Origin of the sequence: Massilia sp. ST3, from assembly GCF_018119405.1 — a bacterium.
Lineage (GTDB): Bacteria > Pseudomonadota > Gammaproteobacteria > Burkholderiales > Burkholderiaceae_D > Telluria.
Genome location: NZ_JAGPWC010000022.1, coordinates 1 through 57,671 on the forward strand (window position 1 = coordinate 1; position 57,671 = coordinate 57,671).

The following is a 57,671-nucleotide window of genomic DNA, read 5'->3' on the forward strand; positions in this document are numbered from 1 at the left end:
CAGCGATACGCAGGCAAACTTGGATCCCGGCCTTCGCCGGGATGACGGTCTTTAAGCTGAAGGCTGAAATACTGCTAGGGATAGCTCCAGCATCCCTAGCACGTCGTACGCGCCACTGGCGCCTGCGAAGGCCGGAACCCAAATTTACTCCGCCGACCACAATCCACAATCGAAGCCGAATGGTAAGCTCCGCCATCCTGGTCCAAATCCAACGAACCACCATGCCGGCGCGCCACCCGCTCTACCCGATCGCTTTTTGCCTTTCCATCAGCGCCAACGCAGCGGAAGCAAAACCGCCGGCCGATTGCGACGGCTTGCCCCGCCTCGCCGTCAAGACTGCCCCCGGCTTCTGCCTCGGCCTGGCTGCAGACAAGCTGAAAGCCCCCCGCGGTCTCGTCGTGCTCCCCGACGGCGACATCATCGTCACCGACATGGGCAGCTGGGAACCGGGGCGAGGAAGCGTCTGGCGGCTCAAGCGTGAAGGCGCCGGCTACCAGAAAACGCTGATGTTCACGCGCCTGGACCGCCCCAATAGCGCAGCGATCGGCCCGGATGGCAAGGTCTATATCGGCATGGCCGGCCGCGTCGCGCGTTTCAACCCAGGCGAGGCGGCGCCCGTGCTCACCGATGTGATTGGCGGCGCGTCCGGCACACCGGGGCTTCCGGCAAAAGGTCGCCACCTGCTGCCCGCCATCGTCTTCGATGCACAGGGAAACCTGTTCGTCAGCGTCGGCTCTGCCAGCGACCACTGTGAGGGTCCGGACGGCACGATGCCACCCGGCTCCACCTGCGCCGAACGCGTCGGCCCGGACGCACTCGGCGTCATCCGGCACTATGCGCTGCGTTGGCCGGAAGGGAAGGTGGCCCGCTGGGAGATCCATGCGCGCGGACTGCGCAATTCCATGGCGATGGCGATCGACCACCGCACGCGGACCTTGTGGCAAGGCGAGAACGCCCGCGACGGCATCCATGCCGCCATGCCCGCGCTAAAGAACGACAACGAACTGCCGCACGACGAGCTGAATGCGATCCGGCGCGGCGGCGATTACGGATGGCCGTACTGCTACGACCAGGGCGTGGCCAGCCCGGAATATCCGGCAGCAAGCTGCAAGGCCTATTTGCCGCCAGCCAGGTTGCTGCCCGCGCACGCCGCACCACTGGGCATGGTGTTCTATACGGGGAACCGGTTTCCGGCCGCCTTCCAGAACAGCCTCCTGATCACCTACCATGGCTATCGCAAGCATGGACACCGCGTCGTCGCCCTGCTCGACAAGGGCGGCGCCGGTCCCGCCGGGGCCAGCGTCACGCTCGTCACCGGGTCGCGCAGGCAGGTCAAAGGCATGGGCGCCCCGGTCGGCATCGGCCTTGGCCCGGACGGTGACGTCTACATCAGCGACGACCACGACGGCATCGTCGTCAAACTGCACCACGAGGTCCAGACGCCGGTCTCCCCGCATGGCGTTACGCCCGAACCGCCTCCAGCGCTACAATAGGCCGATGCGCATCCTCATCGTCGAAGACCATCCCGACATCCTGGCGAACCTGTACGGCTTCTTCGAGCCGAAGGGCCATGTGCTGGATTCCGCCCGCAACGGCTATGGCGGCCTGGCCCTGGCCTCGGAAAACGACTACGACGTCATCATCCTCGACGTCATGCTGCCCGGCCTGAACGGCCTGGAGCTGTGCCAGAAGCTGCGCACGGAACTGGGCAAGACCACGCCCGTTCTCATGCTGACGGCGCGCGACAGCCTGCCCGACAAGGTGGCCGGCTTCGACAGCGGCGCCGACGACTATCTCGTCAAGCCCTTCTCGCTGGTGGAGCTCGAGGTGCGCCTGAAAGCCCTGGTGCGGCGCTCCGCCGGCGCCCACGGCGTCAGCAGCACCCTGCGCTTCGGTGAACTCAGCTACGACCCGGATACCCAGGAAGCCGCGCGCGCCGGCGTGCCGGTCACGCTCACCAAGACCGGCTACGTCCTGCTGCGCACCCTGATCGCCGCCGCGCCGCGCATCGTTACCCGCGAAGCGCTGGAGCAGGCCGTGTGGGGCGAGGACCGGCCCGACAGCGATGCACTGCGCACCCACATCCACGCGCTGCGCCAGGCCATCGACAAGCCCTTCGCCACGCCGATGCTGCAGACGGTCGCCGGCGTCGGCTACAAGCTGGTCCAGCACGATGGCCCGCGCTGAATCGCTACGGCGGCGCATCGTCGTCGCCTTCCTCCTGTTCGGCCTCGTTTCCACGGTGCTGTTCGGCGTGATCGCCGCCGTGGCTGTCGAGGGCATCGAGGTCCAGCTGGTCGACAATCGGCTCGCCGCCGCCGCCGCGTGGGCGGCGCCGCGCCAGGCGGCCGGCCTGGGCGTGGACATGCCCTCCGGCCTGCGCTTCCACCGCAAGGACACCATTCCCGCGCCGCTGCGCGGCCTCGCCGACGGCGTGCACAAGATCGACGTCGGGGATACGCGCCTGCACGTGCTCGCAGGCCACGACGCGGCCGGGCGCTGGGTCCTGGTCGACCACGAGAGCGACTACGACAAGATCGAACTGGTCGTGTATTCCATGTACGCCGTATGCTTCTGCGGCTTCCTGCTGTTCGCCGCCATGCTGGGACGCTTTCTGGGCGCGCGCGTGGTGACGCCGATCCGCCAGCTGGCCGATTCCGTCGGCGCCGAGCGCCAGCCCACCCAGCTCACCACACGCCAGGACGAGCTGGGCGTGCTGGCCCGCGCGCTCGAGACCCATACCCGCGAACTGCGCGAAGTCCTCGACCGCGAACGCTATTTCACGGGCGACGTCAGCCACGAGCTGCGCAGTCCCCTCACCGTCATCATGGGCGCCGCCGAGATCCTGATGGACGGGACCCACCCCGCCGCCGTGCGCGCGCCGGCCGAACGCATCTACCGCGCCGCGCGCGAGGCGGCAGAATGCGTGACCGTGCTGCTGATGCTTGCGCGTGCGCCCGAGCTCAAGGCCCAGCCGCCGGTCGACGTCGACGACATCGCCGGCGACGAGGTCGAACGCTACCGGTCCCTGGTCGCGCACAAGCCGGTCAAGCTGCGCTACCTCGACGGCGAGGCCTTCAGTGTGCATGCCCCGCGCGAGCTGTGCGCCGCGGCGATAGGCAACTTGGTGCGCAATGCTTGCCAGTACACCGAGCGCGGCGAGGTTTCGGTGCTGGTGAGGAAGGGCCAGGTCGTGGTCGAGGACACCGGCCCGGGCTTGCCGGCGGCCGTGCGCGCCACCCTGGGCCAGGGCGGCGCCACGCCGTCCACCGGATCCTCGGGCACGGGACTTGGTCTCGCGCTTGCGCGCCGCATCTGCGACTACCTGGGCGCCCGCTTCGACTACGAAGACCGGCCCGGGGGCGGCAGCCGCTTCACGATCAGCTTTTTCCCGCCGGCCGGTCCAGGCTTAACGCCATCTTAACGCCGCGTTGACGCGCCATTGACGAGCAGCCCGCTATCTTGTGCGGGTAAGGCGGCCGCACCTGGCCACCCATGCTTCACGGTGGTATTACTTGGACAAGATCGTTTCACCGCGCATCAGCGCACCCATGCTCATCCTGGCGATGTCGCTGCTGCTCGCGACCGCCGGCAACCTCAGCTTCTGGTCCACCTTCGTCCACGCCGCAGGCGGACTGAGCTTGCCGCACCTGCCCCTGCTGGCCGGCGCCTTCGCCATCGTCGTCCTGTTCTTCAACGCGCTGCTGACCCTGGCCAGCTTCCGCTTCGTCGCCAAGCCGGTTTTGATCGCGGTGCTGCTGACGGCGTCCTGCGCCAGCTACTTCATCCACGAATACGGCATCGTGATCGACAAGGCCATGATCCAGAACGTGTTCGAGACCGACGTGCGCGAAGCGGGCGAACTGCTCAACTGGAAGCTCGCGCTGTCGGTCGGCCTGTCCGGTGTCCTGCCTTCGCTGTTCGTGGCGCGCGCCCGCATCCAGTTCCCGCAGGGCGTGCGCGGGGTGCTGCGCCGCTCCGGCATCGCCGCCGGCTCGCTGGCCCTGGCCGCGCTGCTGCTGGTCCTGTTCTTCAAGAGCCTGGCGCCGGCCCTGCGCGAGCACCGCGAGCTGCGCTACCTGCTCACGCCGACCAATTACATCCAGGCCCTGCACGGCTACCTGCGCAACAAGTGGCGCGCGCCGGTGGCGATCGCGCCGCTGGGGCGCGACGCCGTGAAGGGCCGGGCCTGGGCCGGCCAGGCGCGCAAGACCGTGACCGTGATCGTGGTCGGCGAAACGGCGCGGGCCCAGAATTTTTCGCTCAACGGCTACGCCCGCGACACCAACCCGAGGCTGGCGCGCGAGTCCGGCCTGGTCAACTTCTCGAACGTGCAGTCCTGCGGCACCGCGACGGCGGTTTCGGTGCCCTGCGTGTTCTCGTCGCTGGGGCGCGAACGCTATGACGGCGACAAGGCCTACCATCAGGAGGGGCTGCTGGACGTGCTGGCGCATGCGGGCTTCCGCGTGGTCTGGCTGGATAACAACTCCGGCTGCAAGGGAGCCTGCGACCGCGTCGAGTTTCGCGACCTGTCCTCGCCCACGCCCGGCGCCGCCCATTGCGCGAGCGACGAATGCTACGACGAACGCCTGCTCGAAGAACTCCCGCAGCTGATCAAGGACGACAGCCGCGACCTAGTGGTCGTGCTGCACCAGAAGGGCAGCCATGGACCGGCTTATGCCAAACGCTATCCAGAGGGTTTCGGCCGCTTTGGCCCGGTGTGCGACACCAGCGAATTCGAGAAGTGCGCGCGCGAGTCCATCGTCAACGCCTACGACAACACCATCCTGTACACCGACACATTCCTGGCCCGGACCATCGCCCTGCTGCGCGGGACGGAAGGCGTGGACACGGCCATGCTCTATTTCTCCGACCACGGCGAGTCGCTCGGCGAAGGCAACATGTACCTGCATGGCGCGCCTTACCTGTTCGCACCCGCCGAGCAGACCCACGTGCCGATGATGCTGTGGATGTCGGAGCGCTTCAGCGAGCGTTTCAATATCGACCGCACCTGCCTGGCGGCGCGGCGCCAGCAGCCGCTCTCGCACGACAACGTCTTCCATTCGGTACTCGGCATGCTCGACGTGAACACAGCCGTGCTGAATCCCAAGCTCGACCTGTTCCATGCCTGCGTCCGCGGTTCCTGAAGCGGCGCGCGCACGATCAGCACCGCACCAGTTGTTGAGCAAGGCAGCCATCCGGCGCATCGCCGCCGGCCTGGCCGCCTGCGCCTGGCTCATCTACTGGCTGGGCGCCTGCACCGACGTCGACCTGCGCCTGGCCGACGCCATGTTCGATGCCAGGCTTGGCCTCTTCCCCTGGCGCGACGCGTGGCTGGCGGACACCTTCAACCACAGGATCCTCAAGGCGATCCTGACCGTGGCCGCGGCGTCAGGCGTCACTGCCGCCCTTGCGGATGCGATCTGGCCGCGCGCGCACCTCGCCGCCGTGCACCGCCTGCGCCTGCGTATCGTCGCGCTCTCGGCCGCGCTGGTGCCGCTCGCGACCAGCCTGCTCAAGGCCCACAGCATCGCGCACTGCCCCTGGGACCTGGCCCGCTATGGCGGCGCCGAACCCTATGTGCGCATCTTCGAGGCGCTGCCGCTGGGGACGGTGGCCGGACACTGCCTGCCGGCCGGCCATGCGTCCAGCGCCCTGTGGCTGGTGTCGCTCGTGGTGTGCTGGCTGCCCGGCGCGCCGCGCAGGGCGCTGCTGGCCGCCGCGCTCGCGCTGGCGGGCGGCTTCGCCGTCGGCTGGATGCAGCAGCTGCGCGGCGCCCACTTCCTGACGCATACCCTGTGGTCGATGTGGATCGCCTGCGCCATCGTGTTCGCGCTGGTGCTGCTAGGGCAGCGGTCCGGCAAACGGCAGGCGGACGCCATACTGGACGGCGTGCCAGGCTGAGGCCTGCCCCGCATCAGCGCGGGTTCCGCGGCTTGCGGCACCATGCGAAGACCCCACGACAGGAGACGACGATGGAGCAGCCGGCACTGCGCGACAAGCTGACGGAACCCATGAACGCGGGGCGGCTGACATCGTTATGACATATAGGTAATTTCGACAAGCTCATTCCCCCAAGACCTAGCCGTATCTATACTGTGTTCTCCTGACATCACACAAGCGCTACGATGATTCCGCTCCGTCCTGCCCTCCACACATCCTTGCTGGGGCTGGCCGCCTCCCTTGCGCTGGCATGCGCCTCGGCGGCCCATTCGAATCCGCTACCGGCAGGATGCGACCGGGGCGAACAAGGGCGCATGCCGCTCACCTTCACCGAAGACCTGCGTCCCATCGGGAAGGCCAGCATCAACGGCGAGAGCGTTCCCGTCATGCTGAGCACGGGCGCCCCGGAGTCGGTCGTGCTCAACAAGAAAGTCCTGGAGCGTCTCGGCATTGCCGTGCGCACTTCGAGCGGATTCATGGCGGCCCAGGATGCGCGCAACCCGACCGGCCAGGACATCATCCGCGACAACGTCCAGCACGCCATGCTCAAGGAATTCTCGTTCGGGCGCGCCAAGAGCCAGGACGTCGAGTACATGGTCGAGGACTTCATGGACGACAGCTTCGGCGTGCGCCTGGGCGCGCGCAGCCTCCTGCAGGCGGACCTGGAAATCGCCCTGGACGAGGGGCACCTCAAGTTCTTCAAGCCCGCCGGCTGCTTCAAGGAGCATCTGGCGTACTGGGATCCCGACGCGGTGCCGGTCACCGCGCGGGCCGATCCGTGGCAGCGCGATCCGCGCTTCGTGTTCAGCGTGCGCATCGGCGGCAAGGACGTCTGGGCCTTGCTCTCGACGGCGACTCCGTATTCCTACCTGCCCAAGGCGGTCGCCACCCGCCTGGGCCTGACGCCGGAGTCGCCCGGCGCCGTGCGCGAAGAACCGCTGCCGGGCCAGGACGCGGACCAGCCGGTCTGGAAGGTGCCGGTGGCGCAGATGGCCATCGGCGCCCTCGAGGTGAAGAACATCGACCTGCGCGTGATGGACTTGCCGCACTCGGGCGAGATCATGGTGCTGGGCGCCGATTTCCTGCACCGTCACCGCGTCTACATGGCGCGTGACCAGAAGCTGGTGTATTTCTCGCCGATCAAGCAGCCGAAGGTCTGGAAGCGCGGCTCGGTCAAGGTGATTCCGCAGGCCTTGGGCAAAGCGGGCTTGTAGGCGCCGCGCTCACTCGGTGGTGGCCGTGACCGGCGCCGCTTCCTTGGCCATCTTCTGCCCGCGGCTGATGCTGTCGCCATCGTTGCGGCGCAGGCGCCGGAACACGAAGGCCGAGATCACGGTGAGCACCGCCAGCGTGGCGAAGCCATGGTGCAGGGCGCGCGTCACCTGCGCGTGATCGGTCTGCGGCACGCCGCCCAGGAACCAGGCCGTCACGATCGACCCCGCCGCCAGGCCGAAGCTCATCGACAGCTGCTGGAATGAGCTCGAGATGGTGCTCGCCATGCTCGAGTCCTGCGGTTCGATGTCTGCATAGGCCAGGGTATTCATGCTGGAGAACTGCAGCGAGTTGAAGAAACCCTGCAGCAGGCTGATGGCCACGATCGCGTAGAGCGGCGTGCCCGTTCCCACCAGGGTGAACAGGGCGATGGTGAGGCCGATGCAGACCGTGTTCACCACCAGCACCTGGCGGTAGCCGAAGCGTCCCAGCAGCCTGGAGGCGAACAGCTTCATGCCCATGGCGGCTGCAGCCGCAGGCATCATCAGGAGGCCCGATTGCCAGGCCGGCAGTCCCAGGCCGAGCTGGTAGAGCAGGGGCAGCAGGAAGGGCAGGCCGCCGACGCCGAGCCGGGTGACGAAGCCGCCCAGCACCGCGATGCGGAAGGTGCGCACCTTCAGCAGCGCCAGGCGCAGCAGCGGATGCTTGATGCGGCAGGCGTGCCAGGCGTAGGCGCCCAGCAGGGCCGCCGACAGCGCGAACAGCAGGCCCGCCGTGAACGGCGCCAGCGTGTGCTCGCCGAAGACTTCCAGCAGCCAGGACAGGATGGCGGTGCCGCTGCTGAACAGGATCAGCCCGGGCACGTCGAGCGGCCGCCGCTCCTCGGCCTGGTAGTCCGGCATGTGGCGCCACACGAAGTAGAGCGCCAGCAGGCCGACCGGCACGTTGACGAAGAAGATCACCCGCCACGAGGTCCAGTGCACGATCAGGCCGCCCACCGTGGGGCCGAGCAGGGGACCGATCAGGGCCGGGATGATCACGAAGTTCATCGCGCCCAGCAGCTCGTTCTTGGGAAAGGTGCGCACGATGGCCAGGCGCCCGACCGGCATCATCATGGCCCCGCCCAGGCCCTGCAGCAGGCGCGCGGCGGTCATCATGCCCGCATTGAGCGACAGCCCGCACAGCACCGACGCCAGGGTGAAGACCGCGATCGCGATGAAGAACACGCGCCGCGTGCCGAAGCGGTCGGCCATCCAGCCGCTGACCGGAATGCCCACCGCCAGGCCGAGGATGTAGCTGGTGACGACCGACTTGAGGCTGAGCGGGGTGACGCCGAGGCTGGATGCGATGCTGGGGATGGCCGTATTGACGATGGTGGCGTCGAGCTGCTCCATGAACAGGGCAGTGGCGACCAGCCACGGCAGGTAGCGCTTGAAGCTTGCGGATGCGGTACTGGATGGGGTCAATCGGGCCTCGGCAGGGTCACGCGCCGCAGCGGGCGGTGTTGGCCGATTGTGTCACAAATCGGCGCAGGCCCGCGCCACGTGCGGACCTGCGCCGAGGAGCAGCGCGACAGCGGCTTAGAAGCGCCAGGCTGCGCGCGCCACCAGCCAGTTGGCGCCGGCGTTCGGGCTCTTGATGCTGCCGTTCGAGTAGTGCTGGAAGCGCAGGCCCAGGTCCCACTTCGGCGTGGTATAGCCGACGCCCACGTGGTCGGCGAACTGGAAGGCGGTCGACAGTTCCTTGTCCTCGTTCTTGTACAGCTTCGAGAACATGCTGATGCCGATGCCGGCCTCGGCATACCAGCCCAGCTTGTCGTCGGCCTGGTAGCGGAATACCGGGGTCAGGCCGGCCACGGCGATGGTCTTCTTCTGGCCCGGCACGTTGCGGTAGGCCTCGAGGCGCCAGGCGGCCAGGTTGGCGTCCCAGTAGCCCGACAGGTGGCGGCCGCCGGACGAGAACCAGCGCTGGTCCCAGTCCGACTGGACGGCCACGCGGGCCATTTTCTGCTGCGGATTGGTGCCGAATTCGACGGAGGCGGAATCGATCCAGCCATCGGCCGCATGGCCGGCCTGGGCGAACAGGGCGGCGCTGACGAAGCCCAGCGCGGCGCCGATTTTTTTCATCATCTTCATGTTTAGCCTTGGAAATGGAAGTGGAGCTCGTCAATGAGTCTGGCACTATTGGCGAATGCGGTATTGTACTTGTGTGAACAAAGTCGCGCTGACGGCCCCCAAGCCATGCGGCGCAGGTATCATAGGCGCCCGCCGCATATTGAACCGGATCGAACATGGCCGAACCAACCATCACTCCCCTGTATCCCCTTGCCGCCCCCATGGAGCGCCAGGTGGAAGCCGCCGTGCTGCCGCACGACCCCGTCGCCGAGCACATCGCCGCCCACCTGGGCGCGCCCTCCATGGTGTTCCACGACACCGTGGCCGACCCGGTCCAGGTCGACATCCACGTGATTCCCGCGGGACCGCAGTATCCCTTCCTGCGCCTGGTGACCTCGGGCATGAGCCAGAACGCGATGACGACACCGGAGGGCGCGCCGCCCTACGGCGAGCTGATGATGTCGCTGCCGCCCGACTGGAAGCTGGACGAGGAAGCGGTCAAGGACGAGCGCTGGTACTGGCCGGTGGCCCTGCTGCGCCACCTGGCCCACTATCCGCACCAGCAGGCGACCTGGATCGGGCTGGGCCACACGGTGCCGAACGGCAGCCCGGCCAAGCCCTACGCGAGCGGCGTCAAGTTCGAGGGCGCCATCCTGCTGCCGCCGGTGTCGGCGCCCGAACCCTTCCATTCGGTAAGCGTGGACGGCAAGGACGTGTATTTCCACTGCGTGGTGCCGCTCTACAAGGAGGAACTGGACCTGGTGCGCCGCCGCGGCTTCCCCGAGCTGCTCGACAGGTTCAACGACAAGAACGTCACCGACGTGGTGGTCCCGGACCGCGTGAACACGGTCAAGAAGAAGTTCCTGGGACTGTTCTGATGGACCGGCCCGTCGTTGCCTTTCTGGGCATCGGCCTGATGGGCGGGCCGATGGCGGCGCGGCTGGCGCAGGCCGGGCACCCGGTGCGCGCCTGGAACCGCACCCACGCCAAGGCCGAGGCCCTGCGCGGGCAAGGTGTCGATGCCCGCACGCGGCTGGAGGACGCCGTCGCCGGCGCGCACATCGTCATCTCGATGCTGGAAGCCGGTCCCGTGGTGGACGAGGTGATGCGCACCGCGTTGCCCGCGCTGGCGCCCGGCGCCCTGTGGATCGACATGAGCTCGACCCGGCAGGACGAGGCGCTGGCTTTCCACACCCTGCTGCTTGCCAACGGCTGCCGCTTCCTCGACGCGCCGGTGTCCGGCGGCGTGGGCGGCGCGGAGAGCGGCCAGCTGGCCATCATGGCGGGCGGCGCGCCGGCCGATTTCGACGAAGCCGCGCCGGTGCTGGCGGCGATGGGCACGCCGCGCCTGGTCGGTCCCGCGGGCAGCGGGCAGGTGGCCAAGCTGTGCAACCAGCTGATCGTGGGCGCGACCCTCAATGTAGTGGCCGAGGCGCTGCTGCTGGCGCAGGCCGCGGGCGCCGATCCGGCCCAGGTGCGCGAAGCGATCCGTGGCGGCTTCGCGGGCAGCCGCATCCTGGAGGTGCACGGCCAGCGCATGCTGGACCGGAATTTCGTGGCCGGCGGACAGGTGAAGAGCCAGCTGAAGGACTTGCACAATGTGCTGGCCGCCGCCGGCGCGGCCGGGCTGGCGCTGCCGGTGACCGAACTGGTGACGCGGCAGTACGAGGCGATCGCGGGGGACTTCCCGCAGGCCGATCACGCGGCGGCGCTGATTGCGCTGGAGCGCATGAATCCCGGGCAGCGGCTGGGCGATGCCCCGGACGTAGGGTTGGCGGCTACGCCGCCGACCCTACGGCTCAGGCCGCCGGCAGGCTCATTTCGACCAGCTTCACCCAGTAGCTGGCCCCGATCGGCAGCAGGTTGTCGTTGAAGTCATAACTTCCATTGTGCAGCTGGCACGGCCCCAGCCCGTGCCCGCCCGTGCGGTGCTCGCCTTCGCCATTGCCGATGAACACATAGCACCCCGGCTTTTCCTGCAGCATGAAGGCGAAATCCTCCGCCCCCATGGTCGGCTCGACATCCGTGTCGACCCGCTCCTGTCCCACCACCGCGCGCATCGCCTCGATGGCGAAGGCGGTCTGCTCGGCATGGTTCACCAGTGGCGGATAGTTGCGCTTGAAATTGAATTCGACCTTGGCATTGAAGCCGGCCGCCACGCCCGCGGCGATCTCGTTCATGCGGCGTTCGATCAGGTCCAGCACACCCGTCGTGAAGGTGCGCACCGTACCGACCAGCTCGGCTTCGTCCGGGATCACGTTGGTGGCGCTGCCCGCATGGATTTGCGTGATCGACAGCACCGCCGTGTCCAGCGGGTTCTTTTCGCGCGAGATGATGGTCTGCCAGCTCTGGGCAATCTGCACCGCCACCATCACCGGGTCGACGCCCCGGTGCGGCTGGGCCGCGTGCGCGCCCTTGCCGCGCACCACCACGCGGAATTCGTTACTCGAGGCCATCATCGGCCCGGCCACTACGCCGAAGCTGCCTTCGGGAATGCCCGGCCAGTTGTGCATGCCGTACACGGCATCCATCGGGAACTGTTCGAACAGGCCGTCGTCCATCATGCGCCTGGCGCCGCCGCCGCCTTCCTCGGCGGGCTGGAAGATCACGTAGACGGTGCCGTCGAAGTTGCGGTGCTGCGCCAGGTAGTGGGCCGCGCCCAGCAGCATGGCGGTATGGCCGTCATGGCCGCAGGCGTGCATCTTGCCCGGGTTGGTCGAGGCGTGCGGGAAGCGGTTCAGCTCCTGCATCGGCAGCGCATCCATGTCGGCGCGCAGGCCGATCGCGCGGCTGGACGTGCCGCCCTTGATGATGCCGACCACGCCGGTCAGCCCCAGGCCGCGCACGATGGGAATGCCCCAGGCCGTCAAGCGCTCGGCCACCATGTCGGCGGTGCGCACTTCTTCGTAGCACAGCTCCGGGTGGGCGTGCAGGTCGCGGCGGATAGCCTGCAACTCGGTCTGGAAAGCGAGTATGGGTTCCACTAGCTTCATCAGGGTCTCCTAATTTTGTCATGCAGCTTGTTGTGTTTGCATTGCATGATTTGAACTATTGTAGCCTGCCTCAAACAGTCTTGACAGAGGAGGGCGCAGAGCCCGTGGGAATCGTATAAAGTATTGGTTTCACGCAGTTTTTTCCTGCGGCCTCACCATACCAAAAGAACATGACCACCACCCAAGTCCGTGCGACCTGCCCCCACGATTGCCCCGATACCTGCGCCTTGCTCGTCACCGTCGAAGACGGCGTGGCGACCGAGGTGAAGGGCGATCCGGAGCATCCGACCACGGCCGGGGTGCTGTGCACCAAGGTGTCGCGCTACGTCGAGCGCACCTACCACGCCGACCGCCTGCTGTACCCGATGCGCCGCGTGGGCCGCAAGGGCGAGGGCAAGTTCGAACGCATCAGCTGGGACGAGGCGCTGGATACCATCGCCACGCGCCTGAAGGACATCGCCGCGCGCGATCCGCAAGCCATCCTGCCCTACAGCTACGCCGGCACCATGGGCCTGGTGCAGGGCGACTCGATGTCGCTGCGCTTCTTCAACCACCTGGGCGCCTCGCTGCTCGACCGCACCATCTGCGCCACGGCCGGCGCCACCGGCTACAAGTACACCATCGGCGGCTCGGTAGGCACCGACATCGAGGAATTCCAGAACGCGAAACTGATCCTGATCTGGGGCGGCAACCCGATCGCCTCCAACCTGCACTTCTGGATGCGGGCCCAGGAAGCCAAGCGCCGCGGCGCCACCCTGGTCGCGATCGATCCCTACCGCTCGCTGACGGCCGAGAAGTGCCATCAGCACATCGCGCTGCTGCCGGGCACCGACGCCGCGCTGGCGCTGGGCATGATGCACGTGCTGATCCAGGAAGACCTGCTCGACCACGACTACATCGGCAAGTACACGCTCGGCTTCGAGGAACTGAAGGCGCGCGCGCGCGAATGGACGCCGGAGCGCACCGCCGCCACCTGCGGCATCACGGTGGAAGAAGTGGTGGAGCTGGCGCGCCTCTACGGCCAGACCGCGAAGCGCGGCGAGGCTGCCGCGATCCGCATGAACTACGGCCTGCAGCGCGTGCGCGGCGGCGGCATGTCGGTGCGTAACATCGCCTGCCTGCCGGCCCTGGTCGGCGCCTGGCGCCACCCGGCCGGCGGCGTCCAGCTGTCGACCTCGGGCACCTTCCCGACCGACCGCGCGGCCCTGCAGCGCCCCGACCTGCTCAAGGGCCGCGCCCCGCGCACGATCAACATGACCACCATCGGCGACGACCTGCTCAAGGACGCCTCGCCCGAGTTCGGCCCCAAGATCGAGGCCGTCATCGTCTACAACGCCAACCCGCTGGCGATCGCGCCGGACTCCAGCAAGGTGCAGCGCGGCTTCGAGCGCGAGGACCTGTTCACCGTGGTGCTGGAGCACTTCCGCACCGACAGCGCCGATTACGCAGACATCCTGCTGCCGGCCACCACCCAGCTCGAGCACGTCGACGCCCACCTGGCCTATGGCCACCTGTACATGATGGCCAACAACGCGGCCGTGGCGCCGGTCGGCGAGGCCAAGCCGAACACCGAATTCTTCCGCCTGCTGGCGGCGCGCATGGGCTTCGACGACCCCTGCTTCAGCGAGACCGACGACCAGCTCGCGGCCCAGGCCTTCAACAAACAGGATGCGCGCGCGGTCCACTTCGACTGGGAATCGCTCAAGCGCAAGGGCTGGCAGAAGCTGAACATGCCGGCCGCCCCGTTTGCCGAAGGCGGCTTCCCGACCCCGTCGGGCAAGTGCGAGTTTTATTCGAGCACCATGGCGCGCGACGGACTCGACCCGGTCCCGGCCTATATCGCACCATATGAATCGGCCGCCTCCAACCCGGAACTGGCCGCAAGGTATCCGCTGGCGATGATCTCTCCACCGGCGAGGAACTTCCTCAACTCAACGTTTGTCAACGTGCAGAGCCTGCGCGCCACCGAGGGCGAGCCGCACCTCGATATCCACCCGAACGACGCCGCCGTACGCGGCATCGCGCATGGGGATATGGCGCGCATTTTTAACGACCGCGGCTCCTTCGTCGCCCGCGCACGCGTGACCGACAAGGCGCGTCCGGGGCTGGTGGTGGGCTTGTCCATCTGGTGGAAGAAGTTGTCCTCCGATGGCAAGAACGCCAATGAAGTCACCAGCCAGCGTCTGACCGACATGGGCAGGGCGCCCACTTTCTACGACACCCTGGTGCAGGTCGAAAAGGCCGCACCGACAACACGAGATGAAACCCTCTAGATTTTCCCAGGCCTTCCGGCCCATGATGGCCGCCGCAGCGGCGGCCCTGATGTTGTCAAGCTGCTCATCCCTCTCCTACTACAGTCAAGCCGCGCAAGGCCAGCTTGAATTGCTGACCGATTCGCGCCCCATCGACGACTGGATCGCCGATCCCGGCACCAACGTGAAACTGCGCCACCGTCTCGAGACGGCGCGCCAGATCCGCCGCTACGCGATCCAGGAAATGAAGCTGCCCGATAACGGCAGCTATACCAACTACACCCACCTCAAGCGTCCCTATGTGCTGTGGAACGTGGTAGCCACGCCCGAGCTCTCGCTCAAGCCCATGCAATGGTGCTTTCCGGTGGCCGGCTGCGTGAACTACCGCGGCTACTACAGCAAGGCCGAGGCCCAGGCCTTCGCCAAGGAGCTGCGCGCCAAGGGCCACGACGTCGAGGTGGGCGGCGTGCCGGCCTACTCGACCCTGGGCTGGTTCAGCGATCCCCTGATCTCGACCTTCATCAACTATCCGGACGCCCAGCTGGCGCGCATGCTGTTCCACGAGCTGGCGCACCAGGTGGCCTATGTGGCGGGCGACTCGCAGTTCAACGAATCCTTCGCCAGCGCGGTGGAAGAGGCCGGCGTGGAAGGCTGGCTGGAGCGCTTCGGCAACCCGGCCATGCGCGACGCCTACGACCGCTATGCGGCGCGCAAGAAGGATTTCCTGGGGCTGCTGCTCAAGTACCGCGGCGAGCTGGATCGTACTTACAAGAGCTTCGCCCCCGACAGCGACAAGCGCATCGCCAAGGCGCGCCTGTTCCTGGCCCTGAAGGACGACTACCAGGTGCTCAAGGCGAACTGGGGCGGCTATGCCGGCTACGACAAGTTCTTCGAGGAGCCGCTCTCGAACGCCCACCTGGCCTCGATCGCCACCTACAACGACTTCGTGCCCGCTTTCCGCGCCTTGCTGCAGCGCGAAAGGAGCTGGAACGGCTTCTACAAGGCGGTCAACCAGCTCGCCAAGCTCGACAAGGCGGACCGGCACCGGGTGCTCAAGAAGCTGGGCGCCACGACCACGCCGGCGCCGCTCGTGGTGCAGCGCAGCATGGTTGGCGCAAGGTAGAGGACGCGTTCCAATCGCGCCGAAAGCGCTTGCGCGTAGCAGCACTGCCCGATAGCATCATCATCAGCGATAACAAAGGCACAAGCTACGCGCGCGCGCGCGCAGCACCAGCCAGGCGCTCGACCACAACGATAACTATTTTCGAGACAGAGGCAACCAATGGACAAAATTTGGCTGAAGTCGTATCCCCCGGGCGTCCCTACGGAGATTGATCCAAATCAATACCGTTCATTGGTGCATTTGCTGGATGAGTCGTTCAGCAAGTACGCTGACCGCAACGCGTATGTGTGCATGGACAAGTTCATGACCTATCGCGAGCTGGATGCGTACTCGAAGAAGCTGGCGGCCTGGCTGCAAAGCCGCGGCATGGCGCCGGGCGCACGGGTGGCGATCATGATGCCGAACGTGTTGCAATACCCGATCGCCATCGCGGCCATCCTGCGCGCCGGCTTCACCGTGGTCAACGTCAACCCGCTGTACACCGCGCGCGAGCTCGAGCACCAGATCAAGGACTCGGGGAGCGAAGCGATCATCGTGCTGGAGAACTTCGCCCACACGGTGCAGCAGGTGCTGGGCAAGACCCCGCTGCGCCATGTGGTGGTGGCGAGCATGGGCGAGATGCTGGGCGGCGTGAAGGGCATGCTGGTCAACTTCGTGGTGCGCAGCGTGAAGAAGATGGTGCCGGACTTCGCCCTGCCGAACATGGTGCGCTTCAAGGACGCGCTGGCGCAAGGCAGCCGCATGCCGTTCAAGGCGGCCGAGCTGAAGGCGGACGACGTGGCTTTCCTGCAGTACACGGGCGGCACCACCGGGGTGTCGAAGGGCGCCACGCTCACGCACCGCAACGTGATCGCCAACCTGCTGCAGACCGAAGCCTGGGCCGCGCCCGGCCTGACGGGGATCGCGCCGGGCGAGCAGACGGTGACGATCTGCGCGCTGCCGCTGTACCACATCTTCGCGCTGACGGCCTGCGCGATGTGGGGCATGCGCAGCGGCGGCCTGAACGTGTTGATTCCGAATCCGCGCGACATCCCGGGCTTCGTGAAGGAGCTGGCCAAGTACCGCTTCCACATGCTGCCGGCGGTGAACACGCTGTACAACGCGCTGGTGAACAACCCGGAATTCGCCAAGCTCGATTTCTCGTCGCTGCAGTTCTCGGTGGGCGGCGGGATGGCGGTGCAGAAGACGGTCAACGACAAGTGGCGCCAGATCACCGGCACCGGCATCACCGAGGCCTACGGGCTGTCGGAGACCTCGCCGCTGGCGACCGCCAACCGCGGCGACGTGACGGACTTCACCGGCACCATCGGCCTGCCGGTATCGTCGACCGAGGTCGCGATCCTGGACGACGAGGGCCGCGAGCTGCCCCACGGCCAGGTCGGCGAGATCGCGATCCGCGGCCCGCAGGTGATGGCGGGCTACTGGAACCGGCCGGACGAGACGGCCAAGGTCATGACGGCGGAAGGTTTCTTCAAGACCGGCGACGTGGGCGTGATGGATGAGGGCGGCTACGTGAAGATCGTCGACCGCAAGAAGGACATGATCCTGGTGTCGGGCTTCAACGTCTATCCGAACGAACTGGAAGGCGTGATCGCCGCCCATCCGGGCGTGCTGGAATGCGCCGTGGTCGGCGTTCCCGACCCGCATTCGGGCGAAGCGGTGAAGGTGTTCGTGGTGCGCAAGGACCCGAACCTGACGACCGAGCAGCTGATGGACTACTGCAAGCAGCAGCTCACCGGCTACAAGAAACCGAAGTACATCGAATTCCGCGACGAGCTGCCCAAGACCAACGTCGGCAAGATCCTGAGGCGGGCGCTGAGGGACGAGAAGCAAGCGGCGTAGCTAGCGTAGCGGAATTCGGCTGGCGCGGGCCGCCCGGCAGGGCGGCTTGCGCTTTTTAATGGAACCAATATGGAAGGTAAGGCACAGATGGACAAATTTTGGCTTGGATCGTACGAGAAAGGCGTCGTGCCGGAAATCGACCCGACGCAGTACCGCTCCCTGACCCATTTGCTGGAGGAAGCCTTCCGCAAGTACGCGGACCGCAAGGCCTACGCCTGCATGGGCAAGTCCATCACCTATGCCGAACTCGATGCGATGTCGCAGCGCGTGGCGGCCTGGCTGCAGAACCGCGGCCTGAAGCCCGGCGCGCGCGTCGCGCTCATGATGCCGAACATCCTGCAATACCCGGTGGCGCTGGCGGCCGTCCTGCGCGCCGGCTACGTGGTCGTCAACGTCAATCCGCTCTACACCCCGCGCGAGCTGCAGCACCAGCTGACCGACTCGGGCGCCGAAGCCATCGTGGTGCTGGAGAATTTCGCACACACGCTGGAGCAGGTGGTTGGCAAGACGAGCGTCAAGCACGTCGTGATCGCCTCCATGGGCGACATGCTGGGCCTGAAGGGCCTGCTGGTCAACCTGGTGGTGCGCAAGGTCAAGAAGATGGTGCCGGGCTACTCGGTGCCGGGCGCCGTCGCCTTCAACCGCGTGCTGGCCGAAGGCGCGCGCCTGACCATGAAGCCGGTCACCATCGGCCATGACGATATCGCCTTCCTGCAGTACACCGGCGGCACCACCGGCGTGTCGAAGGGCGCCGTGCTCCTGCACCGCAACGTGATCGCCAACGTGCTGCAGAACGAAGCCTGGTTCGCGCCGACCCTGGCGCGCCTGAAGCCGGGCGAGCAGGCGCAATATGCCTGCGCGCTGCCGCTGTACCACATCTATGCGCTGACCGTGTGCGCCCTGATGGGCATGCGCACCGGCGGCATGAACCTCCTGATCCCGAACCCGCGCGACATCCCGGGCTTCGTCAAGGAGCTGTCCAAGTACCGCATCAACGTGTTCCCGGCCGTGAACACCCTGTACAACGGCCTGCTGAACAATCCGGAATTCTCCAAGCTGGACCATTCCAGCCTGATGGTCTGCCCGGGCGGCGGCATGGCGGTGCAGAAGCCGGTCGCCGACAAGTGGCTGAAAGTCACCGGCGCGCCGATCGTCGAAGGCTACGGCCTGTCCGAGACCTCGCCGGTGGTGGCGGCCAACCGCTGCGACATCACCGAGTTCACCGGCACCATCGGCCTGCCGCTGCCTTCGACCGAGCTGCGCATCCTGGACGAGCAGGACAAGGAAGCGCCCTACGGCACCGCCGGCGAGATCGCCGTGCGCGGCCCGCAGGTGATGGCCGGCTATTGGCAGCGCGACGACGAGACCGCCAAGGTCATGACCGCAGACGGCTTCTTCAAGACCGGCGACGTCGGCATCATGGAAGCCACCGGCTACACCCGCATCGTCGACCGCAAGAAGGACATGATCCTGGTCTCGGGCTTCAACGTGTACCCGAACGAAGTCGAAGGCGTGGTGGCGGGCCTGCCGGGCGTGCTGGAAGTGGCCTGCGTGGGCGTGCCGGACAAGCACTCGGGCGAAGCGGTCAAGCTCTACATCGTGCGCAAGGACCCGGCGTTGAGCGCCGAGGACGTCATGAGCTTCTGCAAGGAGCAGCTGACCGGCTACAAGCGTCCGAAGTTCGTCGAGTTCCGCGAAACCCTGCCGAAGACCAACGTGGGCAAGATCCTGCGGCGCGAGCTGAGGGATGAGAAGGCGACGCAGGCGGCGTGAGCTAACGCTGTGCATGCAGAACTTGGGTCCCCGCGAAGGCGGGGACCCAAGTTCCCCCGATCAGCCCCTAGCTTATCCTCTCCACCCCCACCTTCCCATCCTCCACCCGAAACGCCGCCAGCCTCTCCACCCCCGACCCCGCGTCGCGCACATTCTCCAGCCCCATGAAATGCGTGACCACCCCCTTGGGCGTCACTTCCATCAGCATGTACCCGCGCCTGTCGCTGCGCCCATACATCATGTGCGGATTGTTCGACACATGCGCCAGGGTCCTGGCCTGCGCGCGCGAGCTCGAGGTCACCGAGGTCCCGCAGAACTCCGTCGCCACCAGCGGATTGGCCTTCGACACCGGCCGCGCGAAGTCAAGCCGCAGCTCGCAGGCGTAGAAGGTGTGCACGTCCCCGCCCAGCACCACGGGATTCCTCGCCCCTGATTTCAACACCGATTCCAGCAGCCGGCGGCGCGCCAGCGGATAGCCGTCCCAGCCGTCGGTCCAGACCCGGTTCTCGCCCGGCGCGAACACGGGGAAGCTGCTCGACTGCGCCATCAGGGTCTGCTGCGCCAGGATGTTCCACTGCGCGCGCGAGGAGGCCAGGCCCGAGCCTAGCCAGGCTTCCTGCTCGCTGCCCAGCATGCCGCGCCGAGGATCCTGCAGGGCCGCGCACTCGCGCGCGAACATCGCGTTCGAGCCGCCCCGTCCCTTGCGCGGGCAGGCTTGCGCCGAGCGGTGCTGGCGGTTGTCGAGCACGTGGATGCGCGCCAGGCGACCCCAGTCGAGGCGCTGGTGCATGCGCAGTTGCGCGAAGCTTTTCACCGGCGGCAGGCGCAGCGGCATGTGTTCGTAGAAGGCCTGGTAGGCTGCCGCACGGCGCGCCGCGAAGTCCCGGGTGAGCAGCTCGTCGCGCCCGCTGGCATAGTCGTTGGCGACCTCGTGGTCGTCCCAGGTCACGATCCAGGGCGCGGCGCGGTGCGCTGCCTGCAGGTCCGGATCGCTCTTGTACTGGGCGTAGCGGCGGCGGTAGTCGGCCAGGGTGAAGGATTCGTTGGTACGGACGACGCGCTGCGGATGCTGCAGCTGGTAGGGCCCCCATTCATAGATGTAGTCGCCCAGGAAGGCCACCAGGTCCGGCGCGCTGCCGGCGATGTGGCGGTGCGCGGCGTAGCTGCCGAACTCCCAGTGCTGGCAGGAGGCCACGGCCAGCTTGAGCATCGCCGGGAGGGCGCCGGGAGCCGGCGCGGTGCGGGTGCGTCCCACTGGGCTGACGGCGTCGCCCAGCATGAAGCGGTACCAGTACCAGCGTTCCGGCAGCAGGCCCTTCACGTCGACGTGGACGCTATGCGCGAGCTCCGGCACGGCGGTGGCGCTGCCCTTGGCCGCGATGCGGCGGAAGGCTTCGTCCTCCGCCACTTCCCAGCGCACGGCCAGGGCAAGCGGCGGTCGCGGGTTCGCGTCGAGCGGATTGGCGAGGATGCGGGTCCACAGGATCACCGAGTCGGGCAGGGGAGAGCCCGATGCAACGCCGAGACTGAAGGGATTGGCGCCGGTGGCGCTGGCGGATCTGGCGAGCGAGGCCGCGGTGAGCGCGGCCGACCAGCGCGCTCCTTGCAGCAGGAACAGCCGGCGGTCCGTCATTCCCTATCGATGCGCGATCAGCGAATCGAGCGGCGGCAGCTGGCGCGGCTTGCGGTCCGGGCCGGTGGCCACATAGGTCAGGGTCGCTTCGGTCACCTTGACCACTTCGGCCTGCAGGCGGTTGCGCTCGGCATAGACTTCGACGCACACGGTGATCGAGGTATTGCCAACCTTGGTGATATCGGCGTAGAACGACAACAGGTCGCCCACGAACACCGGGTTCTTGAACAGGAAGGAGTTGACGGCGATGGTCGCCACGCGGCCGTTGGCGCGGCGGGTGGCCGGCAGCGAGCCGGCGATGTCGACCTGGGCCATGATCCAGCCGCCGAACACGTCACCGTAGACGTTGGCGTCGCTCGGTGCCGGCATGACGCGCAACTCCGGCATCTTTCCTGCCGGCAGTCGGGTGATGGATGGGGTGGTGTTTTCTGGCGTGGTCATCTTGAAATCTCGGTAAAAGCTACAATCGTCCCGAATTGAACCATAAATCACGAAGCCCTGCCATGCGACGCTCATCCGCGAGTTCCCTCCCACCGCCGCCTTCCGCTTCGGGCATGCCCCGCAACGACTGGGCCACCCTGCGCACGCTCTTCCCCTATCTGTGGGTGTACAAATGGCGCGTGCTGGCCGCCCTCGGCGCCCTGATCGGCGCAAAGATGGCCAACGTCGGCGTGCCGCTGGTGCTCAAGCAGCTGATCGACCAGCTGGCCATCGACCCCGCCCATCCGCAGGCCTTGCTGGTGCTGCCGCTCGGCGCCCTGGTCGCCTACGGCCTGTTGCGCCTGTCGACTACGGTGTTTACCGAGCTGCGCGAATTCCTGTTCGCGCGTGTGACCCAGCGCGCGGTGCGCACCATCGCCCTCAAGGTGTTCCGCCACCTGCATGCGCTGTCGCTGCGCTTCCACCTGAACCGCCAGACCGGCGGCATGACGCGCGACATCGAACGCGGCACGCGCGGCGTGAATTCGCTGATCTCCTACTCGCTGTTCAACGTGCTGCCGACCCTGGTCGAGATCACGCTGGTGCTGGGCTACCTGGTGATCAACTACGACATCTGGTTCAGCATCATCACGGCCGTGGCGCTGGCCACCTACATCGCCTTCACCGTCATCGTCACCGAATGGCGCACCCACTTCCGGCGCACGATGAACGACCTGGATTCGAAGGCCAACACCAAGGCCATCGATTCGCTGCTCAACTACGAGACCGTGAAGTACTTCGGCAACGAGGACTACGAGGCGAAGCGCTACGACCAGGGCCTGCAGAACTACGAGAACGCCGCGGTGCGCTCGCAGACCTCGCTGTCGGTGCTGAACACCGGCCAGTCCCTGATCATCGCCACCGCCGTCACCCTGATCCTGTGGCGCGCCACCGAGGGCGTGATCGCGGGCACCATGACCCTGGGCGACCTGGTGCTGGTGAACTCCTTCATGATCCAGCTGTACATCCCGCTCAACTTCCTGGGCGTGATCTACCGCGAGATCAAGCAAAGCCTGGCCGACATGGAGCGCCTGTTCTCGCTGCTCGACCAGAACCGCGAGGTGGCCGACTCGCCGGGCGCCCAGCCGCTGGTGACGCGCGGCGCCCAGGTCGAGTTCTCGCACGTCGAATTCAGTTATGAAACCAAGCGCCAGATCCTGTTCGACGTCGACTTCAGCATTCCGGCCGGCACCACGACCGCGGTGGTGGGGCACAGCGGCTCCGGCAAGTCGACCCTGTCGCGTTTACTGTTCCGCTTCTACGACGTCAACGGCGGCGCGATCCGCATCGACGGCCAGGACCTGCGCGAGGTCACCCAGCAGTCGCTGCGCGCGGCGATCGGCATCGTGCCCCAGGATACGGTGCTGTTCAACGACAGCATCGAATACAACATCGCCTATGGACGGCCAGGGGCATCGCACGAGGACATCGTCGCGGCGGCGCGGGCGGCATCGATCCACGATTTCATCGAGAGCCTGCCGGACGGCTACCAGACCATGGTGGGCGAGCGCGGGCTGAAGCTGTCGGGCGGCGAGAAGCAGCGCGTGGCGATCGCGCGCACCCTCCTCAAGAACCCGGCGATCCTGATTTTCGACGAGGCGACGTCGGCGCTGGATTCCAAATCCGAGCAGGCGATCCAGGCGCAATTGAAGGAGATCGCGAAGAACCGCACCACCCTGGTGATCGCGCACCGCCTGTCGACGATCGCGGATGCTCAGCAGATCATCGTGCTGGATCACGGCAGGATCGTGGAGCGTGGCACGCACGGCGCGCTGCTGGCGGCGCGCGGCTTGTATGCGCAGATGTGGGAAAGGCAGCTGGCCAGGCCGGATGAGGAACTGGCGTCGCCGCCGTTGGAGTTGCAGCAGGAGTAAGACGGCACCACTAGCCCCAAAACCGTCATCCCCGCGAAGGCGGGGACCCAAGTTTGCGTGCAGTTCGGTGCTGTATGCGTTCTCACTAAACTACGGAATTGGGTCCCCGCCTTCGCGGGGATGACGTTTACACGTACGTGTCCTACGTTTAGTAGGTATAGAACATCCGCTGAATATCCTTGGTGTTGCTCGTCCTGGTCAAGGCCAGCATCAGCAGGATGCGCGCCTTCTGCGGGCTGAGCGTATCCGCCACCACGAAGTCCAGCTGGTCGTCATTTGCCTCGCCGTTGCGCGCCACGATCCCCTGTCCCACCCGGCTCGAGCGCACGATCACCACGCCTTTTTCACGCGCGGCCACCAGCGCAGGCTTGGTCTTGGCCGGCAGGCTGCCGTTGCCCACACCCGCATGCACCAGCCCCTTGGCGCCGGCAGCCACCAGTGCATTGACCGCGACGGCACCCACGTTCGCATAAGCGTAAGCCACATCCACCTGCGGCAGCGCATCCAGCTTCGCGATATCGAATTCGGTGTCCACCGTGTGCTTGCGCGTCACCTCGCGGTAGAAGAAGGGCTTGCCGCCCTGGATGTAGCCGATCATGCCCAGCTCGGCCGCGCGGAAGGTGTCGGCAGTGGTGGTATTGGACTTGGTCACGTCGCGCGCGGCGTGGATCTGGTCGTTCATCGCGACCAGCACGCCCTTGCCGATTGCCGCCTGGCTGCCGGCCAGGCTGACCGCGTTGTACAGGTTGATCGGGCCATCGGCCGACAGCGCGGTCGAGGGGCGCATCGAGCCCACCATCACCACCGGCTTCTTGCTCTTGACGACCAGGTTCAGGAAATAGGCCGTTTCCTCCAAGGTGTCGGTGCCGTGGGTGACCACGATGCCGTCCACGTTCGGCTGGGCCAGCAGCACGTTGACGCGCTTGGCCAGCTGCAGCCAGTGTTCGTTGCCCATGTTTTCGCTGGCGATCTGGAACACCTGCTCGCCGGTGATGTTGGCGACCTTGGTGATCTCGGGCACGGCCTGGATCAGGGCCTGCACGCCGACCGTGGCGGCCGTATAGCCCACCGTGGTGGTGCTGGTGGCGCCGGTGCCGGCGATGGTGCCGCCGGTGGCGAGGATGGTGACGTTCGGCAGCTTGGCGGTTTGCGCCTGCACCACGGTCATCAGCAGGAACAGGAAACCGAACAGCGCGCTCGTGGCGCGGACGGATTTATGGAACAGCATGGACTTCTCCTAAACAAAAAAGCCGTCCCCGCGGTAACGGGGACGGCGTTGCGGCAACCGTCTTACAGCTTCTTGAAGACGACGCCTTCCTTCATGACAAACTTGACCTGCTCGAGCTGCTTCACGTCGCGCAGCGGATCGCCTTCGACCGCGATGATGTCGGCGGCGAAGCCCGGTTCGATCGCGCCCAGGCGCTTGCCCTGGTCGAGCAGGGTGGCCGCGTGCAGCGTGGCGGCGCGGATCGCCTCGATCGGCGTCATGCCCGCTTCCACCATGTAGCCGAATTCCTTGGCGTTCTCGCCGTGCGGGAACACGCCGGCGTCGGTGCCGAAGGCGATCTTCACGCCGGCCTTATGGGCGCGCGCGAAGGTGGCCTGCAGCTGCGGGCCGATGGCGGCCGCCTTGGGGCGCACCAGGGCCGAATAATAGTTCGGGTCCTTGGCCTTGTCGGCGACATAGCGGCCGGCCGAGATGGTCGGCACGTACCAGCCGCCGGTCTTCTTGAACAGGCCGATGACCTCGTCGTCCATCAGGGTGCCGTGCTCGATCGAGTCGACGCCGGCGCGCAGCGCGCGCTTCATGCCCTCGGCGCCATGCGCGTGGGCCGCGACGCGGAAGCCGTAGTCCTTGGCGGTGCTGACCACGGCGCGCAGCTCGTCCTCGGTGTACTGCGAGTTCTGGCCGTTGGCGGCCTGGCTCAGCACCCCGCCGGTGGCGGTGATCTTGATCAGGTCCGCGCCTTCCTTGTAGCGCGCGCGCACGGCCTGGCGGGCTTCCTCCGGGCTGTCGACCACACCTTGTTCGGGCCCGGGCGTGCCGATCTTCTCGCTCAGGAAGTGCGACAGGTTGTTGGTCGGGTCGGCGTGGCCGCCGGTGGTGGCGATCGACTTCCCGGCGGTGAACATGCGCGGGCCCGGGATCTCGCCGGCATTAATGGCGCGCTTGAGCGAGACGTTCAGGCCGTCCGCCGCGCCCAGGTCGCGCACGGTGGTGAAGCCGGCCATCAGGGTGCGCTGCGCGAACTTCACCGAGCGGAAGGCCATGTCGGACGGATCGGCGGTGAGGCGGTCGCGGTAGGCGTCGACCACCGGCGCGGTTTCGCTGGTCAGGTGCACGTGCATGTCGATCAAGCCCGGCAGGCAGGCGTGGCGCGACAGGTCGATGGCGTCCGCGGCCTGGCTCATCGGGCCGACCGACTTGACGCTGCCGTTCTCGACCACGATGCCCACGTTCTCGCGCCAGGTTCCGCTCTTCACGTCGAGCAGGCGGCCGCAGTTGACGGTCTGGGTGGCGGCGCTGGCGCCGGTCGCAACAAGCAGCAGCCCTGCGGCCGCATACAGCTGTTTCATTGTCTCGCTCCTCTTCTCGTTATGAAAAAGGCCTCCCATCGCTGGAAGGCCTTCGGTGATGCAATCGATACGGGCTGCCTCAGCGCAGCGGCGCGATGGCCGGGTCCTTGGTCGGTTCGCCCAGGTCGCCTTCCCACTTCGCGACCACGGCGGTGGCGATGCCGTTGCCGATCACGTTGGTGGCCGAACGCGCCATGTCCAGGAAGTGGTCGATGCCCAGCAGGAGCAGCAGGCCCGCTTCCGGGATGTTGAACTGCGACAGGGTGGCGGCGATCACGACCAGCGAGGCGCGCGGCACGCCGGCCATGCCCTTCGAGGTCAGCATCAGCACCAGCATCATGGTCAGCTGGGTCGACAGCGACAGCTCGATGCCGTAGGCCTGGGCGATGAACACGGCCGCGAAGGTGCAGTACATCATCGAGCCGTCGAGATTGAACGAGTAGCCGATCGGCAGCACGAAGGCGGCTAGGCGGTTCTTGACGCCGAAGCGTTCCAGGCCTTCCAGGGTTTTCGGGAAGGCCGCTTCCGACGAGGCGGTCGAGAAGGCCAGCAGGGTCGGGCCGCGCAGCTCGGCGATCAGGCGCAGCACGCGCGGGCCGAGGAAGGCCATGCCGATCAGGATCAGCACGACCCACAGCAGCACGATGCCGAAGTAGAACTCGGCCATGAAGATGCCGTAGGTCGACAGCACGCCCAGGCCGCTCTTGGCGATGATGCCCGCCACCGCCGCCAGCACGGCGACCGGCGCGAAGTTCATCACATAACCGGTGACCTTCAGCATGATGTGGGCGACGCCGTCCACCGCGTCGATCAGCGGGGTGGCGCGGGCGCCGACGGCGGCGGCCGCGGTGCCGAAGAACAGCGAGAACACGACGATCTGCAGGATCTCGTTCTTGGCCATGCCGTCCACGATCGAGGATGGCACCAGGTGGGTGATGAATTCCTTCAGGGTCAGGCTGCTGGTGACGATGCCCGACGAGGTGCCGACCGCCGGCAGCGCGCCCGACACGGCCATGGCGTCGCCCGGACGGAACAGGTTTACCAGGACCAGGCCCAGCGACAGCGAGATGATGGAAGCGATGATGAACCAGCCCAGCGCCTTGACGCCGATGCGGCCCACTTCCTTGGCGTCGCCCATCTTGGCGATGCCGACCACCAGGGTCGAGAACACCAGCGGCGCGATGATCATCTTGATCAGGCGGAGGAACAGGGTGGTAATCAGCGACATCGCGTCGGAGAACGATTTCGCCTGCTCCGTGCTGACGTTGGCATTGACCAGGTAACCGACGACGATCCCGAGCACGAGGGCGATCAGGATGTAGGTGGTCAGGCGATTTCGATTGTTCATAAAACTTCCTGTCTTGTAGACCTGTGCACAGCCAGCGGCAACGGATGGCGCTGTCGCTGGCGGGTGAATCGGGCAAAATACCTGGCTTCCGAGGGACGAAACGGCCAGTGCGTTCTGATGGTTATGGCAAGTTTGGCAGTATCCTAGGGGCTGATAGTGCTGTCAAGCATGCTTACTGCTTGTGCAACAAGCACACAACAGGCGCACGACGGAGCGGGACGAATGGACGACAAATGATCGAAATCGAGCATGTCAGTAAGTGGTATGGCGCCTTCCAGGTGCTCAGCGACTGCAGCACGCAGGTCGCGCGCGGCGACGTGGTGGTGGTGTGCGGGCCATCCGGATCGGGCAAGTCGACCCTGATCAAGACCGTCAATGGCCTGGAACCCTTCCAGCAGGGTAGCGTGCGGGTCGACGGCATTTCCGTGGGCGATCCGAAGACCGACCTGCGCAAGCTGCGCGCCCACATCGGCATGGTGTTCCAGAACTTCGAGCTCTTTCCCCACCTGTCGGTACGCGAGAACCTGACGCTGGCCCAGGTCAAGGTGCTGGGCCGCGGCAAGGACGAAGCCAACCAGCGCGGGCTGGCCTATCTCGACCGCGTGGGCCTGCTGGCGCACCAGGACAAGTACCCGAACCAGCTCTCGGGCGGCCAGCAGCAGCGGGTGGCGATCGCGCGCGCCTTGTGCATGGACCCCAAGGCGATGCTGTTCGACGAACCGACCTCCGCCCTCGACCCGGAAATGGTGGGCGAGGTGCTCGAGGTGATGGTGGGGCTGGCGCAGGAAGGCATGACGATGATGGTCGTGACCCACGAGATGGGCTTCGCGCGCAAGGTGGCCGACCGCATCGTCTTCATGGATGGCGGCCATATTGTCGAGGACAGTCCCAAGGACGCGTTCTTCGATGCCCCGCGTTCGGAACGGGCGCGCGACTTCCTGGCCCGTATTATTCATTAGACAAGCCGGGGTGCGCAAAAGCGCAGCGGTGCGCCGCAGCCGCTGCGGGTAAAATGTCGGCATCCGCAATCCGAGAGCCGCCATGTCCACCATCGAAACCCCAGATTCCATCACCATCACCCGTCCCGACGACTGGCACCTGCACATCCGTGACGGCGCGGCGATGGCCAGCGTGCTGCCCCACAGCGCGCGCCAGTTCGGCCGCGCGATCATCATGCCGAACCTGAAACCGCCGGTCGTCACGACCGCCGAGGCGCTGGCCTACCGCGAACGCATCCTGGCCGCGATTCCCGAAGGCGTGCAGTTCGAGCCGCTGATGACCTTGTACCTGACCGACAACACCGATCCGGATGAGATCCGCCGCGCCCAGGACACCGGCTTCATCCACGCGGTCAAGCTCTACCCGGCCGGCGCCACCACCAACTCGGCGGCGGGCGTGACCGATCTCAGGAAATGCTACAAGACCCTGGAAGTCATGCAGGAAGTGGGCATGCCGCTGCTGGTGCACGGCGAGGTCACCGATCCCGAGATCGACATTTTCGACCGCGAAGCCGTGTTCATCGAGCGCGTGATGCGCCCGCTGCGCCGCGACATGCCGACCCTGAGCGTCGTGTTCGAGCACATCACCACCAAGGACGCGGCCCAGTACGTAGCCGAGGCCGAAGGCCCGATCGCGGCGACCATCACCGCCCACCACCTGCTGTACAACCGCAACGAGATCTTCCGTGGCGGCATCCGCCCGCACTACTACTGCCTGCCGGTGCTCAAGCGCGAGGAGCATCGCCTGGCGCTGGTGACGGCCGCCACCAGCGGCGACGAACGCTTCTTCCTCGGCACCGACTCGGCTCCGCATGCGGTGCACACCAAGTACGCCGCCTGCGGCTGCGCCGGCTGCTACACCGCGCTGCACGCGATGGAGATGTACACCGAAGCCTTCGCCCAGGCCGGCGCGCTCGACAAGCTCGAAGCCTTCGCCAGCCTGAACGGCCCGGCCTTCTATGGCCTGCCGCGCAACGAAGGCACCATCACGCTCAAGCGCGAAGCCTGGACCCTGCCGGAAACCGTGCCGATGGGCGAATACCAGCTGGTGCCGCTGAACGCCGGCGAAACCATCAACTGGAAGATGGTGTAACTCCTTCATGCTGGCGCAGATCGACTGGGCGCGGCCGTGGTACGACGCGGTGCGCCCGGCATTCGAACGCCTGGCGCTGGAAGGCGACGCGTTCATCGACGCCTTCAACCGCAATGCGCAGGCGCTGGACCTGCGCAACCACGCCGGCCTGCCGCTGCGCTTCGTGCCGCAGGCCGCGCTCCCCGAAGGCCGCGCCTACGAGGACTTCATCGGGGCGACCGGCCAGGTGCCCACGCGCGACAACCTGCACGACTTTTTCAACGGGCTGGTCTGGCAGACCTTCCCGCTCATCAAGCGCGAACTGAACGCCTTGCAGGCGGCCCAGATCGCGCAGGCCGGCGTCGGCAAGTCGCGCGGTCCCGCACGCGACGCCGCCACCATCTTCGACGAGAACGCTGCTCTGCTGGTGGTGCGCGACAATGAAGAAGGGCGCGCGCTGGTCGAGGACCTGCGCGGCCACCGCTGGCTGGAGGCGCTGTTCATCAAGCGCGCGCTGTTCGGTAGCCACGCGCAGGTCTGGCTGTTCGGCCACGCGCTGATGGAAAAGCTGGTGGCGCCGCGCAAGGCCATCACGGCGCATGTGCGCGTGGTGTTCGCCGATGACGCCTTCTTCTTGCTCGGCCATGATGCCCGCCGCGCCTGGCTGGACGAGCGTGTGGCGTCCCAGCTGGCCCGCGAAGGCTTGAGCACCGCCGCCTTCACGCCCTTGCAGGCGCTGGGTGTGCCGGGCTGGTGGCAGGGCCAGGACGCCGATTTTTATCTGGATACGACCGTATTCCGTGCCAAGCGGCCGGATCGACAAGGAGCAGGCAATGGCTGACGCAGTACGCTGGGGAATTCTTGGAACGGGCAAGATTGCCAAGGCCTTCGCCAATGCATTGAAGGACGTGCCGGACGCCGCGCTGGCCGCCGTTGCGTCGCGCAGCCTGGACAAGGCCCAGGCCTTCGCGCAGGAGTTCGGCGCCGCTGCCGCATTCGGCTCCTACGAGGAACTGGTGGCGGTGGAGGGCATCAACCTGGTGTATATCGGCACCCCCCACCCGCAACATGCGGACAACGCCCTGATGACCCTGCGCGCCGGCAAGGGCGTGCTGTGCGAGAAGCCCTTCACGATGAACTTGCGCGAAGCCGAGCAGGTGATCACCCTGGCGCGCTCGAAGCGCTTGTTCATGATGGAAGCCATGTGGACGCGCTACCTGCCGGCTTTCCTGGAGACCAGGCGCATCGTCGCATCGGGCGAGATCGGCAAGGTGAGCCAGGTGGTAGCCGACTTCGGCTTCACCGCGCACTTCGGGCCGGAGCACCGCGTGTTCAACCCCGAGCTGGGCGGCGGCGCGCTGCTCGACCTGGGCATCTACCCGCTGTCGGTCGCGGCGGCGCTGCTGGGGCCCGTGGAAGAGATCAAGGCCCAGGCTGTGAAAGGGCCGACCGGCGTGGACGTGCAGACCGGCTTCACGCTCAAGCATGCGGGCGGCGCGATGTCGGTGTGTAGTTGCTCCTTCCTGGCGCGCACACCCTGCGAGCTGACCGTGTCGGGCGAGAAGGGCAGCGTGCGCATGAACACCATGTTCCACCGCGCGAAGTCGGTCACGGTCACCCTTGACGACGGCAGTTCGCGCACCATCGACACGCCTTACCTGGGCAACGGCTACGTGCACGAGGTGATCGAGGCCCAGCGCTGCTGGCGCGAAGGGCTGATCGAAAGTCCGTCCATGACGATGGAGGAAACGCTGGCGCTGATGGGCGTGATGGACGAGATCCGGCGCCAGATCGGGCTGAGCTACAAGGCCGACCACCCACGCTAAAGGAGAGCAGGCATGCAGCTGACGAAGGCCACCCCGATCCTGCGCATCTTCGACGAACGCAAGGCGCGCGAGTTCTATGTCGATTTCCTCGGCTTCCAGGTCGACTGGGAGCATCGCTTCGAGCCGGACCTGCCGCTCTACCTGCAGGTGTCGCGCGGCGGTTTCGTGCTGCACCTGAGCGAGCACCATGGCGACTGCTGCCCGGGCGCGGCCATGCGCATCGACACCAGCGACATCGACGCCCTGCATGCCGAGCTGGCGGGCAAACGCTACGGCTATGCGCGGCCGCAGATCGAGGACATGCCCTGGGGTTCGCGCGACATGTCGGTCAAGGATCCATTCGGGAACCGGCTGACCTTCACGACTGCAATCAGCACTTGAACGGCTTGCAGGTGCCGGGACGCATCCGTAGGGTGGGCGGGTCTCCCGCCCACGCGGTGATAGTTGGCATAGGGAGGCTCGCGCTCCGGCCGATTACCGCAGGTTGAACGCGTGGGGCCCATACGATCCTCCCACGCTACGTCAGGCCTTGAGGAATTCCTCGCGTCCGCCCAGCCAGCGCGTCAGGTGGGCATCCACGATCGCCATGTGCTCCGGCGTCTCGTGCTGCAGCAGGTGCTGGGCCACGTCCCGCGCCCGCTCCACCAGCCACTGGTCGGTCTCCAGGTCGGCAAAGCGCAGCATCGCCTGTCCCGACTGGCGCGCGCCCAGGAATTCACCCGGGCCGCGGATCTCCAGGTCGCGCCGCGCGATCTCGAAGCCGTCGGTGGTCTCGCGCATGGTCATCAGGCGCTGCTTGGCCACCTGGCCCAGCGGGCTTTGGTACAGCAGCAGGCAGACCGAGGCGGCCGAACCCCGGCCCACGCGCCCGCGCAGCTGGTGCAGCTGCGACAGGCCGAAGCGCTCCGCATGTTCAATGACCATCAGCGAGGCGTTCGGCACGTCCACGCCCACCTCGATCACGGTGGTCGCCACCAGCACGTGCACCTCGCCGGCCGAGAAGGCGTCCATCACGGTTTGCTTCTCCAGCGGCTTCATGCGCCCGTGCACCAGGCCCACCTGCAGATCCGGCAGCGCCTCGGCCAGGGTCTCGTAGGTCTCGGTCGCGGTCTGCAGCTGCAGCGCCTCGGATTCCTCGATCAGCGGGCAGACCCAGTACACCTGCCGGCCTTCCAGGGCCGCCGCGTGCACGCGCTCGATCACCTCGTCGCGCCGGTTCTGGTCGATGGCGCGCGTGACGATGGGGCTGCGGCCCGGCGGCAGCTCGTCGATCACCGACACTTCGAGGTCGGCGTAATAGGTCATCGCCAGGGTGCGCGGGATTGGGGTGGCCGACATCATGAGCTGGTGCGGCACCAAGCCGTCGCTGCCCTTGTTGCGCAGGGTGAGGCGCTGGCCGACGCCGAAGCGGTGCTGCTCGTCGACGATCACCAGGCCCAGCTTCGCGAACTGCACCGTGTCCTGGATCAGGGCATGGGTTCCGATCACCAGGTGCGCCTCGCCCGACTCGATCAATTCGTTGGCGGCGGTCTTTTCCTTTTTCTTGAGGCTCCCGGTCAGCCAGGCGACCTTGACGCCGAGCGGCTCCATCCACGAGGCGATCTTGCGGAAGTGCTGTTCGGCCAGGATCTCGGTCGGCGCCATCAGGGCGGCCTGGTAGCCGCTGTCGATGGCCTGCGCGGCTGCCAGCGCCGACACCACCGTCTTGCCGCTGCCGACGTCGCCCTGCAGCAGGCGCTGCATGGGATAGCCTTCGCGCAGGTCGGCGCGGATTTCCTGTACCACGCGCTGCTGGGCGTTGGTGAGCTTGAAGGGCAGGGCCTGCAGGAAGGCTTCCGACAAGGCGCCGACCGCGCGCAAATGGGGGGCGCCTTTCTCGCGCCGCGCCTGCTGCGCGCGCTTCAGGGACAGCTGCTGGGCCAGCAGCTCGTCGAACTTCATGCGCTCCCAGGCCGGGTGCGAGCGTTCGATCAGGGCGTGTTCGTCGGCGTCCTTGGGCGGATAATGCAGCAGCTTGACCGCCGGCGCGAAGTCCATCAGGCGCAGACGCGCGCGGATCGCCTCGGGCACGGTGTCCAGCCAGTCGATGCGGCGCATGGCATCGGCGATGGCGCGCCGCAGGATGGTCTGGGACAGGCCTTCGCCCGACGGGTACACCGGCGTCAGCGAGGTGGGCAGCGGCGCGCCCTCGTTCACCACCTTATAGGTGGGATGGACCATCTCGGCCCCGAAGAAGCCGTGTTTGAGCTCGCCGCGCGCGCGTACCCGCACGCCCTCGGACAATTGCTTGACCTGGCTGCCGTAGAAATTCATGAAACGCAGCAGCAGGTCGCCCGAATCGTCCTGGATGGTCACCAGCAGCTGGCGGCGCGGCTTGTAGCTGATTTCATTTTTGACCACAAGGCCTTCGACCTGCCAGGTCTGCAGGCCGCGCATGCAGGCTTCGCGGATCGTGACGATCTTCGTCTCGTCCTCATAGCGCATCGGCAGGTGCAGCACCAGGTCCATGTCGGTGCGCAGCCCCAGCCGGGCTAGCTTGCTTTCGATGGTTTTCGGCGCGGATGTGGTTTTGGAAGCGGGCATATTGCGGCAATGTGGCGTTTGCTGGCGTAAAATAGAGGGTTCGCCGCACGCGCTGGAGCCCATATTGTAAAGCTGGCAGCGCCCATTTTCCCAGAATTGCACACAATGTACTCGCTTTCCGACTTCGACTTCGACCTGCCGCCCGAGCGCATCGCCCAGTTGCCCCTGCCGGACCGCAGCGCCTCGCGCCTGCTGCAGCTGGACGGCGACCAGATCCTTGACCGCCATTTCGCCGACATCCTTGGGGAGCTCCAGCCGGGCGACCTGCTGGTGATGAACAACACGCGCGTGCTCAAGGCGCGCTTCTTTGGCGTCAAGGAAACCGGCGGCCAGGTCGAGGTGCTGGTCGAGCGCGTGCTCGACAACCGCACCGTGCTGGCCCAGGTGCGCGCCTCCAAGTCGCCCAAGCCCGGCAACCGCATCCGCCTGGCCGACGCCTTCGACGTGACGACCGGCGAGCGCGCCGGCGAATTCTTCACCCTCCATTTCGAGGGCGACGTGTTCGACCTGATCGAGGCCCACGGCCGCCTGCCGCTGCCGCCCTACATCGAGCACACCGCCGACGAATTCGACGAGCAGCGCTACCAGACCGTGTACTCGAAAGAGCCGGGCGCCGTCGCCGCGCCTACCGCCGGTCTGCATTTCGACCAGCCGCTGCTGGACCGCCTGGCCGCCAAGGGCGTGAACATCGCCTACGTCACCCTGCACGTGGGCGCCGGCACCTTCCAGCCGGTACGGGTCGAGGATCTGTCCGAACACAAGATGCACACCGAGTGGTACACGATTCCCCAGGAGACCGTGGATGCGGTGCGCGCCGCCAGGGCGGCGGGCCGCGACGTGGTGGCGGTGGGCACGACCTCGCTGCGCGCCCTGGAATCGGCCTCGCAGTCGGGCCAGCTGGAAGCCGGCAGCGGCGACACCTCGCTCTTCATCACGCCGGGCTACACCTTCAAGACCGTGACCCGCCTGATCACCAACTTCCACCTGCCGAAGTCGACCCTCCTGATGCTGGTGTCGGCGTTCGCCGGCTACGCCGAGATCCGCAAGGCCTACGCCCACGCGATCGCCAACGAATACCGCTTCTTCAGCTATGGCGACGCCATGCTGCTGACGACGCAATCACGCTAAAGAAACCCGATGCTCGAATTTACGCTCCTGAAGAAAGACACCAGCGGCCTGTCGCACGCGCGCCGCGGCCGCCTGAAACTCAACCACGGCACCATCGAAACCCCGATCTTCATGCCGGTCGGGACCTACGGCTCGGTCAAGGCGATGTCGCCGATCGAGCTGAAGGAAGTGGGCTCGCAGATCATCCTGGGCAACACCTTCCACCTGTGGCTGCGCCCGGGCGTGGACGTGATGAACAAGTTCGGCGGCCTGCACAAGTTCATGAACTGGGACAAGCCGATCCTGACCGACTCGGGCGGCTTCCAGGTGTTCTCGCTGGGCGCGATGCGCAAGATCACGGAAGAGGGCGTGAAGTTCGCCTCGCCGATCGACGGCTCGCGCCAGTTCCTGTCGCCGGAAATCTCGATGCAGATCCAGCGCGCGCTGAACTCGGACATCGTGATGCAGTTCGACGAATGCACCCCGTATGAAATCGACGGCCGTCCGGCCACCGCGGAAGAAGCGGCCAAGTCGATGCGCATGTCGGTGCGCTGGGCCCAGCGCTCGATGAACGAGTTCAAGGGCGGCGAGAACCCGAACGCGCTGTTCGGCATCGTCCAGGGCGGCATGTACGAGCACCTGCGCGACGAGTCCTTGGCGGGGCTGGAAGATATTAATTTCCCGGGCCTGGCGATCGGCGGCCTGTCGGTGGGCGAGCCGAAGGAAGACATGAAGCGCATCCTGGCCCACGTCGGCCCGCGCCTGCCCGAGAACAAGCCGCACTACCTGATGGGCGTGGGTACGCCGGAAGACCTGGTGGAGGGCGTGGCCAACGGCGTCGACATGTTCGACTGCGTGATGCCGACCCGGAACGCGCGCAACGGCTGGCTGTTCACGCGCTTCGGCGACGTCAAGATCAAGAACGCGCGCTACAAGGACGACCAGGCGCCGCTGGACGAGAGCTGCGACTGCTACTGCTGCAAGAACTTCTCGCGCGCCTACCTGCACCACCTGCACCGCTCGAACGAGATCCTGGGGGCAAGGCTGAATACCATCCACAACCTGCATTTCTATTTGAAGATCATGCAGGAGATGCGGGATGCGATCGACGGGGACAGCTTCCATGCGTTCCGGCTGAAGTTCGCGGCGGATCGGGCAAGGGGTGTATAAGCTGCCGATCGCCAGCGTCTCCTTCATTCCCCAGCCCTAAAACCGTCATCCCGGCCTTCGCCGGGATGACGGTTTTCAGGCCAGCGGTAAGGGGCGCCTGCGTCTTTTCACCACCTCATCATTATTCTTCCGTCAATACTTGTAATTCTTAATTGCAAGTCCTACATACCTCCAGATTGGCCCGCGCCAGTAAGCCGGTGCTAGAATACACCGCTTATTTTTTTAACTTCACAATCGGAGTTCTTGTGTTCATTTCCAACGCGTACGCGCAAACTGCCACTGCCGCCGACCCTGGCATCATGGGCAGCCTGACTACCTTCCTGCCGCTAATCCTGATGTTCGTGGTCATGTATTTCCTCATGATCCGTCCTCAGCAGAAGCGCCAGCGCGAACTCAAGGCGATGATGGACGCGCTGACCAAGGGCGACGAAGTCGTGACCGCGGGCGGCATCGTGGGCCGCGTGAACAAGGTGACCGATGCCTACGTGACGATCGAAGTGGCAGCCGGCACCGAAATCGTGGTCCAGAAGAATGCGGTGACCACCCTGCTGCCGAAAGGCACCCTGAAAGCCCTGTAAGCCAGCCGTGCGGCAGCGCGCCGCACTGCTCAACATGAATGCCGGAACACTATGAACCGCTATCCCGTCTGGAAATACTTATTGATCGCCATCGCGCTGCTGCTGGGCGCGCTGTACACGGCGCCTAACTACTTCGGCGAATCGCCGGCGTTGCAGGTGACGTCGGGCCGGTCGACCATCAACGTCACCAGCGCCACCACTACCCTGGTCGAGGATGCGCTCAAGCGCGCCGGCATTCCCACCACCGCCACCAGCCTCGAAGGCAGCGGCCACAGCACTTCGGTGCGCGCTCGCTTCGCCGGCACCGACGAGCAGTTCAAGGCCAAGCTCGCCCTCGAGCGCGACCTGAACCGCGACCCGGCCAACCCCGATTACATCGTCACCGTCAACCTGGTGAAGAACACCCCGGTCTGGATGCAGAAGATCAACGCGCTGCCCATGAACCTGGGCCTGGACCTGCGCGGCGGCGTCCACTTCCTGCTGCAGGTCGATACCCGCGCCGTGCTCGACGCCAAGGTCAAGGGCATCCAGGCCGCCGTGCGCAACCAGCTGCGCGACAAGAACGTGCGCCACGCCGGTATCGAGCGCGTCGGCAACAACATCGAAGTGCGCTTCCGTGACGCCGAAACCCGCGTCGCCGCGCGCGATGTCCTGGCGCCCCAGACCGACCTGGCGCTGGCCGACGCCGCCGACGGCGCCGACCTCAAGCTCGTGGTCACCCTCAAGCCGGAAGCGCTCAAGCGCACCGTGGAAGAGGGCGTGAAGCAGAACATCGTCACCCTGTCCAAGCGTATCAACGAACTGGGCACCACCGAACCGATCATCCAGCAGCAGGGCGCCGACCGCATCGTGGTCCAGCTGCCGGGCGTGCAGGACGTGGCGCGCGCCAAGGACATCATCGGCCGCACCGCCACCCTCGAACTGCGCATGGTGGACAGCAGCGTGACCCCGGGCACCGAGCTGTCGGCCGCCATTCCGCTGAACTCGGAACTGTTCACCGAAGGCCGCGGCGCCCCGATCGTGGTGTCGAAGGACGTGATCCTGACCGGCGACTACATCTCCAGCGCCGTCGCCAGCTTCGACCAGAACCAGCAGCCTGCCGTGTCGCTCGACCTGAACGGCGACGGCGGCCGCATCATCCGCCAGGCAACCCGCGACAACGTCGGCAAGCGCATGGCCATCCTGCTGAAGGAAAAGGGCAAGTACAGCGTGCTGTCGGCCCCGACCATCCAGAGCGAACTGGGTTCGACCTTCCAGATCACCAACATGGGTACCTCGGAAGACGCCAACGAACTGGCGCTGCTGCTGCGCTCCGGCGCCCTGTCGGCCCCGATGGAATTCATCGAAGAGCGCGTGATCGGCCCGCAGCTGGGCGCCGAGAACATCGAGCGCGGCCTGCACTCGACCGTGTGGGGCTTCGTGGCGATCGCGATCTTCATGATCCTCTACTACCACCTGGTGGGCTTCTTCAGCGCGCTGGCGCTGGCGGCCAACGTGCTGTTCCTGCTGGCGATCCTGTCGATGATGCAGATCACCCTCACGCTTCCCGGCATCGCGGCGATTGCGCTGGCGCTGGGCATGGCGATCGACGCCAACGTGCTGATCAACGAGCGTATCCGCGAGGAGCTGCGCGCGGGCCAGCCGCCGCAAGCGGCGATTTCGGCCGGCTTCAAGCACGCCTGGGACACGATCTTCGACTCCAACGTCACCACCCTGATCGTCGGCCTGGCGCTGCTGGTGTTCGGTTCGGGCGCGGTGCGCGGCTTCGCCGTGGTGCACTGCCTGGGCATCCTGACCTCGATGTTCTCGGCGGTGTTCGTGGCGCGCGGTTTCGTCAACGGCTGGTACGGCCGCAAGAAGAAGCTGACCAAGATGTCGATCGGCACGGTGTGGGCGGAAGGCCTGACCTCGCCCAACAAGCAACAAGCTAATCAGGAATAACGATGGAATTTTTCAAGATCAAACGGGATATCCCGTTCATGCGCCACGCCCTGATCCTCAACGTGATCTCGGCGCTGACCTTCCTGGCGGCGGTGTTCTTCCTAGTGACCAAGGGCTTGCATTACTCGGTGGAGTTCACCGGCGGCACCGTGATGGAGCTGCGTTATCCGCACGCGGCCGACCAGGAGAAGATCCGCGGCACGCTGCGCGGCATCGGCTACGAAGCGCCTGAAGTGCAGAGCTTCGGCACCGCGCAGGACATCATGCTGCGCCTGCCGATCGTGCAGGGCACGCCGGCGGCCGGCACCTCGGCCAAGGTCTTCAACGCCGTCTGCGCGTCCGAACAGGGCACGACCAGGCAGTTCCAGACCACCGGCGCCAAGGGCGAGCAGGTCAGCCGCACCAGCTGCGTCGATGCGGCCGGCAAGGAACTGGTCAGCCTGCAGCGGGTGGAATTCGTCGGCCCGCAGGTGGGCGACGAACTGGCCCAGAACGGCCTGAACGCGCTGCTGATGGTGGTGATCGGCGTGGTGCTCTACCTCGCCATCCGCTTCGAATGGAAATTCGCGGTCGCGGCCATCCTGGCGAACCTGCACGACGTGGTCATCATCCTGGGCTTCTTCGCCTTCTTCCAGTGGGAGTTCTCGCTCACGGTGCTGGCGGCGATCCTGGCGGTGCTGGGCTACTCGGTCAACGAATCGGTCGTCATCTTCGACCGTATCCGCGAAATGTTCCGCAAGCAGCGCAAGATGTCGGTGACCCAGGTGATCGACCATGCGATCACCAGCACCATCTCGCGTACCATCATCACCCACGGTTCGACCCAGATGATGGTGCTGTCGATGCTGTTCTTCGGCGGCCACGCGCTGCACTACTTCGCCATCGCGCTGACCATCGGCATCTGCTTCGGCATCTATTCGTCGGTGTTCGTGGCGGCGGCGATCGCCATGTGGCTGGGCGTCAAGCGCGAAGACCTGATCAAGCCGGTCAAGGAAAAGGACGAGACCGACGGCGCCGTCGTGTAATCGGATTTCCACATGAAATGCCGCCTCGGGTCGACCGCGGCGGCATTTTTATTTTGTTAATTAGGTGCGATACCGCACAGAGACATTGTTAGCGCAATCTTATAGTGGACCCGTCTCTTTCAGGACATCCCTAGTTTTGGACTTTGCCCGCTCCACCAGAGTGGGCATTTTTTTTGCGCATGCGCTGTCGCAATGTGGGCAAGCAGGAACATTGAAAAAGATGAAAATAATCCCGCAGTGTGAAACACCGCACGGAGAAATAAAGAAGGGGATCCTATACTGAAGCTGTCTCTTTCAGGACATCCCTAGTTTTGGACTTCACCCGTTCCCTTTGGGAGCGGGTTTTTTTTGCCTTGCTTTCGCCAAACAGTGGAAGAATCGTTCGCAGTGTGAAGCATCGCACGGAACGCATGTCGTCTTGCCGCTAAAGTGATCCTGTCTCTTTCAGGACATCCCTAGTTTTGGACTTTGCCCGCTCCCATGAGCGGGCATTTTTTTTGATAAAAAAAGAGCCCGCTGCAGGGCAGGGGCTCAAGCCAGGATGTTCCGGTCCGGCGCGGGCCGAGGCCCGCGTTTCGGCTGATCAGGGCGCCGGTGCGGCCTGGGCGACCAGGACGATATCGTCCTGCCCCGGCGCGCCATCGGCGAACATGGCGACCTGCGTGAGTTCGTCGGCATCGATCTGGTCGTCGTCGTCCTTGTTCACGTACTGGAACAGGGCGGCGCCGGTATCGGCCTTGGCCAGGATCAGCAAGTCGGCATTCAGCGCCAGCGCGCTGACATCGAGCTTGCCGTTCAGGGCTGCCAGCGTCGCCGCCGATACTGCCGTGCCCCCCATGACGAGCTGCGCGTCGACCGTGACGGAAACGCCTTCGGTCATTGCGCCGACTTCGCCCGCGGCGCCCCACTGGATCTGGCCATCCGCGTTGGCGTCGATGGCGGTGGCCGCCGCGCCGGTCAGTTCGATGCTGTCGTCGCCACTGTCGAAGCCCAGGATCAGGTCGGCCGCGGTGCTGTCGAAGCGGTCGACGACGATGCTCAGGGCGCCGCCGTGGTCGGCCACCACGTCGTGCCCGCCGCCGGTCGCGATGCTGGCCGCCGTGGCGCCGCCGATAAAGGCTTCGTTGACCTGTTCCGTGGCGGCGCGCGCCAGGTCGCCGCTGACGGCCGTGGTCTTGGCGACGCTGAAGCCTTCCTGGACGAACAGGCCATCTTGTCCGCCGGCGAACAGCACCGAACCGGCCGCCAGGTGGCTGTCCGCGGTGCTGAAGGTGTCCGCCTGCCAGCTCATCTGGTACAGGCCGGCAGCCAGCGCGCCGTCGAAGCTCAGGGTCGTGCCTTCCAGCGCCAGGCCGGCGCCGGTATAGTCGACCGCGGTCGCTTGTGCGGCGCCGCTGCCGTAGTCCTTCAGGGCCAGGCCGTCGGCGTTGTCCAGGCCGGTCACGGCGGATTCGGCGGTGAGGGTCAGCTTGCTCGGCGTGTCGGCCAGGTGGAAGCCGAGGCTCATCCCGTCCTCGCTGTCCGGATCGGTCGGCTTGCCGGGCTTGCCGGGCTTGCCCGGGTTGGCCGGAACGCCATCCGGGAACATCTTCTTGAGCGCGGCCGGCAGGCCGCCCTTGCCCATGGCCGCTTTCACGTCCTTCAGCGTCATGCCTTCCGGCAGCACCTTGAGCAGGTTGGACATGCCGCCGCCTTTCATCAGCGAAGCGAGCGCATGTGCATCGGCGGAGGCGCCGCGGGCGGTTTCCGCCAGGGTTTCGACCAGGGCCACCGGATCGCTGCCTTCTTCGCCTTCGAACAGCTCCAGCAGTTCGTCGCCGCTGCCCAGGGCGTCCATGACTTCCGGATTGTCGGTGACGACGTCGGCCAGCTCGGCACTCGCTTCCACCAGCGCATCGATATCGCTCGCGGTGGCATCCGCGGTGACGGCCCGCACCAGCACACGCGCCGCCTCGACCGCCGCGATACCGCCGTAGCCGCTGCCCGTAGCCGCGACTTCGGCGGTGAAGCTGTCGGCGGCTTTCTGGCGCAGCGAAGTCAGGGCCTGGTCGCTGCCTTGCGCACCCTTGAGCACGGAGATGGCCACATCGGCCACCGACGCGTGGCCTTTGCTGACGGCGTCAACCCAGAACTCCAGGCCTTTGGCGTCCGGGTCGCGGTTGAACAGCTGCTGGTAAATCTCGGTAATGCGGTCGGCCGCGGTATCGTTGCCGAAGCGTACACGCGCTTCTTCGGAATTGGCGAAGGAGGCCTTGATGGCGTCGATGTTGCCGTCCGCCTTGCTCAGTTGTTCCGCCCAGAACTTGATGCCCGCCGGATCGGCCGGACGGCCGTAGAAGGCGAGGTAAAGCGAGTTGACGGTGGATTCGAGGGTGCTTTGCGTGCTCATGGAAGCTCCGGCGGCTGATCCGCATTAATGTTGATGTGTGGAAATAGTATATCCACGCGGAAACAAAAAGTGCAGCCCATATGCATATTTGTTGCAGAGCGGCAACAAGGTGGCGATGAACGGATGAGCAGAGGACAATGCGGCGCCGCGGGCGCCGAAATTACATGAGCGCGGAGGTGAGACTTTTCACTTCCTCGGCTGACTCTGCGAGGACCTGGGCCAGGGTGCCGGCGCCGGTGGTGAAATCGATGGTGGCGGCGCTCTCGGGCGTGGTGGCGCCGGGGCGCTCGAGCAGGGGCGAGGAGACGGGCGCGAGGTCATTGGCGAGCAGCAGGGTGTCGCCCAGGGTTTCCGGCGGCAAGGCCCGCATGCCGTTCCACAGCGCTTCGATCGCGCCCATCACGGCCACCGGCACGCCCAGCTTGAGCAGCACGCCGCGGCCGATGGCTACTTCGCCATGCTCGATCCATTCATCGGCGCCGCCGTCCAGCAGGCCCGGATAGCTGCTGGCGCGCGACAGCAGGTAGAAGCCGCCCACCTCATGAACGATGCCGGCGAACATGGCGGTTTCCGGATCGACGAAGGAGACCCGGCGCGCGATCACCTGGGCCAGCGCCGCCACGTGGGCCGAGTGGGCCCACAGCTGGTCGGCCTTGAGGCGCAGGGCAGGATCGGTAATCTCGCTGGCCAGCTGGCGCACGATGACCGAAGCCGCCAGTGCGCCCAGGGTGCGGAAACCGACGCGCTGCACGGCCGCGCGCACGTTGGTGACGTCGTTGCCGGAGCGGTTGTAGGCGACGGAATTGGCGATGGCGACGGTGCGCGCCGCCAGCAGCGGCTCGGCCTGCGCCAGGCGCGCCGCTTCCTCGATGTGGCAGTCGGGCTCGCCCAGCGCACGCTGCAGCTTGAGCGTCGCGTTGACGTTCGTGGGAAAGCTCAGCTCGCCGCGCCCGGCCTCGGCGGCGATGCTCTTGAGTGCGGTGAGTCTGTCCATCGAAAAATTATACCCCTATCCCGATGGCGCGCTGACGAAAATTTTGCCCTACGGCATCTTTTTTATCTTCCTGGCCGGGCGGGGACGTTCAGGGTTCGCTGAAGATGGCGTCGCAGCCATCCTTCGGCTCTTCGGTATCCTGCAGTTCGTCGCTCAGGCCCAGGTCGAACAGCTCTTCGACCGCGTTCATGAAGCTGTTCAGCTTGGTGGCGCCGATCAGGCGGTAGATCTCGCCGGCTTCGTTGCGCACGCCGATCAGCATCTTTTCCTGCTTCACCTCGTCGAGCGGGGCGACGTCGAGCAGCAGATTGCCGATGATGTGCTTGTCGAAATGGGCAGGCTTCTTGCCTTCGATCAGGGAAGTTTTCAAGGGAAGTCCTTCAGTTGAGGGGAGTGGGGAGGCATGCCCTCGGCCTGGCTGGCCTGCGCGATGCTGGCGCGCAGGGTAGCCAATGCCGCGTCGAGGGCGTCGAAGTCGGCTTCGTTATATGCCGAAAATAATTGTTTTCCATGGGCGACCACTTGCGGGAATACGTCGCAGAATACCCGATCGCCGGCCGCCGTGAGGCGCACGAAGAACGAGCGTTTGTCGTCGTTGCTGCGTTCGCGCATGACCAGCCCTTTCTGCTCCAGGCGTTCGATGACACCGGTCAAGGTACCCTTGGTGATCAGGGTGCGTTCACCGAGTTCCTTGTAACTCATGCCCGTGGTATTGCCCAGCGTGGCGAGGATGTCGAACTGGGCGTGCGTCAGGCCGTGACGGCGTACCGATTCGCCCGAAAAGCGTTCGAAGCCCTGCATGCACTCGGCCAGCAGCCGGACGCTCTTTAAGTAACGTTCCCCCATGGGAGAGGATTATAGCCGCCCGCCAAGGCTTTGCTCTTCCGGCATGGCCATGCCGGGACCGCTCATTTGTTCTCCGGTATGATAGTGGACTACGCAGTTTTTCGCGGGCGCCCATGCCCGGTTTCCACTGATGACACCGCCGATCCACCCAGATGCAGCCTGTTGACCTGTCCCGCCTGGCACAGGAAAGGCCGCTGCGCGTGCTCCTGGTCAATGCCGGCGAACCGGACGCGCTGACCTGGTCGGCGCTGGTCCAGCCGCTGCGCCTGGCCGCCAAGGCGATGGGACCGGAACGCCTGCACGTCGACGTGCGCAGCCCCGACAAGTTCGTCGGCGACGCCCAGCGCCACTGGCACCTGGTGCTGCTGGTGGCGGACGAGTCCGAGGCGGCCCTGAAGCCCGCCAACTGCCGCGCCCTGGTGGAACGCTGCCGCGCCGCGCCTTTCTGGGGCGGGGTGGGCGCGGGGGTGCTGTGGCTGGCCGACGCCGGCGCCCTGCACGGCGTGCGCACGGCCTTGCCCTGGGCCCTGTATCCGGATGCGAATGCCTTGGCCGAGCAGGCCCTGTTCACCCCCCACCTGTACGAATTCGACGCCAACCGCCTGACCTGCTGCGGCGGCGCGGCCAGCCTGGACTTCGCGTTGACCCTGGTCGAGCTGCTGTGCGGCGCGGCGGTCCAGGCCGAGGTCAAGGAAAGCCTGTGCGTGGACCGCGTGCGCGGCCCGGACGAGCGCCAGCGCGTCGCCCTGCAAGCGCGCTTCGGCGCCCTGCAGCCCAAGCTGACCGAGGCGGTGGCGCTGATGGAGGCGAACATCGAAGAGCCGCTCTCGACCGACGAGATCGCCCAGCTGGCGGGGGTGTCGCGGCGCCAGCTGGAGCGGCTGTTCAAGCAATACCTGGGGAGCTTGCCGTCGCGCTACTACCTGGAGCTGCGGCTGAAGCGGGCAAGGCAGTTGCTGCTGGATACCAATCACTCGATCGTGCAGGTGGGGCTGATGTGCGGGTTTTCTTCGGGCTCGCACTTCTCGACGGCGTTTGGGGCCTTGTTCGGGAATACGCCGCGGGAGGAGCGGCAGAGGAAGTTGGGGCAGTGAGTGCTTGCTCACTGCGGCGTCCGGCCTCCGCCGGAACGACGTGCTGAGGCCTGTGATTGTAGAGACGTCAACAATACGCCGCGTTCTTCCCGCACCGCACAATATTGCTCCCCGAGCAAAAATGAAAATCCCCGTCGCACTTCTGCAAGAACTTGTCAGACTGCGTTTCTATAATGGCTCGAACCTGCGGGACCCTGCCCGCGACAACCCCTTAATGATTGGATGAGGAAGAAGCCATGAACGCAAAGCTTGATTCGGGTGTCACCACGCGGCCTGTCACTCGGCAGACCTTCGACGAAGTCCTCGTCCCGACCTACGCCCCGGCCGCGATGGTGCCGGTGCGCGCCTCGGGCCTGGACGTGTGGGACCAGGAAGGCAAGCAGTATCTGGACTTCACCTCCGGCATCGCCGTCTCTAGCCTGGGCCACGCCAACCCGGTCCTGGTCGACGCGCTGACCAAGCAGATCAACACCCTCTGGCACCTGGGCAACGGCTACACCAACGAGCCGGTGCTGCGCCTTGCCACCGCCTTGACCGAAGCCACCTTCGCCGACCGCGCCTTCTTCTGCAACTCGGGCGCCGAAGCCAATGAAGCAGCCCTGAAACTGGCGCGCAAGTATGCGCACACCAAGTTCGGCCCGCACAAGTCGCGCATCGTGTCCTGCCTGTCGTCCTTCCACGGCCGCACCCTGTTCACCGTCTCGGTCGGCGGCCAGCCGAAGTACACCGAGGGTTTCGAGCCGCTGCCGCAGGACATCAATCACATCCCGTACAACGACATCGAAGCCGCGCGCGCCGCCATCACCGACGACGTGGCCGCCGTGATCGTCGAGCCGATCCAGGGCGAGGGCGGCGTCATCCCGGGCAACCCGGACTACCTGAAGGCGCTGCGCGAGTTCTGCGACCAGACCGGCGCGCTGCTGGTGTTCGACGAAGTCCAGTCGGGCGTGGGCCGCACCGGCTCGCTGTACGCCTACACCCAGATGGGCGTGACCCCGGACATCCTGACCTCGGCCAAGGCGCTGGGCAACGGCTACCCGATCGGCGCCATGCTGACCACCCACGAGATCGCCCAGCACTTCGGCGTCGGCTCGCACGGCACCACCTACGGCGGCAACCCGCTGGCGGCCACCGTCGGCCTGAAGGTCGTCGAGACCATCGGCCAGCCGGCCTTCCTGGAACGCGTCAAGGAAGCCAGCGCCAAGATCATGGCCAACCTGGACAAGCTGTCGCAGGACTACCCGCAGCTGTTCGGCAAGCCGCGCGGCATGGGTCTCCTGATCGGCCTGCCGGTGGCCGAAGGCTACAAGGGCCGCGCCAAGGACTACACCAAGACCGCCGAGAAGCTCGGCCTGATGCTGCTGATCGCAGGTCCGGACGTGGTGCGCCTGGCGCCGGCCCTGGTCGTCTCGGACGCCCAGATCGCGGAAGCCGACCGCATCATGCGCGAAGCCGCCGACGCCTTCATCGCAGGCTAAGCATGTCGGTTCCGGCCGGCCCGCCTGCTGAAGGCGCGCCGGCCGGCGCGCATCGATCCCGCATCTCCACTGCATCTCGTTAGGGAGTTCCCATGTATGTTGTCCGTCCGGTAGAAGTCGCGGATATCGGCGCCCTCGAGGCGATGGCCGCGGCGTCGATGCCCGGCGTGCACACGCTGCCGCGCACGCGCGAAGGCATCCATGCCTTCGTCGAGCGTTCCATCGCCTCGTTCGCCGCCCACGTCGACATTCCGAGCGAGGAGTCCTACCTGTTCGTGCTCGAGGACCTGCGCACCCGCGAGGTCGTCGGCACCGCCGCCATCCACGCGTCGGCCGGCTCGAACGGCACCTATTTCGCGTTCCGCAACGACGTCATCCAGCAGGTCTCGCGCGACCTGAACATCAGCCACAGCGTGCACGCGCTGACCCTGTGCTCGGAGCTGACCGCCTATTCCCAGCTGTCCGGCTTCTACCTGCGCAACCGCGACACGGCCGGGCTGGAAGCGGCCCTGCTGTCGCGCGCCCGCCTGCTGTTCGCGGTGCTGGCGCCGCACCGCTTCGGCGACCGCTTCTTCGTGCCGCTGGCCGGCCGTACCGATCCGGACGGCCAGTCGGCCTTCTGGAACGCCCTGGGCCGCATGTTCTTCAAGATGGACTTCCTGGACGCCGAGCGCGTCATCGGCGGCGCGCGCAACCGCACCCTGATCGTCGAACTGATGCCGCACTACCCGGTCTACGTGCCGCTGCTGCCGGGCGACGCCCAGGCCGCGATGGGCCAGATCCACCCGAGCGGCCAGCTGGCCTTCAACCTGCTCACCCAGGAAGGCTTCGAGGCCGACGAATACATCGACATCTTCGATGGCGGTCCGATCCTGCAGGCGCACAAGGGTTCGCTGCGCTCCTTCAGCGGCTCGCAGGTGCGCCGCGTGGAAACCGCCGGACAGGCCGCCGCGCCGGACGCGCTGGTGAACTACGCGGTGGCCAGCACCGAACAGCACTTCCGCGCCGTCACCGTGGCCTGCCCGCCGGTCGAGACCAGCCAGGTCGTGTGCCTGCCGCGCGAAGCCCAGCAGGCGCTCGGCGTGACGCAGGGCGATAACGTCATCTGCGTGCGTATCTAGGAGACCTACCCATGCTCGTAATCCGTTCCGCAAAAATGTCGGACCTGGACGCCCTGATCGTCATGGCGCGCCTGGCCGGCAGCGGCATGACCACGCTCAAGCCGGACCCGGACATGCTGGGCAAGCGCCTGCGCACCGCCGAGGCCTCGTTCGCCCAGACCATCCCGCCCGAAGAGCGCGACTACATGTTCGTGCTCGAGCACACCGAGGACAACAGCATCGCCGGCGTGTGCGCGATCAAGGGCGCGGTCGGCCTGACCGAACCCTTCTACAACTACCGCATCGGCACCCTGGTGCACTGCAGCCGCGAGCTGAACGTGTTCACCCGGATGGAAACCCTGTACCTGTCGAACGACCTGACCGGTTCCAGCGAACTGTGCTCGCTGTTCCTGCTGCCGCAGTACCGCGCGGGCTTCAACGGCAAGTGGCTGTCCAAGAGCCGCTTCCTATTCATCGCCCAGTTCCAGCAGCTGTTCACCGAGAAGATCATCGCCGAGATGCGCGGCTACCAGGACGAGAACGGCGATTCGCCCTTCTACGAAGGCCTGGGCCGCCACTTCTTCAAGATGGACTTCGACCACGTCGACGGCCTGACCGCGATCGGCAAGAAGTCCTTCATCGCCGAACTGATGCCGCGCCAGCCGCTGTACGTCGACTACCTGCCGCAATCGGCGCGCGAGGTGATCGGCAAGGTGCACACCTCGACCCAGCCGGCACGCCGCCTGCTGGAGCAGGAAGGCATGCACTACGAAGGCTACGTCGACATCTTCGACGCCGGCCCGGTGCTGCAGGGCCGCGTGTCCGAGCTGCGCGCCGTGCGCGAAAGCCTGCTGGCGGTCGCCGACGAAGGCGCGCCCGATGGCGATACCGAACACATGCTGGTGTCGAACACGCAGCTCGACAATTTCCGCATGATCCTGACCCGCGCCGTGCCCGGCTCGGGTCGCGTGCTGCTGAGCGCCCAGGAACTGGCCCAGCTGCACCTGCGCGCCGGCGACACGGTGCGTACCCTGACCCTCACTCCAAGGAAGAACGTCAATGGCTAACGTCTCGAATTACATCAACGGCGAGTGGCTCGCCGGCAGCGGCGCGGAACTGGAAACCATCGATCCTTCGACCGGCCGCCAGACCTGGACCAGCAATCAGTCGACCGCGGAAGATGTCGCCCGCGCGGCACAAGCCGCACGCGACAAGTTCGAAGCCTGGGCCTTGACCCCGCTGGAAGAGCGCATCGCCGTCTGCACCCGTTTCCGCGACCTGTTGAAGGAACATGCCGAGGAACTGGCCGCGATCATCGCCGAGGAAGTGGGCAAGCCGCTGTGGGAAGCGCGCACCGAAGTCGCCACCATGGCCAACAAGATCGACATCTCGGTCCAGTCCTACGGCGCGCGCACCGGCGAAGCCGCTGCCAAGGTCGCCGACGGCAATGCCGTGCTGCGCCACCGTCCGCACGGCGTGTTCGCCGTCTACGGCCCCTACAACTTCCCCGGCCACCTGCCGAACGGCCACATCGTGCCGGCCCTGATCGCCGGTAACACCGTGATCTTCAAGCCGAGCGAATATGCGCCGCGCACCGCGGTCAAGACCGTGCAGCTGTGGGAGCAGGCGGGCCTGCCGGCCGGCGTGCTGAACCTGGTCAACGGCGGCCGCGATACCGGCGTGGCCCTGGGCCAGAACGCACTGATCGACGGCATCCTGTTCACCGGCAGCAGCCAGACCGGCGCCGCCCTGCACAAGCAGTTCGGCGGCCAGCCGGGCAAGATGCTGGCGCTGGAAATGGGCGGGAACAACCCGCTGGTGGTCTGGGACATCAAAGACATTGACGCCGCCGTGCACCACACCGTGATGTCGGCCTTCATCTCGGCCGGCCAGCGCTGCACCTGCGCGCGCCGCCTGGTCATCCAGGACAACGCGCAAGGCCAGGCCTTCCTCGACCGGCTGGTGGAAGTGGCCGCCAAGCTGCAGGTCGGTCCGTCGAACGCGGATCCGCAGCCCTTCATGGGCCCGGTCGTATCAAGCGCCGTGGCCGCGCGCCTGGTGCAGGCCCAGGCCGAGATGGCGGCCAAGGGCGGCAAGGTGCTGCTGCAGATGAAGCAACTCGACCCGAACGCCGGCTTTGTCACCGCCGGCATCGTCGACACCACCGACGCCAACGGCATCCCGGACGAGGAGTGGTTCGGCCCGCTGCTGCAGGTGATCCGCGTGAAGGATTTCGACGAGGCCCTGCGCGTGGCCAACGCCACCGAATTCGGCCTGGCCGCCGCGCTGCTGTCGCCGTCCGAAGAGCTGTGGAAGCGCTTCGCGGTGCGCGCCCGCGCCGGCATCGTCAACTGGAACCGTCCGACCACCGGCGCGGCCAGCTCGGCGCCCTTCGGCGGCGTGGGCAAGTCGGGCAACCACCGCCCGAGCGCCTACTACGCGGCGGACTACTGCGCCTACCCGGTGGCCTCGATCGAGACGGCCGAACTCGAAATGCCGGCGAAACTCTCGCCAGGACTGGTGTTCTAAATCATGCGCATCGCACGTGAATTCAACTTCGACGGCCTGGTTGGCCCGTCGCACAACTACGCCGGCCTCTCGTTCGGCAACGTCGCCTCGTTCAACAACGTCCGCAGCGCCTCCAACCCGCGCCAGGCCGCCCTGCAGGGCCTGGCCAAGATGCGCGAGCTGGCCGCACGCGGCTATGCGCAGGCGGTGATGCCGCCCCAGGGCCGCCCCAACTTCCGCCTGCTGCGCCGCCTCGGCTTCTCCGGTACCGACGCCGACGTGCTGGCGCGCGCCTACCGCGAAGCGCCGGTAATCCTGGCCTGCGCCTACTCGGCCGCGCCGATGTGGACCGCCAACGCGGCCACCGTCAGCCCCTCGGCCGACTCGCAGGACGGCCGCGTGCACTTCACCGCCGCCAACCTGAACAACAAGCTGCACCGCTCCGAAGAGCACGTGCAGGCCACCCGCACCCTGCGCGCGATCTTCCATGACAGCAGCCGCTTCATGGTGCACGATCCGCTGCCGCCGGTGCCGGCCTTCGGCGACGAGGGCGCGGCCAACCACACGCGCTTCGCCGCCAGCCATGGCGCCGCCGGCGTCGAGTTCTTCGTCTATGGCCGCGTGGAGTTCGACCCCTCGGCGCCAAGCCCGAAGAAATACCCGGCGCGCCAGACCCTCGAAGCCTCGCAGGCCGTGGCGCGCCTGCACGGCCTCGACCCGGCCCGAACCGTGTTCGCCTCGCAGAACCCGGACGTGATCGACCAGGGCGTGTTCCACAACGACGTGATCGCGGTCGGCAACGGCAACGTGCTGTTCTACCACGAGCAAGCCTTCGCCGACGAGGCGGCCACCGTGGACGCGCTGCGCCGCGCCCTGGGCGGCGTCGATACCGACCTGGTGCCGGTGCGCGTGGCGTCCAGCCAGGTGCCGGTGGCCGACGCCGTCGCCAGCTACCTGTTCAACAGCCAGCTCCTGACCCGCGCCGACGGCAAGATGGCCCTGGTGGTGCCGCACGAATGCCGCGAGAACGCGGCCGTGGCGTCCTACCTGGGCGGCATGGTGGGCCGCGGCGGCCCGATCGAGGAGCTGGTCGAGTTCGACCTGCGCCAGAGCATGCGCAACGGCGGCGGGCCCGCCTGCCTGCGCCTGCGCGTGGCGCTGACCGACGACGAAGCGGCCGCCATGCACCAGGGCGTGATCATGACCGAGACCCTGTATGCCCAGCTGGTGGCCTGGGTCGAGAAGCACTACCGCGACCGGATCGAGCCGAAGGACCTGGCCGACCCGCAGCTGGCGATCGAATGCGCCGCGGCGCTCGAGGAGCTGACCCGCATCCTCGGCCTGCCGGGCCTGTACGAGCTGTAAAGACACGTCACGGAGCCCATGCGGAACGGGTGACCCGGCCCGCGGGGCATGTTCTAATAACGGATTGGCGCGTTCGCGGTAAGACGGATCGCCAAGGGAATTCGGACGGGACACCCCCGTCCCATACAGCAGGGCGGCGCCAACGCCACAAGCCGGAGCGCGCCAGGCAAACAACTTTGGAGAAGTAAGATGAATGACATGTCGCAAGACCTGCGTAACCAGACGCTCTCGCTGGTCAACGCGAACCACGCGAGCGCCGCTGCCACCGGACAGGTGGGCGCGCTGATCGGCGCGTGGCTCGGATCGCTCGATGACGAAGACCTGGCCGGCACCGCGCCCGCGAGCCTGGCCCCCGTGCTGTGGGAAGGCTTCTCGCAGCTGGCCCAGCGCACCGGCCCCGGCTGCCAGATCGCATCGATGGCTTACTCCGACGGCCGTGGCGGCAAGGCGACCGCCCTGCTGATCCTGAACGACGACATGCCTTATCTGGTCGACTCCTTCGTGATCGCCCTGCGCAAGGAGCGCCAGACCGCCGCCGGCGTAATGAACGCCGTGCTGCCGGTGCGACGCGACGCGAATGGCCAGGCGGTCGCGGTCGGCGAAGCCGGCGCGCCGCTGGAGTCGATCGTGCTGATCCTGATGAGCGACGAACTCGAATTCGGCGAACTGGACGCGCTGACCGCGCGCATCCGCATGGTCGCCAACGACGCCGCCGTGGTGCACCGCGACGCGCTGGCCATGGGCGACCGCCTGACCGCCGTAGCCGCCGCCGCTGCCGGCGCGAGCACCCCGGAAGGCCAGGAAGTGGCGGCCTTCCTCGAGTGGGCCAAGAACGAAGGCTTCGAGCCCTTCGGCTACGCCTACTACACCGTCAAGCCGGACGCGCGCGAACTCGAGCGCGACATCCCGAGCCGCATCGGCGTGCTGCAGGACACCGCGCATCCGGTCTACGGCACCTGCCTGGCCAACATCCCGGGCGACTTCGAGACCCTGTCGCGCCGCGCCGACACCCTGTCGATCGTCAAGGCCGACGTGGAAGGCACCCTGCACCGCGACCAGCCGCTGGACTTCATCGGCGTGCGCGACACCGATGCCCAGGGCAAGATCCTCGGCGAGCACTGCTTCATCGGCCTGTTCACCCGCGCCGCCACCCTGACCCCGCTGGCGCGCCTGCCGTTCGCACGTGGCCGCGTGGCCAAGGTGCTGTCGATCGCGGGCGTGCGCCAGGAAGGCTTCCGCGCCGAGAAATTCGTCGAGATCCTGGAATCCTTGCCGCGTACCGAAGCCCTGGAAGCCGAGCCGGAATGGCTGGCCCAGGTGTGCAGCTCGGTGGTCTCGCTGTACAAGCAGCCGCGCCCGAAAGTCTTCGCGCGCCGCGACGTCTACCGCCGCCACCTGAACGTGCTGGTCTACCTGCCGCGCGAGCGCTACAGCGCCGCCGTCGGCTCCAGCCTGGCCCAGGCCCTGCAGGACAGCTCGGGCGCCCGCGAGGTGCGCGTGCAGCCGCTGGTGGCCGACGGCCCGCTGGCCCGCGTCTACCTGATCGCCCACGCCGCGCGCTATCCGCTCGACCTGGAAACCGACATCCAGCAGCCGCTGCTGGCCGTCCTGGACGGCTGGCATGACCGCTTCGCCGCCCTGACCAACGGCATCGAGGACGGCGTCCAGCGCAGCACCCTGCGCAAGATGGGCGCCAACCTGCCGGTCAGCTTCGTTACCTCCACCGCACCCGAGATCGCCTTCCGCGACCTGCAGGCCGTGCTGAACAACGGCAAGCAGGACCGCGTCACCGTGCGCATCGAACCAGGCAGCGGCGAAGGCAAGGCCGCCGCCGACGCCTCGATCCGCATCTACTCGGGCGAGAACGTGCCTTCGCTGTCGCGCCTGCTGCCGGCGCTGCAGAACGCCGGCATCGCCGTCGACCGCGAGCAGACCTGGTCGTTCAAGACCGCCGACGGCGTGCGCCACAACGTCACCGCGCTGGCCGTGGACGACGAGAGCGGCGCCAAGCTGGTCAAGCCGGGCATCATGGAAGTGGCCGAGGAACTGTTCACCGCGCTGTTCAACAACGAAGCCGAAGACGGCCGCATGAACGGCCTGACCGTCGAAGGCGGCCTGTCGCTGCGCGAAGTGCAGCTGGTGCGCGCCTACATCAGCTACTGGCGCCAGCTGGGCTCCAAGTTCTCGGTGCGCTACATGGCCGAGACCCTGCGCACCCAGCCGGCCCTGGTGAAGGAATTCGTCACCGGTTTCCTGCTGCGCTTCGATCCGAAGCTGGGCGAAACCGAGCGCGCCGCGGGCACTGCCAAGCTGGCCGCGCTCAAGGCCGGCCTGTCGAGCGTGAACCACGCCGACACCGAGGAAATCATGGCCGCCCTGGTCGACCTGTGCATGGCGACCGTGCGCACCAATTACTTCCAGAACGACGGTGAAAAGATCATCTTCAAGGTCGACACCAGCAACCTGGCGCTGGCCCCGGAACCGCGTCCTTACCGCGAGATCTACGTGTTCTCGCGCCGCTTCGAAGGCGTGCACCTGCGCGGCGGCCCGGTCGCCCGCGGCGGCCTGCGCTGGTCGGACCGCATGGAAGACTACCGCACCGAAGTGCTGGGCCTGGTGAAGGCGCAGATGGTCAAGAACGCGGTCATCGTGCCGGCCGGCTCGAAGGGCGGCTTCGTGTGCAAGCAGATGCCGCAGGGCGCCCCGCGTGAAGTCGTGGCGGCCGAAGGCGAAGCAGTCTACCGCCTGTTCATCGCCAGCCTGCTGGAAGTGACCGACAACCGCGTGCGTGGCGCCATCGTCCCGCCAGAGAACACCGTGCGCTTCGACCAGGACGACCCGTACCTGGTGGTGGCGGCCGACAAGGGCACCGCGACCTTCTCCGACATCGCCAACAGCATCGCCGTGCAGCGCGGCTTCTGGCTGGGCGACGCCTTCGCGTCGGGCGGCTCGAACGGCTACGACCACAAGAAGATGGGCATCACCGCCAAGGGCGCGTTCGAAGCGGTCAAGCGCCACTTCTACGAACTGGGCCACGACATGAACACCACCCCGGTCACCGTGGTCGGCGTGGGCGACATGTCGGGCGACGTGTTCGGCAACGGCGTGCTGCTGTCGCGCCAGCTCAAGCTGCTGGCGGCCTTTGACCACCGCCACATCTTCCTGGATCCGACCCCGGACGTCGAAGTCTCGTTCAAGGAACGCGAGCGCATGTTCGCGCTGCCGCGCTCGTCGTGGGAAGACTACGACAAGAGCCTGATCTCGCAAGGCGGCGGCGTGTACCCGCGCTCGGCCCGTTCGATCGAACTTTCGCCTGAGATCCGTGCCGCGCTGAACATCGAAGAGACCGCGCTGGCGCCGGAAGAGCTGATGCACCGCATCCTGCTGGCCCCGGTCGACCTGTTCTACAACGGCGGCATCGGCACCTACATCAAGTCGTCGAGCGAAACCCATGCGCAAGTGAAGGACCGCGCCAACGACCGCATCCGCGTCAACGGCAACGAACTGCGCTGCAAGGTGGTGGCCGAAGGCGGCAACCTGGGCGCCACCCAGGCCGGCCGTATCGAGTTCGCGCTGGGCGGCGGCCGCATCTTCACCGATGCGATCGACAACTCGGCGGGCGTGGACTGCTCGGACCACGAAGTGAACATCAAGATCTGGCTGGACACCGAAGTCAACGCCGGCAAGCTGCCCGAAGCCGACCGTAACCGCGTCCTGAACGAGATGACCGGCGCCGTGGAAGACCTGGTCCTGCGCGACAACACGCTGCAGACCCACCTGCTGACCCGCGAGGCGCAGGCGCAGTCCAGCGCTTCGGTGGTGGACGGCTACGCCGCCCTGATCTCGAACCTGGAATCGGAAGGCGCCGTCAACCGCGACCTCGAGCAGCTGCCGAGCGACGCCGAGCTGCAACGCCGCAAGGCCCTGGGCCACGGCCTCACCGCGCCGGAACTGGCGGTCGTGGTCGCGAACGTCAAGAACCGCTTCAAGCGCACCCTGTCGGCGCTGGACCTGACCTCGGAAGCCTGGGCCGATTCGCTGCTGCGTCCTTACTTCCCGGCGCAGCTGGTTGCCACCCGCGATCCGCTCGATCACCCGCTGGCCAACGCCATCCTGGCGACCGTGCTGGCCAACGAAGCGGTCAACCGCTGCGGTCCGCTGATGCTGCGCGACCTGGCCGCGGAGCACCGCGTCGACGAAACCGAGGTCGTCAAGGCCTGGGCCCGCGCCTGGTCGGGACTGCACCTCGCGCCGGTGTTCGACGCTCTCGACGCCGATGCGCTGAACGTGCCGCGCGACGTCTCGATCTCGGTCGACAGCCGCACCCGCGGCCTGATGCGCGCCGTGATCGAAGGCGTGCTGTCGCTCCCAAGCGGCACCGACGGCATGTCGGAACTGTCGACCCTGTTTGGCCAGGCCGACCAGCTGCGCAGCCTGAGCCCGACCCGTTCGGAAGCCGACGGCCACACCGGCCTGCCGGCGCCGTTCACGGCGGCCTGGAAGGCGGTCGAGACCATCGAGTCGCTGGCGACCTTCCTGTTTGCGGCGGTCTCGGTGCAGCGTCCGGGCGGCATGAGCCTGGCGCAGTTCCTGCAGGTCGGCATGGCGCTGCGCCAGCAGGCCGGCATCGACACGCTGGAACGCGGCCTCAAGCTGCCGGCGCAGACCAAGTCGCAGGAACAGCTGCGCAACTACGCGCTGCAGTCGCTGCGCCGCGCCCAGCAGCGCCTGCTGCTGCAGGTGATCGAGCATGCGGGCAAGGGGGGCGACGCCCTGGCCGCCGTCGGCGAGGTCACCCGCCAGCACGGCCTGACGGGCTACGCCCAGGCGGTCGACCTGGAACAGGCGATGCTGGACGTATGGGCGCTGTCGGAAGGCTCGAACCCCGAGCGCCTGGCGGCCTGACGCGATGAGCGCAGCAGGCATTCCTGCGCTGCCGGAAGCGGTGCGCGCCCTGGCCGAAGCGGACTTCGGCCCGGTTGCGCAGCGTTTCTCGGAAGCGGGTTTCCAGGTTGGCTTGCCGGCGCCCGGCATCCTCACGGTCAAGGGGGCCGCGCCTGATGCGGCCCGCCCCTGCGTGCTGGTGTCGGTCGGCGTGCATGGCGACGAAACCGGGCCGATCGAGATGACGGCCTACGTCATCGAAGCGCTGTCGCGCGCGCCGCGCGAGCTGGCGGTGGACCTGATGCTGTGCGTCGGGAACATCGACGCGATCGCGGCCGGCAAGCGCTTCATCGACGCGGACCTGAACCGCATGTTCCGCGCCGAGCGCGGCTCGCTGGCCGGAACCGCGGAAGCGGCGCGGGCCGATGTCCTGATCGCCGCCACCGACGCCTTCTTCGAAGGCGCCGGGCCGCGGCGCTGGCACCTGGACCTGCACACCGCGATCCGTCCCTCGCACTATCCGATGTTCGCGATCGTGCCCGAGCTCATCGCCGAGGGTCCGCGCAACACGCTGGTCAAGTGGCTGGGCGAGGCCGGGATCGAGGCCGTCATCATGAACCCGAAGTCGGCCGGGACCTACAGCTACTACAGCGCCGAGCACCACGGCGCGGCCGGCACCACGGTCGAGCTGGGGCGGGTGGGCACGCTGGGGAGGAACGACCTGTCGCAATTCGCCGACTCTTCGGCGGCGCTGGCACGCCTGCTGCGCGGGCAGCCTGCCGCCGGGGCAGGGCGCGCACCGCTGGTGTTCAAGCAGGTGCAGGAAGTGCTCAAGCTGTCCGACCAGTTCAGCATGAAGGTCGGGCGCGAAACCTGGAATTTCACCGCGCTCAAGAAGGGCGAGGTGATCGCGCAGGATGGCGATACCTTCTACACGGTGAAGCATGACGAGGAGCTGGTCGTGTTTCCCAATCCGGACGTGCGCGTGGGATTGCGCGCCGGGTTGATGGTGGTGAAGGTGGACTGACCGAAGCAGCAGCGCGCATTCATCCTCAAGCATAAAACAACGTCATCCCGGCGCAGGCCGGGATCCAAGTCCGACGCATAGCCACTAGTTCAAAGCGAAGTGGTTGTTCACGCAAACTTGGATCCCGGCCTTCGCCGGGATGACGTTGTTTTGGGATGCGGGCTAAACTAGGGCCTTTGCCCCGGAGCCACCATGAGCAAGCTGTTCTCCCCCACCGCACTCGGCCCCCTGCAGCTCTCCAACCGCATCGCCATCGCGCCGATGTGCCAGTACTCCGCCATCGAGGGCATCGCCACCGACTGGCACATGATCCATCTCGGCAACCTCGCCTTGTCCGGCGCCGCGCTGCTCATCCTCGAAGCCACCGCCGTCGTGCCCGAAGGGCGCATCTCGCCCGACGACCTGGGCCTGTGGTCCGACGCCCACGCCGAGGCCCTCGATCCGATCGTGCGCGCCATCCGCCGCCATTCCCCGATCAAGCTGGCGATCCAGCTGGCCCATGCCGGGCGCAAGGCCTCGAGC

The 57,671-nt window shown here is 66.6% G+C and carries 45 protein-coding genes (1 of these 45 running past the window's edge); 32 read left to right on the forward strand and 13 right to left on the reverse strand.

Annotated features, from left to right (window positions below; all coding sequences use genetic code 11):
• The first annotated feature begins 221 nt into the window (after nt 1-221).
• The 6 genes from KBW98_RS09745 to KBW98_RS09770 all read left to right on the forward strand — a co-directional run bounded on the left by KBW98_RS09745 (nt 222) and on the right by KBW98_RS09770 (nt 7,157).
• Nucleotides 222-1,493: a sorbosone dehydrogenase family protein gene (locus tag KBW98_RS09745; RefSeq protein ID WP_211519935.1), complete on the forward strand. Its 1,272-nt coding sequence runs from the start codon at nt 222-224 to the stop codon at nt 1,491-1,493.
• 4 nt (nt 1,494-1,497) lie between these two features.
• On the forward strand, nt 1,498-2,187 hold the full coding sequence (locus KBW98_RS09750; RefSeq protein WP_211519936.1) for a response regulator transcription factor: 690 nt from the start codon (nt 1,498-1,500) through the stop codon (nt 2,185-2,187).
• Nucleotides 2,174-3,424: a HAMP domain-containing sensor histidine kinase gene (locus tag KBW98_RS09755; protein WP_211519937.1), complete on the forward strand. Its 1,251-nt coding sequence runs from the start codon at nt 2,174-2,176 to the stop codon at nt 3,422-3,424. Before KBW98_RS09750 ends, KBW98_RS09755 begins: the two co-directional genes overlap by 14 nt.
• Nucleotides 3,425-3,515: 91 nt before the next feature.
• Entirely contained in the window at nt 3,516-5,147 is a 1,632-nt protein-coding gene (locus KBW98_RS09760) for a phosphoethanolamine transferase (RefSeq protein WP_229429091.1), read from the forward strand.
• Nucleotides 5,148-5,181: 34 nt separating this feature from the next.
• Nucleotides 5,182-5,904 carry a phosphatase PAP2 family protein gene (locus tag KBW98_RS09765; RefSeq protein ID WP_229429092.1) on the forward strand — a complete coding sequence of 241 codons (723 nt, stop codon included), beginning with the start codon at nt 5,182-5,184 and terminating at the stop codon, nt 5,902-5,904.
• Nucleotides 5,905-6,257: 353 nt separating this feature from the next.
• Nucleotides 6,258-7,157 (forward strand): aspartyl protease family protein, encoded by a 900-nt coding sequence (locus KBW98_RS09770; RefSeq protein WP_211519939.1) that lies wholly within the window; start codon nt 6,258-6,260, stop codon nt 7,155-7,157.
• A gap of 9 nt (nt 7,158-7,166) precedes the next feature.
• Here the strand turns inward: KBW98_RS09770 and KBW98_RS09775 are convergent, their stop codons facing one another.
• Together KBW98_RS09775 and KBW98_RS09780 are read right to left on the reverse strand one after the other, a co-directional pair.
• Complete coding sequence (locus tag KBW98_RS09775; RefSeq protein WP_229429093.1) at nt 7,167-8,621, reverse strand: DHA2 family efflux MFS transporter permease subunit; 1,455 nt, start codon at nt 8,619-8,621, stop codon at nt 7,167-7,169.
• A gap of 114 nt (nt 8,622-8,735) precedes the next feature.
• Nucleotides 8,736-9,290 (reverse strand): acyloxyacyl hydrolase, encoded by a 555-nt coding sequence (locus KBW98_RS09780; RefSeq protein WP_211519940.1) that lies wholly within the window; start codon nt 9,288-9,290, stop codon nt 8,736-8,738.
• A 155-nt stretch (nt 9,291-9,445) separates the two neighbouring features.
• Between KBW98_RS09780 and KBW98_RS09785 the strand changes: the two genes are divergently transcribed.
• Together KBW98_RS09785 and KBW98_RS09790 are read left to right on the forward strand one after the other, a co-directional pair.
• Complete coding sequence (locus KBW98_RS09785; RefSeq protein ID WP_211519941.1) at nt 9,446-10,147, forward strand: suppressor of fused domain protein; 702 nt, start codon at nt 9,446-9,448, stop codon at nt 10,145-10,147.
• Nucleotides 10,147-11,142: an NAD(P)-dependent oxidoreductase gene (locus tag KBW98_RS09790; RefSeq protein WP_211519942.1), complete on the forward strand. Its 996-nt coding sequence runs from the start codon at nt 10,147-10,149 to the stop codon at nt 11,140-11,142. Before KBW98_RS09785 ends, KBW98_RS09790 begins: the two co-directional genes overlap by 1 nt.
• Here the strand turns inward: KBW98_RS09790 and KBW98_RS09795 are convergent.
• Nucleotides 11,069-12,262 (reverse strand): M20 aminoacylase family protein, encoded by a 1,194-nt coding sequence (locus KBW98_RS09795; protein WP_211519943.1) that lies wholly within the window; start codon nt 12,260-12,262, stop codon nt 11,069-11,071. The genes KBW98_RS09790 and KBW98_RS09795 overlap by 74 nt on opposite strands.
• Nucleotides 12,263-12,432: 170 nt before the next feature.
• Here KBW98_RS09795 and KBW98_RS09800 point away from each other — a divergent pair, with 170 nt between their 5' ends.
• The 4 genes from KBW98_RS09800 (at nt 12,433) to KBW98_RS09815 (ending at nt 19,252) form a co-directional block, all read left to right on the forward strand.
• Nucleotides 12,433-14,535: a molybdopterin-dependent oxidoreductase gene (locus tag KBW98_RS09800; protein WP_211519944.1), complete on the forward strand. Its 2,103-nt coding sequence runs from the start codon at nt 12,433-12,435 to the stop codon at nt 14,533-14,535.
• Nucleotides 14,536-14,560: 25 nt separating this feature from the next.
• The gene (locus KBW98_RS09805) at nt 14,561-15,637 is read left to right on the forward strand and encodes an aminopeptidase (RefSeq protein WP_211519988.1); all 1,077 of its coding nucleotides are present in this window, start codon (nt 14,561-14,563) and stop codon (nt 15,635-15,637) included.
• Nucleotides 15,638-15,796: 159 nt separating this feature from the next.
• The gene (locus tag KBW98_RS09810; RefSeq protein WP_211519945.1) at nt 15,797-17,479 is read left to right on the forward strand and encodes a long-chain-fatty-acid--CoA ligase; all 1,683 of its coding nucleotides are present in this window, start codon (nt 15,797-15,799) and stop codon (nt 17,477-17,479) included.
• 87 nt (nt 17,480-17,566) lie between these two features.
• Entirely contained in the window at nt 17,567-19,252 is a 1,686-nt protein-coding gene (locus KBW98_RS09815) for a long-chain-fatty-acid--CoA ligase (RefSeq protein WP_211519946.1), read from the forward strand.
• A gap of 67 nt (nt 19,253-19,319) precedes the next feature.
• Here the strand turns inward: KBW98_RS09815 and KBW98_RS09820 are convergent, their stop codons facing one another.
• The gene (locus KBW98_RS09820; protein ID WP_211519947.1) at nt 19,320-20,885 is read right to left on the reverse strand and encodes an alkaline phosphatase; all 1,566 of its coding nucleotides are present in this window, start codon (nt 20,883-20,885) and stop codon (nt 19,320-19,322) included.
• Nucleotides 20,886-20,888: 3 nt separating this feature from the next.
• The gene (locus tag KBW98_RS09825) at nt 20,889-21,326 is read right to left on the reverse strand and encodes an acyl-CoA thioesterase (RefSeq protein ID WP_211519948.1); all 438 of its coding nucleotides are present in this window, start codon (nt 21,324-21,326) and stop codon (nt 20,889-20,891) included.
• Between the two features lie 62 nt (nt 21,327-21,388).
• Here KBW98_RS09825 and KBW98_RS09830 point away from each other — a divergent pair, with 62 nt between their 5' ends.
• Complete coding sequence (locus tag KBW98_RS09830) at nt 21,389-23,239, forward strand: ABC transporter ATP-binding protein/permease (protein WP_211519949.1); 1,851 nt, start codon at nt 21,389-21,391, stop codon at nt 23,237-23,239.
• A 148-nt stretch (nt 23,240-23,387) separates the two neighbouring features.
• Here the strand turns inward: KBW98_RS09830 and KBW98_RS09835 are convergent, their stop codons facing one another.
• The 3 genes from KBW98_RS09835 to KBW98_RS09845 form a co-directional block, all read right to left on the reverse strand.
• The gene (locus KBW98_RS09835) at nt 23,388-24,467 is read right to left on the reverse strand and encodes a type II asparaginase (RefSeq protein WP_211519950.1); all 1,080 of its coding nucleotides are present in this window, start codon (nt 24,465-24,467) and stop codon (nt 23,388-23,390) included.
• Between the two features lie 62 nt (nt 24,468-24,529).
• Nucleotides 24,530-25,816 (reverse strand): amidohydrolase family protein, encoded by a 1,287-nt coding sequence (locus KBW98_RS09840; RefSeq protein ID WP_211519951.1) that lies wholly within the window; start codon nt 25,814-25,816, stop codon nt 24,530-24,532.
• Between the two features lie 79 nt (nt 25,817-25,895).
• Nucleotides 25,896-27,164: a dicarboxylate/amino acid:cation symporter gene (locus tag KBW98_RS09845; protein ID WP_211519952.1), complete on the reverse strand. Its 1,269-nt coding sequence runs from the start codon at nt 27,162-27,164 to the stop codon at nt 25,896-25,898.
• Between the two features lie 233 nt (nt 27,165-27,397).
• Here KBW98_RS09845 and KBW98_RS09850 point away from each other — a divergent pair, with 233 nt between their 5' ends.
• The 5 genes from KBW98_RS09850 (at nt 27,398) to KBW98_RS09870 (ending at nt 31,441) form a co-directional block, all read left to right on the forward strand.
• On the forward strand, nt 27,398-28,123 hold the full coding sequence (locus KBW98_RS09850) for an amino acid ABC transporter ATP-binding protein (protein WP_211519953.1): 726 nt from the start codon (nt 27,398-27,400) through the stop codon (nt 28,121-28,123).
• An 82-nt stretch (nt 28,124-28,205) separates the two neighbouring features.
• Nucleotides 28,206-29,255 (forward strand): dihydroorotase, encoded by a 1,050-nt coding sequence (pyrC, locus tag KBW98_RS09855; RefSeq protein ID WP_211519954.1) that lies wholly within the window; start codon nt 28,206-28,208, stop codon nt 29,253-29,255.
• A 7-nt stretch (nt 29,256-29,262) separates the two neighbouring features.
• On the forward strand, nt 29,263-30,075 hold the full coding sequence (locus KBW98_RS09860) for a DUF3025 domain-containing protein (protein ID WP_211519955.1): 813 nt from the start codon (nt 29,263-29,265) through the stop codon (nt 30,073-30,075).
• Nucleotides 30,068-31,060, forward strand: a complete 993-nt coding sequence (locus KBW98_RS09865; protein ID WP_211519956.1) for a Gfo/Idh/MocA family protein — start codon at nt 30,068-30,070, stop codon at nt 31,058-31,060. The genes KBW98_RS09860 and KBW98_RS09865 overlap by 8 nt, the downstream gene beginning before the upstream one ends.
• 12 nt (nt 31,061-31,072) lie before the next feature.
• A complete protein-coding gene (locus KBW98_RS09870) occupies nt 31,073-31,441 on the forward strand; it encodes a glyoxalase superfamily protein (RefSeq protein WP_211519957.1) in 369 nt (122 codons plus the stop codon).
• 141 nt (nt 31,442-31,582) lie between these two features.
• Here KBW98_RS09870 and recG read toward each other — a convergent pair whose 3' ends face one another.
• Complete coding sequence (gene recG / locus KBW98_RS09875) at nt 31,583-33,643, reverse strand: ATP-dependent DNA helicase RecG (RefSeq protein ID WP_211519958.1); 2,061 nt, start codon at nt 33,641-33,643, stop codon at nt 31,583-31,585.
• Nucleotides 33,644-33,748: 105 nt separating this feature from the next.
• Here recG and queA point away from each other — a divergent pair, with 105 nt between their 5' ends.
• From queA to secF, 5 genes are all read left to right on the forward strand, one after another.
• Nucleotides 33,749-34,771: a tRNA preQ1(34) S-adenosylmethionine ribosyltransferase-isomerase QueA gene (gene queA, locus KBW98_RS09880; RefSeq protein WP_211519959.1), complete on the forward strand. Its 1,023-nt coding sequence runs from the start codon at nt 33,749-33,751 to the stop codon at nt 34,769-34,771.
• Between the two features lie 9 nt (nt 34,772-34,780).
• Entirely contained in the window at nt 34,781-35,920 is a 1,140-nt protein-coding gene (tgt, locus tag KBW98_RS09885; protein WP_211519960.1) for a tRNA guanosine(34) transglycosylase Tgt, read from the forward strand.
• A 299-nt stretch (nt 35,921-36,219) separates the two neighbouring features.
• A complete protein-coding gene (yajC, locus tag KBW98_RS09890; RefSeq protein WP_229429094.1) occupies nt 36,220-36,498 on the forward strand; it encodes a preprotein translocase subunit YajC in 279 nt (92 codons plus the stop codon).
• Nucleotides 36,499-36,549: 51 nt separating this feature from the next.
• On the forward strand, nt 36,550-38,439 hold the full coding sequence (gene secD, locus KBW98_RS09895; protein WP_211519962.1) for a protein translocase subunit SecD: 1,890 nt from the start codon (nt 36,550-36,552) through the stop codon (nt 38,437-38,439).
• 2 nt (nt 38,440-38,441) lie between these two features.
• Complete coding sequence (gene secF / locus KBW98_RS09900; RefSeq protein WP_211519963.1) at nt 38,442-39,464, forward strand: protein translocase subunit SecF; 1,023 nt, start codon at nt 38,442-38,444, stop codon at nt 39,462-39,464.
• A gap of 583 nt (nt 39,465-40,047) precedes the next feature.
• On the opposite strand, the gene KBW98_RS09905 is transcribed toward secF, so the two are convergent.
• From KBW98_RS09905 to KBW98_RS09920, 4 genes are all read right to left on the reverse strand, one after another.
• The gene (locus KBW98_RS09905) at nt 40,048-41,853 is read right to left on the reverse strand and encodes a DUF4214 domain-containing protein (RefSeq protein WP_211519964.1); all 1,806 of its coding nucleotides are present in this window, start codon (nt 41,851-41,853) and stop codon (nt 40,048-40,050) included.
• A gap of 160 nt (nt 41,854-42,013) precedes the next feature.
• Nucleotides 42,014-42,847, reverse strand: a complete 834-nt coding sequence (locus KBW98_RS09910; RefSeq protein WP_211519965.1) for an HDOD domain-containing protein — start codon at nt 42,845-42,847, stop codon at nt 42,014-42,016.
• A gap of 88 nt (nt 42,848-42,935) precedes the next feature.
• A complete protein-coding gene (locus KBW98_RS09915; RefSeq protein ID WP_211519966.1) occupies nt 42,936-43,217 on the reverse strand; it encodes a hypothetical protein in 282 nt (93 codons plus the stop codon).
• Entirely contained in the window at nt 43,214-43,648 is a 435-nt protein-coding gene (locus KBW98_RS09920; RefSeq protein ID WP_229429095.1) for a MarR family winged helix-turn-helix transcriptional regulator, read from the reverse strand. Before KBW98_RS09920 ends, KBW98_RS09915 begins: the two co-directional genes overlap by 4 nt.
• A gap of 197 nt (nt 43,649-43,845) precedes the next feature.
• On the opposite strand from KBW98_RS09920, the gene KBW98_RS09925 reads away from it, so the two are divergent.
• The 9 genes from KBW98_RS09925 to KBW98_RS09965 all read left to right on the forward strand — a co-directional run.
• Nucleotides 43,846-44,787, forward strand: a complete 942-nt coding sequence (locus KBW98_RS09925; RefSeq protein WP_229429096.1) for a GlxA family transcriptional regulator — start codon at nt 43,846-43,848, stop codon at nt 44,785-44,787.
• Nucleotides 44,788-45,023: 236 nt separating this feature from the next.
• Complete coding sequence (gene astC, locus KBW98_RS09930; RefSeq protein WP_211519968.1) at nt 45,024-46,265, forward strand: acetylornithine/succinylornithine family transaminase; 1,242 nt, start codon at nt 45,024-45,026, stop codon at nt 46,263-46,265.
• Nucleotides 46,266-46,357: 92 nt separating this feature from the next.
• Complete coding sequence (locus tag KBW98_RS09935) at nt 46,358-47,386, forward strand: arginine N-succinyltransferase (protein WP_211519969.1); 1,029 nt, start codon at nt 46,358-46,360, stop codon at nt 47,384-47,386.
• An 11-nt stretch (nt 47,387-47,397) separates the two neighbouring features.
• Nucleotides 47,398-48,432: an arginine N-succinyltransferase gene (gene astA / locus KBW98_RS09940; protein WP_211519970.1), complete on the forward strand. Its 1,035-nt coding sequence runs from the start codon at nt 47,398-47,400 to the stop codon at nt 48,430-48,432.
• On the forward strand, nt 48,425-49,894 hold the full coding sequence (gene astD, locus KBW98_RS09945; RefSeq protein ID WP_211519971.1) for a succinylglutamate-semialdehyde dehydrogenase: 1,470 nt from the start codon (nt 48,425-48,427) through the stop codon (nt 49,892-49,894). The genes astA and astD overlap by 8 nt, the downstream gene beginning before the upstream one ends.
• Nucleotides 49,895-49,897: 3 nt before the next feature.
• Complete coding sequence (gene astB / locus KBW98_RS09950; RefSeq protein ID WP_211519972.1) at nt 49,898-51,238, forward strand: N-succinylarginine dihydrolase; 1,341 nt, start codon at nt 49,898-49,900, stop codon at nt 51,236-51,238.
• A 189-nt stretch (nt 51,239-51,427) separates the two neighbouring features.
• Complete coding sequence (locus KBW98_RS09955) at nt 51,428-56,143, forward strand: NAD-glutamate dehydrogenase domain-containing protein (RefSeq protein ID WP_211519973.1); 4,716 nt, start codon at nt 51,428-51,430, stop codon at nt 56,141-56,143.
• A 4-nt stretch (nt 56,144-56,147) separates the two neighbouring features.
• Nucleotides 56,148-57,149, forward strand: coding sequence for a succinylglutamate desuccinylase (locus KBW98_RS09960; protein WP_211519974.1), 1,002 nt, complete (start codon nt 56,148-56,150; stop codon nt 57,147-57,149).
• Nucleotides 57,150-57,341: 192 nt separating this feature from the next.
• Nucleotides 57,342-57,671, forward strand: the beginning of a protein-coding gene (locus tag KBW98_RS09965) for an NADH:flavin oxidoreductase/NADH oxidase (protein WP_211519975.1). Its footprint extends 786 nt past the window's final position; only the first 330 of its 1,116 coding nucleotides appear in the window; it begins with the start codon at nt 57,342-57,344; its stop codon lies off the right edge, out of view.

Excerpts from the sequence above, each read along its gene's own strand:
- KBW98_RS09745 (WP_211519935.1), top strand. The coding sequence starts at position 222 with ATGCCGGCGCGCCACCCGCTCTACCCGATCGCTTTTTGCCTTTCCATC.
- KBW98_RS09750 (WP_211519936.1), top strand. The coding sequence starts at position 1,498 with ATGCGCATCCTCATCGTCGAAGACCATCCCGACATCCTGGCGAACCTG.
- KBW98_RS09755 (WP_211519937.1), top strand. The coding sequence starts at position 2,174 with ATGGCCCGCGCTGAATCGCTACGGCGGCGCATCGTCGTCGCCTTCCTC.
- KBW98_RS09770 (WP_211519939.1), top strand. The coding sequence starts at position 6,258 with ATGCCGCTCACCTTCACCGAAGACCTGCGTCCCATCGGGAAGGCCAGC.
- KBW98_RS09780 (WP_211519940.1), bottom strand. The coding sequence starts at position 9,290 with ATGAAGATGATGAAAAAAATCGGCGCCGCGCTGGGCTTCGTCAGCGCC.
- KBW98_RS09785 (WP_211519941.1), top strand. The coding sequence starts at position 9,446 with ATGGCCGAACCAACCATCACTCCCCTGTATCCCCTTGCCGCCCCCATG.
- KBW98_RS09790 (WP_211519942.1), top strand. The coding sequence starts at position 10,147 with ATGGACCGGCCCGTCGTTGCCTTTCTGGGCATCGGCCTGATGGGCGGG.
- KBW98_RS09795 (WP_211519943.1), bottom strand. The coding sequence starts at position 12,262 with ATGAAGCTAGTGGAACCCATACTCGCTTTCCAGACCGAGTTGCAGGCT.
- KBW98_RS09800 (WP_211519944.1), top strand. The coding sequence starts at position 12,433 with ATGACCACCACCCAAGTCCGTGCGACCTGCCCCCACGATTGCCCCGAT.
- KBW98_RS09805 (WP_211519988.1), top strand. The coding sequence starts at position 14,561 with ATGGCCGCCGCAGCGGCGGCCCTGATGTTGTCAAGCTGCTCATCCCTC.
- KBW98_RS09810 (WP_211519945.1), top strand. The coding sequence starts at position 15,797 with ATGGACAAAATTTGGCTGAAGTCGTATCCCCCGGGCGTCCCTACGGAG.
- KBW98_RS09815 (WP_211519946.1), top strand. The coding sequence starts at position 17,567 with ATGGACAAATTTTGGCTTGGATCGTACGAGAAAGGCGTCGTGCCGGAA.
- KBW98_RS09820 (WP_211519947.1), bottom strand. The coding sequence starts at position 20,885 with ATGACGGACCGCCGGCTGTTCCTGCTGCAAGGAGCGCGCTGGTCGGCC.
- KBW98_RS09825 (WP_211519948.1), bottom strand. The coding sequence starts at position 21,326 with ATGACCACGCCAGAAAACACCACCCCATCCATCACCCGACTGCCGGCA.
- KBW98_RS09830 (WP_211519949.1), top strand. The coding sequence starts at position 21,389 with ATGCGACGCTCATCCGCGAGTTCCCTCCCACCGCCGCCTTCCGCTTCG.
- KBW98_RS09835 (WP_211519950.1), bottom strand. The coding sequence starts at position 24,467 with ATGCTGTTCCATAAATCCGTCCGCGCCACGAGCGCGCTGTTCGGTTTC.
- KBW98_RS09840 (WP_211519951.1), bottom strand. The coding sequence starts at position 25,816 with ATGAAACAGCTGTATGCGGCCGCAGGGCTGCTGCTTGTTGCGACCGGC.
- KBW98_RS09845 (WP_211519952.1), bottom strand. The coding sequence starts at position 27,164 with ATGAACAATCGAAATCGCCTGACCACCTACATCCTGATCGCCCTCGTG.
- KBW98_RS09850 (WP_211519953.1), top strand. The coding sequence starts at position 27,398 with ATGATCGAAATCGAGCATGTCAGTAAGTGGTATGGCGCCTTCCAGGTG.
- pyrC (WP_211519954.1), top strand. The coding sequence starts at position 28,206 with ATGTCCACCATCGAAACCCCAGATTCCATCACCATCACCCGTCCCGAC.
- KBW98_RS09860 (WP_211519955.1), top strand. The coding sequence starts at position 29,263 with ATGCTGGCGCAGATCGACTGGGCGCGGCCGTGGTACGACGCGGTGCGC.
- KBW98_RS09865 (WP_211519956.1), top strand. The coding sequence starts at position 30,068 with ATGGCTGACGCAGTACGCTGGGGAATTCTTGGAACGGGCAAGATTGCC.
- KBW98_RS09870 (WP_211519957.1), top strand. The coding sequence starts at position 31,073 with ATGCAGCTGACGAAGGCCACCCCGATCCTGCGCATCTTCGACGAACGC.
- recG (WP_211519958.1), bottom strand. The coding sequence starts at position 33,643 with ATGCCCGCTTCCAAAACCACATCCGCGCCGAAAACCATCGAAAGCAAG.
- queA (WP_211519959.1), top strand. The coding sequence starts at position 33,749 with ATGTACTCGCTTTCCGACTTCGACTTCGACCTGCCGCCCGAGCGCATC.
- tgt (WP_211519960.1), top strand. The coding sequence starts at position 34,781 with ATGCTCGAATTTACGCTCCTGAAGAAAGACACCAGCGGCCTGTCGCAC.
- yajC (WP_229429094.1), top strand. The coding sequence starts at position 36,220 with ATGGGCAGCCTGACTACCTTCCTGCCGCTAATCCTGATGTTCGTGGTC.
- secD (WP_211519962.1), top strand. The coding sequence starts at position 36,550 with ATGAACCGCTATCCCGTCTGGAAATACTTATTGATCGCCATCGCGCTG.
- secF (WP_211519963.1), top strand. The coding sequence starts at position 38,442 with ATGGAATTTTTCAAGATCAAACGGGATATCCCGTTCATGCGCCACGCC.
- KBW98_RS09905 (WP_211519964.1), bottom strand. The coding sequence starts at position 41,853 with ATGAGCACGCAAAGCACCCTCGAATCCACCGTCAACTCGCTTTACCTC.
- KBW98_RS09910 (WP_211519965.1), bottom strand. The coding sequence starts at position 42,847 with ATGGACAGACTCACCGCACTCAAGAGCATCGCCGCCGAGGCCGGGCGC.
- KBW98_RS09920 (WP_229429095.1), bottom strand. The coding sequence starts at position 43,648 with ATGCAGGGCTTCGAACGCTTTTCGGGCGAATCGGTACGCCGTCACGGC.
- KBW98_RS09925 (WP_229429096.1), top strand. The coding sequence starts at position 43,846 with ATGCAGCCTGTTGACCTGTCCCGCCTGGCACAGGAAAGGCCGCTGCGC.
- astC (WP_211519968.1), top strand. The coding sequence starts at position 45,024 with ATGAACGCAAAGCTTGATTCGGGTGTCACCACGCGGCCTGTCACTCGG.
- KBW98_RS09935 (WP_211519969.1), top strand. The coding sequence starts at position 46,358 with ATGTATGTTGTCCGTCCGGTAGAAGTCGCGGATATCGGCGCCCTCGAG.
- astA (WP_211519970.1), top strand. The coding sequence starts at position 47,398 with ATGCTCGTAATCCGTTCCGCAAAAATGTCGGACCTGGACGCCCTGATC.
- astD (WP_211519971.1), top strand. The coding sequence starts at position 48,425 with ATGGCTAACGTCTCGAATTACATCAACGGCGAGTGGCTCGCCGGCAGC.
- astB (WP_211519972.1), top strand. The coding sequence starts at position 49,898 with ATGCGCATCGCACGTGAATTCAACTTCGACGGCCTGGTTGGCCCGTCG.
- KBW98_RS09955 (WP_211519973.1), top strand. The coding sequence starts at position 51,428 with ATGAATGACATGTCGCAAGACCTGCGTAACCAGACGCTCTCGCTGGTC.
- KBW98_RS09960 (WP_211519974.1), top strand. The coding sequence starts at position 56,148 with ATGAGCGCAGCAGGCATTCCTGCGCTGCCGGAAGCGGTGCGCGCCCTG.